The 56219-nt window shown below is 68.0% G+C and carries 53 protein-coding genes and 1 other RNA gene (1 of these 54 running past the window's edge); 25 read left to right on the top strand and 29 right to left on the bottom strand.

Going from position 1 to position 56219, the window contains the following annotated elements; genetic code table 11:
• Window positions 1-130, bottom strand: the beginning of a protein-coding gene (locus ACFWFP_RS33945; RefSeq protein WP_379302012.1) for a low molecular weight protein-tyrosine-phosphatase. Its footprint begins 374 nt before the window's first position; the window shows 130 of its 504 coding nt (coding positions 1-130); the start codon lies at window positions 128-130; its stop codon lies beyond the left edge, outside the window.
• Window positions 131-174: 44 nt separating this feature from the next.
• Here ACFWFP_RS33945 and cobC point away from each other — a divergent pair, with 44 nt between their 5' ends.
• Both cobC and ACFWFP_RS33935 read left to right on the top strand, forming a co-directional pair.
• Window positions 175-1332, top strand: a complete 1158-nt coding sequence (cobC, locus tag ACFWFP_RS33940; RefSeq protein ID WP_379302010.1) for an Rv2231c family pyridoxal phosphate-dependent protein CobC — start codon at window positions 175-177, stop codon at window positions 1330-1332.
• Between the two features lie 117 nt (window positions 1333-1449).
• A complete protein-coding gene (locus tag ACFWFP_RS33935; protein ID WP_379302008.1) occupies window positions 1450-2565 on the top strand; it encodes a Nif3-like dinuclear metal center hexameric protein in 1116 nt (371 codons plus the stop codon).
• Between the two features lie 6 nt (window positions 2566-2571).
• Here the strand turns inward: ACFWFP_RS33935 and ACFWFP_RS33930 are convergent, their stop codons facing one another.
• On the bottom strand, window positions 2572-3174 hold the full coding sequence (locus ACFWFP_RS33930) for a hypothetical protein (protein ID WP_379302006.1): 603 nt from the start codon (window positions 3172-3174) through the stop codon (window positions 2572-2574).
• A gap of 134 nt (window positions 3175-3308) precedes the next feature.
• On the opposite strand from ACFWFP_RS33930, the gene ACFWFP_RS33925 reads away from it, so the two are divergent.
• The 3 genes from ACFWFP_RS33925 (at window position 3309) to ACFWFP_RS33915 (ending at window position 6025) form a co-directional block, all read left to right on the top strand.
• Window positions 3309-4046, top strand: coding sequence for a zinc ribbon domain-containing protein (locus ACFWFP_RS33925; RefSeq protein WP_379302004.1), 738 nt, complete (start codon window positions 3309-3311; stop codon window positions 4044-4046).
• 16 nt (window positions 4047-4062) lie between these two features.
• Window positions 4063-5193, top strand: coding sequence for a bifunctional RNase H/acid phosphatase (locus ACFWFP_RS33920; RefSeq protein WP_379302002.1), 1131 nt, complete (start codon window positions 4063-4065; stop codon window positions 5191-5193).
• 142 nt (window positions 5194-5335) lie between these two features.
• Window positions 5336-6025, top strand: coding sequence for a S1 family peptidase (locus tag ACFWFP_RS33915; RefSeq protein ID WP_379302000.1), 690 nt, complete (start codon window positions 5336-5338; stop codon window positions 6023-6025).
• A 64-nt stretch (window positions 6026-6089) separates the two neighbouring features.
• Here ACFWFP_RS33915 and ACFWFP_RS33910 read toward each other — a convergent pair whose 3' ends face one another.
• Both ACFWFP_RS33910 and ACFWFP_RS33905 read right to left on the bottom strand, forming a co-directional pair.
• Window positions 6090-6632, bottom strand: coding sequence for an NUDIX domain-containing protein (locus ACFWFP_RS33910; protein ID WP_379301998.1), 543 nt, complete (start codon window positions 6630-6632; stop codon window positions 6090-6092).
• Window positions 6633-6672: 40 nt separating this feature from the next.
• Complete coding sequence (locus ACFWFP_RS33905) at window positions 6673-7560, bottom strand: alpha/beta hydrolase (protein WP_378639450.1); 888 nt, start codon at window positions 7558-7560, stop codon at window positions 6673-6675.
• Between the two features lie 36 nt (window positions 7561-7596).
• On the opposite strand from ACFWFP_RS33905, the gene rnpB reads away from it, so the two are divergent.
• Window positions 7597-8004, top strand: an RNA gene (rnpB, locus tag ACFWFP_RS33900) — RNase P RNA component class A.
• A 64-nt stretch (window positions 8005-8068) separates the two neighbouring features.
• Here rnpB and ACFWFP_RS33895 read toward each other — a convergent pair.
• Window positions 8069-8443: a hypothetical protein gene (locus ACFWFP_RS33895; RefSeq protein WP_379301996.1), complete on the bottom strand. Its 375-nt coding sequence runs from the start codon at window positions 8441-8443 to the stop codon at window positions 8069-8071.
• A gap of 414 nt (window positions 8444-8857) precedes the next feature.
• Here ACFWFP_RS33895 and ACFWFP_RS33890 point away from each other — a divergent pair, with 414 nt between their 5' ends.
• Both ACFWFP_RS33890 and ACFWFP_RS33885 read left to right on the top strand, forming a co-directional pair.
• Entirely contained in the window at window positions 8858-9190 is a 333-nt protein-coding gene (locus tag ACFWFP_RS33890; protein WP_379301994.1) for a hypothetical protein, read from the top strand.
• A gap of 21 nt (window positions 9191-9211) precedes the next feature.
• Entirely contained in the window at window positions 9212-10699 is a 1488-nt protein-coding gene (locus ACFWFP_RS33885; RefSeq protein ID WP_379301992.1) for an RNB domain-containing ribonuclease, read from the top strand.
• 10 nt (window positions 10700-10709) lie between these two features.
• Here the strand turns inward: ACFWFP_RS33885 and ACFWFP_RS33880 are convergent, their stop codons facing one another.
• The 4 genes from ACFWFP_RS33880 to panB form a co-directional block, all read right to left on the bottom strand.
• Window positions 10710-11567, bottom strand: coding sequence for a CHAD domain-containing protein (locus ACFWFP_RS33880; RefSeq protein ID WP_379301990.1), 858 nt, complete (start codon window positions 11565-11567; stop codon window positions 10710-10712).
• Between the two features lie 4 nt (window positions 11568-11571).
• Window positions 11572-12534: a prolyl aminopeptidase gene (gene pip / locus ACFWFP_RS33875; RefSeq protein WP_379301988.1), complete on the bottom strand. Its 963-nt coding sequence runs from the start codon at window positions 12532-12534 to the stop codon at window positions 11572-11574.
• Window positions 12534-12962: a hypothetical protein gene (locus tag ACFWFP_RS33870; protein ID WP_379301986.1), complete on the bottom strand. Its 429-nt coding sequence runs from the start codon at window positions 12960-12962 to the stop codon at window positions 12534-12536. The genes pip and ACFWFP_RS33870 overlap by 1 nt, the downstream gene beginning before the upstream one ends.
• A gap of 112 nt (window positions 12963-13074) precedes the next feature.
• Entirely contained in the window at window positions 13075-13932 is an 858-nt protein-coding gene (gene panB, locus ACFWFP_RS33865; RefSeq protein ID WP_379301984.1) for a 3-methyl-2-oxobutanoate hydroxymethyltransferase, read from the bottom strand.
• Window positions 13933-14130: 198 nt separating this feature from the next.
• On the opposite strand from panB, the gene ACFWFP_RS33860 reads away from it, so the two are divergent.
• From ACFWFP_RS33860 to ACFWFP_RS33850, 3 genes are all read left to right on the top strand, one after another.
• Window positions 14131-15663 carry an alpha/beta hydrolase gene (locus ACFWFP_RS33860; RefSeq protein ID WP_379301982.1) on the top strand — a complete coding sequence of 511 codons (1533 nt, stop codon included), beginning with the start codon at window positions 14131-14133 and terminating at the stop codon, window positions 15661-15663.
• Window positions 15664-15784: 121 nt separating this feature from the next.
• Window positions 15785-17125: a type I glutamate--ammonia ligase gene (gene glnA, locus ACFWFP_RS33855; RefSeq protein WP_378996527.1), complete on the top strand. Its 1341-nt coding sequence runs from the start codon at window positions 15785-15787 to the stop codon at window positions 17123-17125.
• Window positions 17126-17201: 76 nt separating this feature from the next.
• Complete coding sequence (locus ACFWFP_RS33850) at window positions 17202-20213, top strand: bifunctional [glutamine synthetase] adenylyltransferase/[glutamine synthetase]-adenylyl-L-tyrosine phosphorylase (RefSeq protein ID WP_379301980.1); 3012 nt, start codon at window positions 17202-17204, stop codon at window positions 20211-20213.
• Between the two features lie 58 nt (window positions 20214-20271).
• On the opposite strand, the gene ACFWFP_RS33845 is transcribed toward ACFWFP_RS33850, so the two are convergent.
• The gene (locus tag ACFWFP_RS33845) at window positions 20272-20475 is read right to left on the bottom strand and encodes a cold-shock protein (protein ID WP_056821080.1); all 204 of its coding nucleotides are present in this window, start codon (window positions 20473-20475) and stop codon (window positions 20272-20274) included.
• Window positions 20476-20696: 221 nt separating this feature from the next.
• Here ACFWFP_RS33845 and ACFWFP_RS33840 point away from each other — a divergent pair, with 221 nt between their 5' ends.
• Together ACFWFP_RS33840 and ACFWFP_RS33835 are read left to right on the top strand one after the other, a co-directional pair.
• Entirely contained in the window at window positions 20697-21719 is a 1023-nt protein-coding gene (locus tag ACFWFP_RS33840; RefSeq protein ID WP_379301978.1) for a hypothetical protein, read from the top strand.
• A 103-nt stretch (window positions 21720-21822) separates the two neighbouring features.
• On the top strand, window positions 21823-24336 hold the full coding sequence (locus tag ACFWFP_RS33835) for a DUF262 domain-containing protein (RefSeq protein WP_379301976.1): 2514 nt from the start codon (window positions 21823-21825) through the stop codon (window positions 24334-24336).
• Here ACFWFP_RS33835 and ACFWFP_RS33830 read toward each other — a convergent pair.
• Window positions 24333-24614: a hypothetical protein gene (locus ACFWFP_RS33830; protein ID WP_379301974.1), complete on the bottom strand. Its 282-nt coding sequence runs from the start codon at window positions 24612-24614 to the stop codon at window positions 24333-24335. The two genes, ACFWFP_RS33835 and ACFWFP_RS33830, sit on opposite strands and share 4 nt — an antisense overlap.
• Window positions 24615-24706: 92 nt before the next feature.
• Here ACFWFP_RS33830 and ACFWFP_RS33825 point away from each other — a divergent pair, with 92 nt between their 5' ends.
• Both ACFWFP_RS33825 and ACFWFP_RS33820 read left to right on the top strand, forming a co-directional pair.
• Window positions 24707-25657, top strand: a complete 951-nt coding sequence (locus ACFWFP_RS33825) for an endonuclease/exonuclease/phosphatase family protein (protein WP_379301972.1) — start codon at window positions 24707-24709, stop codon at window positions 25655-25657.
• A 101-nt stretch (window positions 25658-25758) separates the two neighbouring features.
• Window positions 25759-27177, top strand: a complete 1419-nt coding sequence (locus ACFWFP_RS33820; protein ID WP_379301970.1) for a metallopeptidase — start codon at window positions 25759-25761, stop codon at window positions 27175-27177.
• Between the two features lie 707 nt (window positions 27178-27884).
• Here the strand turns inward: ACFWFP_RS33820 and ACFWFP_RS33815 are convergent.
• From ACFWFP_RS33815 to ACFWFP_RS33805, 3 genes are read right to left on the bottom strand one after another with little or no spacing between them, the layout of a single operon-like run.
• Window positions 27885-28346 (bottom strand): 6,7-dimethyl-8-ribityllumazine synthase, encoded by a 462-nt coding sequence (locus ACFWFP_RS33815; protein ID WP_379301968.1) that lies wholly within the window; start codon window positions 28344-28346, stop codon window positions 27885-27887.
• Window positions 28347-28382: 36 nt separating this feature from the next.
• Complete coding sequence (locus ACFWFP_RS33810) at window positions 28383-29219, bottom strand: alpha/beta hydrolase (protein ID WP_379301966.1); 837 nt, start codon at window positions 29217-29219, stop codon at window positions 28383-28385.
• Window positions 29216-30634: a M20/M25/M40 family metallo-hydrolase gene (locus ACFWFP_RS33805; RefSeq protein ID WP_379301964.1), complete on the bottom strand. Its 1419-nt coding sequence runs from the start codon at window positions 30632-30634 to the stop codon at window positions 29216-29218. The genes ACFWFP_RS33810 and ACFWFP_RS33805 overlap by 4 nt, the downstream gene beginning before the upstream one ends.
• 119 nt (window positions 30635-30753) lie before the next feature.
• On the opposite strand from ACFWFP_RS33805, the gene ACFWFP_RS33800 reads away from it, so the two are divergent.
• Window positions 30754-31497, top strand: a complete 744-nt coding sequence (locus ACFWFP_RS33800; protein WP_379301962.1) for a DUF4191 domain-containing protein — start codon at window positions 30754-30756, stop codon at window positions 31495-31497.
• A gap of 53 nt (window positions 31498-31550) precedes the next feature.
• On the opposite strand, the gene ACFWFP_RS33795 is transcribed toward ACFWFP_RS33800, so the two are convergent.
• Window positions 31551-31934: a YrdB family protein gene (locus ACFWFP_RS33795; protein ID WP_379301960.1), complete on the bottom strand. Its 384-nt coding sequence runs from the start codon at window positions 31932-31934 to the stop codon at window positions 31551-31553.
• Between the two features lie 37 nt (window positions 31935-31971).
• The gene (locus tag ACFWFP_RS33790) at window positions 31972-32427 is read right to left on the bottom strand and encodes an RDD family protein (RefSeq protein WP_379301958.1); all 456 of its coding nucleotides are present in this window, start codon (window positions 32425-32427) and stop codon (window positions 31972-31974) included.
• 288 nt (window positions 32428-32715) lie between these two features.
• Between ACFWFP_RS33790 and glnA (ACFWFP_RS33785) the strand changes: the two genes are divergently transcribed.
• Complete coding sequence (gene glnA, locus ACFWFP_RS33785; protein ID WP_378919328.1) at window positions 32716-34152, top strand: type I glutamate--ammonia ligase; 1437 nt, start codon at window positions 32716-32718, stop codon at window positions 34150-34152.
• Between the two features lie 171 nt (window positions 34153-34323).
• Here glnA (ACFWFP_RS33785) and ACFWFP_RS33780 read toward each other — a convergent pair whose 3' ends face one another.
• Window positions 34324-34911: a TetR family transcriptional regulator gene (locus ACFWFP_RS33780; protein WP_379301956.1), complete on the bottom strand. Its 588-nt coding sequence runs from the start codon at window positions 34909-34911 to the stop codon at window positions 34324-34326.
• Between the two features lie 44 nt (window positions 34912-34955).
• Between ACFWFP_RS33780 and ACFWFP_RS33775 the strand changes: the two genes are divergently transcribed.
• Window positions 34956-35864, top strand: a complete 909-nt coding sequence (locus ACFWFP_RS33775; RefSeq protein WP_379301954.1) for an SDR family NAD(P)-dependent oxidoreductase — start codon at window positions 34956-34958, stop codon at window positions 35862-35864.
• A gap of 63 nt (window positions 35865-35927) precedes the next feature.
• Window positions 35928-37580: a CocE/NonD family hydrolase gene (locus ACFWFP_RS33770; protein ID WP_379301952.1), complete on the top strand. Its 1653-nt coding sequence runs from the start codon at window positions 35928-35930 to the stop codon at window positions 37578-37580.
• A 76-nt stretch (window positions 37581-37656) separates the two neighbouring features.
• Here the strand turns inward: ACFWFP_RS33770 and ACFWFP_RS33765 are convergent, their stop codons facing one another.
• From ACFWFP_RS33765 to ACFWFP_RS33755, 3 genes are all read right to left on the bottom strand, one after another.
• A complete protein-coding gene (locus tag ACFWFP_RS33765; RefSeq protein ID WP_379301950.1) occupies window positions 37657-39384 on the bottom strand; it encodes an alpha/beta fold hydrolase in 1728 nt (575 codons plus the stop codon).
• Window positions 39385-39456: 72 nt separating this feature from the next.
• A complete protein-coding gene (locus tag ACFWFP_RS33760; protein ID WP_379301948.1) occupies window positions 39457-40011 on the bottom strand; it encodes a TetR/AcrR family transcriptional regulator in 555 nt (184 codons plus the stop codon).
• Between the two features lie 67 nt (window positions 40012-40078).
• Window positions 40079-41029, bottom strand: coding sequence for an NAD(P)H-dependent flavin oxidoreductase (locus ACFWFP_RS33755; RefSeq protein WP_379301946.1), 951 nt, complete (start codon window positions 41027-41029; stop codon window positions 40079-40081).
• Window positions 41030-41274: 245 nt separating this feature from the next.
• On the opposite strand from ACFWFP_RS33755, the gene ACFWFP_RS33750 reads away from it, so the two are divergent.
• Complete coding sequence (locus ACFWFP_RS33750) at window positions 41275-41577, top strand: hypothetical protein (RefSeq protein WP_379301944.1); 303 nt, start codon at window positions 41275-41277, stop codon at window positions 41575-41577.
• Here ACFWFP_RS33750 and ACFWFP_RS33745 read toward each other — a convergent pair.
• On the bottom strand, window positions 41513-42091 hold the full coding sequence (locus tag ACFWFP_RS33745) for a TetR/AcrR family transcriptional regulator (protein ID WP_379301942.1): 579 nt from the start codon (window positions 42089-42091) through the stop codon (window positions 41513-41515). The two genes, ACFWFP_RS33750 and ACFWFP_RS33745, sit on opposite strands and share 65 nt — an antisense overlap.
• Before the next feature lie 99 nt (window positions 42092-42190).
• Here ACFWFP_RS33745 and ACFWFP_RS33740 point away from each other — a divergent pair, with 99 nt between their 5' ends.
• Both ACFWFP_RS33740 and ACFWFP_RS33735 read left to right on the top strand, forming a co-directional pair.
• Window positions 42191-42859 carry a methyltransferase domain-containing protein gene (locus tag ACFWFP_RS33740; protein ID WP_379301940.1) on the top strand — a complete coding sequence of 223 codons (669 nt, stop codon included), beginning with the start codon at window positions 42191-42193 and terminating at the stop codon, window positions 42857-42859.
• Window positions 42860-42932: 73 nt separating this feature from the next.
• Window positions 42933-43574: an HD domain-containing protein gene (locus ACFWFP_RS33735; RefSeq protein WP_379301938.1), complete on the top strand. Its 642-nt coding sequence runs from the start codon at window positions 42933-42935 to the stop codon at window positions 43572-43574.
• Between the two features lie 88 nt (window positions 43575-43662).
• On the opposite strand, the gene ACFWFP_RS33730 is transcribed toward ACFWFP_RS33735, so the two are convergent.
• The 6 genes from ACFWFP_RS33730 to ACFWFP_RS33705 form a co-directional block, all read right to left on the bottom strand.
• The gene (locus tag ACFWFP_RS33730; protein ID WP_379301936.1) at window positions 43663-44415 is read right to left on the bottom strand and encodes a copper homeostasis protein CutC; all 753 of its coding nucleotides are present in this window, start codon (window positions 44413-44415) and stop codon (window positions 43663-43665) included.
• Window position 44416: 1 nt separating this feature from the next.
• Window positions 44417-45196: a glucosamine-6-phosphate deaminase gene (gene nagB, locus ACFWFP_RS33725; RefSeq protein WP_379301934.1), complete on the bottom strand. Its 780-nt coding sequence runs from the start codon at window positions 45194-45196 to the stop codon at window positions 44417-44419.
• Window positions 45196-46365, bottom strand: a complete 1170-nt coding sequence (locus ACFWFP_RS33720; protein WP_379302016.1) for an N-acetylglucosamine-6-phosphate deacetylase — start codon at window positions 46363-46365, stop codon at window positions 45196-45198. The genes nagB and ACFWFP_RS33720 overlap by 1 nt, the downstream gene beginning before the upstream one ends.
• A gap of 145 nt (window positions 46366-46510) precedes the next feature.
• On the bottom strand, window positions 46511-48175 hold the full coding sequence (gene ptsP / locus ACFWFP_RS33715) for a phosphoenolpyruvate--protein phosphotransferase (RefSeq protein ID WP_379301932.1): 1665 nt from the start codon (window positions 48173-48175) through the stop codon (window positions 46511-46513).
• On the bottom strand, window positions 48175-48438 hold the full coding sequence (locus tag ACFWFP_RS33710) for an HPr family phosphocarrier protein (protein WP_379301930.1): 264 nt from the start codon (window positions 48436-48438) through the stop codon (window positions 48175-48177). Before ACFWFP_RS33710 ends, ptsP begins: the two co-directional genes overlap by 1 nt.
• A gap of 4 nt (window positions 48439-48442) precedes the next feature.
• Window positions 48443-49789 (bottom strand): PTS transporter subunit EIIC, encoded by a 1347-nt coding sequence (locus ACFWFP_RS33705; RefSeq protein WP_379301928.1) that lies wholly within the window; start codon window positions 49787-49789, stop codon window positions 48443-48445.
• Between the two features lie 228 nt (window positions 49790-50017).
• On the opposite strand from ACFWFP_RS33705, the gene ACFWFP_RS33700 reads away from it, so the two are divergent.
• The 3 genes from ACFWFP_RS33700 (at window position 50018) to ACFWFP_RS33690 (ending at window position 51854) form a co-directional block, all read left to right on the top strand.
• Window positions 50018-50248, top strand: coding sequence for a PTS glucose/sucrose transporter subunit IIB (locus ACFWFP_RS33700; protein ID WP_358112715.1), 231 nt, complete (start codon window positions 50018-50020; stop codon window positions 50246-50248).
• Entirely contained in the window at window positions 50245-50700 is a 456-nt protein-coding gene (locus ACFWFP_RS33695) for a PTS glucose transporter subunit IIA (RefSeq protein ID WP_379301926.1), read from the top strand. The genes ACFWFP_RS33700 and ACFWFP_RS33695 overlap by 4 nt, the downstream gene beginning before the upstream one ends.
• A gap of 95 nt (window positions 50701-50795) precedes the next feature.
• Window positions 50796-51854, top strand: coding sequence for a class I SAM-dependent methyltransferase (locus ACFWFP_RS33690; protein ID WP_379301924.1), 1059 nt, complete (start codon window positions 50796-50798; stop codon window positions 51852-51854).
• On the opposite strand, the gene ACFWFP_RS33685 is transcribed toward ACFWFP_RS33690, so the two are convergent.
• Together ACFWFP_RS33685 and ACFWFP_RS33680 are read right to left on the bottom strand one after the other, a co-directional pair.
• Window positions 51836-55126: a DEAD/DEAH box helicase gene (locus tag ACFWFP_RS33685; protein ID WP_379301922.1), complete on the bottom strand. Its 3291-nt coding sequence runs from the start codon at window positions 55124-55126 to the stop codon at window positions 51836-51838. The two genes, ACFWFP_RS33690 and ACFWFP_RS33685, sit on opposite strands and share 19 nt — an antisense overlap.
• 303 nt (window positions 55127-55429) lie before the next feature.
• The gene (locus ACFWFP_RS33680; protein WP_379301920.1) at window positions 55430-55915 is read right to left on the bottom strand and encodes a vancomycin high temperature exclusion protein; all 486 of its coding nucleotides are present in this window, start codon (window positions 55913-55915) and stop codon (window positions 55430-55432) included.
• Between the last annotated feature and the right edge of the window lie 304 nt (window positions 55916-56219).

Below are 56219 nucleotides of genomic sequence, written 5' to 3'. Positions count from 1 at the left end.
TGCTCACCCGCACGCGGTGCGCGAGACCCGCTCGGTAGAGGTGCGCCTCGAACATCTTCGCGGCCATCGGTGACCGGCAGATATTGCCTGTGCAAATGAACGAGACATGTAGTGGACCCACGGGAGCCATTCTCGCCCGTGGCGCCGAATCGCCGCCACGTAGGGTGTGCAGTTGTGCTCGAGGACTCTGTCGACCCCGCGATGTTGCGCCACCACGGCGACGTGGAGGCGCGCCCGGGCATGCTCGATTTCGCGGTGAACGTCCAGGGCATCGCCCCACCCGGCTGGTTGCGCGATCGCCTGACCGCCCGCCTCGCCGACCTCGGCCGCTACCCGAGCGCCGACGACGAGCACGCCGCCCGCGCCGCCGTCGCCGCCCGCCACGGTCGCTCTCCCGACGAGGTGCTGCTGCTGGCAGGCGCTGCCGAGGGCTTTGCGATGCTGCCGCGCCTTGCCCCCCGCCTCGCCGCCGTCGTCCACCCGTCTTTCACCGAGCCGGAGCTGGCCCTGCGCGAGGCAGACGTCCCGGTCGCCAGGGTGATCCTGCGACGCCCGTACACCCTCGACCCCACCCTGGTCCCCGAAGACGCAGACCTTGTCGTCCTGGGCAACCCCACCAACCCCACCTCGGTCCTGCACTCCGCGCAGACGATTCAGGCACTGCGCCGGCCTGGGCGGATCATCGTCGTCGACGAAGCCTTCGCCGACGCGGTCGCCGGTCGGCGCGCGCCCTCCGACCTCGCTGACCAGCGCACCTCCCGCTCGTCGCCCGTCGGCACGGCCGGCGTCGATGGCGATCCGGCGCCGGACGGTCAGCTGCTCTGCCACCTCGATTCCGGTGAGGCGGAGTCGCTGGCGGGTCTGTCTGCCCCCGATGTCGTCGTGTTGCGCAGCCTCACCAAGACCTGGGCACTGGCCGGTCTGCGGTGCGGCTACGCCCTCGGCGCCCCCGAGGTCCTGGCCCGTCTGGCCCATGGCCGCCCGCACTGGCCGCTCGGTACCCTCCAACTCGAGGCGATCATCGCGACGGCCGAACCCGCCGCCGTCGCGGAGTCCCAGCGCTACGCCGCCCGCATCGCTGCCGACCGCACCGCGATGATCGACCGGCTCACCGCGCTCGGCCTCGACGTCCACACCCCGGCCACCGGCCCGTTTCTGCTGCTCCACGCCCCCGATGGCGCGCTCCTGCGTAAACGTCTCGCCGACCGCGGCATCGCCGTTCGCCGCGCCGACACGTTCCCCGGCTTGGGGCCCGACCACCTCCGTGTCGCTGTTCGAGGTGCCGCCGAAGTCGACGGGCTGATCGATGCGCTGAACGCGGCACTGTGGTGAATCGGGCACATCGACGGTGAATCGAGCACATCGACGCGGACGCGCGCAGAGCGGAACAGCCGACTCGGCCCGCGTGCGCACCACGACGAACACTCCCACGCAACGAAGGAGGCGGCGGTGACCGACCTGGCCGAACTGATCGGGGTACTCGACGCGGCGTACCCACCGAGACTGGCCGAATCGTGGGACTCGGTGGGGCTCGTCTGTGGTGATCCCGCACAGGAGGTCACCAAGGTGGTCTTCGCCGTCGACGCGACCGCCGCTGTGGTCGACGAGGCAATCGGCTGGGGCGCACAGGCTCTGGTCGTCCACCACCCGCTGCTGCTGCGCGGGGTGGACACCGTCGCCGCCGATACGCCGAAAGGCGCGCTGCTGCACCGGCTGATCCGCTCCGGCTGTGCGCTGTTCTCCGCCCACACCAATGCCGACTCCGCCGACCCCGGCGTCTCCGACGCGCTGGCCGCGGCCGTCGGCCTCACCGTCACCGGCCCCTTGGATCCCACACCGATCGCCTCCGTGGACAAGTGGGTCATCCAGGTGCCGCAGACCCACACGGCTTCCTTGATGTCGGCTTTGTTCACGGCGGGCGCGGGCGCGATCGGCGACTATCGCGAAGCCGCCTGGTACACCGCGGGCACCGGCCAATTCCTGCCCATCGCGGGCGCCGACCCGGCGATCGGCGCGATCGGCACGGTCGAGATCCTCACCGAGGACGCTGTCGAAGTGGTCGCGCCCCCGACCTCCCGTCCGGCCGTTCTCGCCGCCCTGCGCGCCGCCCACCCCTACGAGGAACCCGCCTACCACGTCACCGCACGCGCGCCCCTGCCGTCCTCGCTCGGCATCGGCCGCATCGGTGAACTCGCACAGCCCGAAACCCTGCGCGAGTTCACCGCGCGCGTCGGCGCCGGCCTGCCACGCACCGTCTGGGGCGTGCGGGCCGCGGGTGATCCGGAACGCGTCATCGAACGCGTCGCGGTCTGCGGCGGTGCGGGCGACTCCTACCTCGACAAAGCCATCCGCGCCGGCGTCGACGCCTACCTCACCTCCGACCTGCGCCACCACCCCGTCGACGAACACCTCCGGCGGGGCGGCCCCGCCCTCATCGATGCCGCGCATTGGGCCACCGAGTTCCCCTGGTGCGGTCAGGCCGAACAGTTCGTCAACACCGCCCTGCCCGCGGTGCGGACCCGCGTCTGCGCGCTGCGCACCGACCCGTGGACGGTCAGCGGCTGATCGGTGTCACCACTGCGCCTGACCGGACCACGACCGGGCGAAGTCGGGGTGCGCGCGCACGGTGACCGAGCTCGCGTCCGGTGCCAGAGTCGCCTCGAGGTAGCGGTCGGTGCGCGCGAACATCGCGGGACCGAGCATCACCGCGAGCAGGACGAGCCCGACTCCGGCCGCGCACAGGATCCACGCGACCGCGGACGGGCGGGTCATGATCAGCGCCCCGCCGACGAACAACGGCGCCAGACTGGTCATGTAGTAGGCGATCAGCTTCTTGATGCGCGCACCCGCCCGCGCCGCGCATCGCTCACATTCGGGCCACCGCGCCTTGACGATCGCGAGGGGCTCGTTGCAATCGACCACGAGGGCGCCGAGGGCACTCTTGGGCAGTTCCCACAGCAGTCGCCCGACACCTTCCTGGCGGTAGGCGCCCGGCTTGCCCCAGAACCGCAGGATCTGTTCCTTCGGCTCGATCGCGTCCTGCCCGTGCACGAGACATACCGGGGGTAGCGGCGTTGCCAAGGTCAGCTGGAGCTGGCGCGGTTCGGCGTGGGAATCGAAGACATGTGGTCGCAGCGGCAGTGCCAGGTCAATTCTCGGGTTCGATGTGGTCACACTTGGTTGGACGCGGCCGGGACGCGTTCGGTTCCCGCGTTCGGCGATCTCTTCGGGTCATGGCGTGATCACACCCCGCGGCGCGGTACGGTTGATCGATCCATCCGTCCACTGTGTTCAGGAGTTCGTGCGCGTTGAATGTCGAACCGTCGGTCCAGACCAAGCTGTTGCAGCTCGCAGGAGTCGATGCCGAGTTGACGCGCATCGCCCACCGCCGTTCCGCCCTGCCCGAACAGCAGGAAGTGACGCGTCTGGCGGCCGAACGTCACGGCTATAAGGACGCGGCCGTGGCGGTGGAGATCGGCATCGACGATCTGGACCGCGACATCCGCAAGCTCGAGGGCGAAGTCGACGCCGTCCGCAAGCGTGAGGACCGCGACCGCGGCATGCTCACCGCGGGCACCGTCGCCGCCAAGCAGCTCTCCGAGATCCAGCACGAACTGGGCAGCCTGGAGCGCCGCCGTTCGGTGCTCGAGGACGAGCTGCTGACGGTGATGGAGCAGCGCGAGGCGATGCTCGCCGACCACGACCACGCCGGTGCGCGGCTGAGCAAGGCCGACCAGGATCTCGAGGACGCCGAACGCCTGCGCGACGAGGCGATGGCCGATCTCGAAGTGGCACAGCAGCGATGCGAGAAGGACCGCTCCGAGCTGATCGGTCTGTTCCCCGCCGACCTGATCGCCGTCTACGACAAGCAGCGCGCGGCGCACGGTGTCGGTGCGGCCCTGCTGCAGGCCCGTCGCTGCGGCGCCTGCCGGATCGAGATCGACCGCGGCGAGATGCAGCGCATCGCCCAGGCCGCGCCCGACGCGGTGCTGCGCTGCCCGGAGTGCAGCGCGATCATGGTGCGCACCAAGGAATCGGGGCTGTGATCGCGGCGGTGCGCCGATGACCCAGGTGATCGTCGAAGCCGACGGTGGTTCGCGTGGCAACCCCGGCCCGGCCGGGTACGGCGCGGTCGTGTTCGCCGCCGATCACGTGCGGGTGCTCGCCGAACGCAAGGAGTACATCGGCGTCGCCACCAACAACGTGGCCGAATACCGTGGTCTCATCGCGGGTTTGGCGGCGTCGGCCGAGCTGGGCGCGCGAGTCGTCACGGTGCGGATGGACTCCAAGCTCGTCGTCGAGCAGATGTCGGGACGCTGGAAGATCAAGCACGCCTCGATGATTCCGCTCGCCGAGCAGGCGCGGGCACTGGTCGCCGGATTCGATCAGGTGAGCTTCACCTGGATTCCGCGCGCGGAGAACTCCCACGCCGACCGGCTCGCGAACGAGGCGATGGACGACGGTGAACTCACCGGAACCGTGCGCGCGGCCGTCGCGGCCGGACATGCCGCCGGTGACGCCGTCGCGGTGCCGAAATCGGTTGACGCGAACAAGGTTTCGCCCGGCTGGACCGGCGCCGTCGGCAAGCCGACTCGCCTGCTGCTGCTGCGCCACGGCCAGACCGCGCTGTCGGTGGAGCGCCGCTACTCCGGCCGCGGCAACCCGCCGCTGACCGACCTCGGTCGCGAGCAGGTCGAACGCGCCGCGAAAATGCTTGCCGCCAAAGGTGATATCGCCGCCGTCGTGAGCTCCCCGTTGCAGCGGGCGCGGTCCACTGCCGAAGCCGCGGCATCCGCCCTCGGCGTACCGTTGCGCATCCTCGACGGCCTCACCGAGACCGATTTCGGCGACTGGGAAGGTCTCACCTTCGCCGAGGCCGCCGAGCGCGACCCGCTGCTGCACTGTGACTGGCTCGGCGACCCGTCGATCCCCGCACCCGGCGGTGAGAGTTTCGACCAGGTCCGCGAACGCGTCGAAGGGGTGCGCCGCGATCTGGTGGCGCTGTACCCGGGCCAGAACGTGGTGGTGGTCAGCCACGTGACCCCGATCAAAACCCTGCTGCAGCTGGCGCTGGGCGTCGGCCCGTCGCTGCTGTACCGCCTGCACCTGGACCTCGCGTCGCTGTGCGTCGCCGAGTTCTATCCCGACGGTGGCGCCTCGGTGCGCCTGGTCAACGACACCTCGTACCTGTGAGCTGGCCGCCTGTCACCCGGGCACGGTACGGTCGCCCCGGCGCACGGTCGGCGTAACGACGACGCCGCATCGACCGAAATATCCTCGGGCGTGCGGAATGGGCGCGGCCACACAGGAAAGGTACTTGATGAGGTTTCTACGGATGGCGGCGTTTGCGGCGGCCATCGCGGGGGTGCTCACCGCGTCCGCGGGTGCGGGCAGTGTGACGGCCGATCCGAGCGTGGTGCTCGGCGCGGCTTCGGGCATCGTCTTCGACAACGACTCCGGTTGTTCGCTCACGGCCATCGGCCACGACGGCGCGGGTCGACTCGTCGGCCTCACCGCGGGGCACTGCGCGCCGACCGGTTCGCGCGTCGGCGCCGAGCAGGCGCTCAAGGCAGGGGTGATCGGCACCGTCGCGTACTCCGACGACGGCGACTACCTGGATTTCGCTGTGCTGCAACTGGACGCGTCGAAGGTATTGCCGGTGCGTACCATCGGCCAGACCACCGTCGCCGGTATCGGCGCCTCGCCCGGCCCCGGCACCACGGTGTGCTCGGACGGCCGCACCAGCGGTCGCAGCTGTGGCGTGGTGTGGGGTGAGCTCGAAGGTACCTCCATCAACCAATACTGCTCGCAGCCGGGCGATTCCGGCGGCCCCGTCGTCGTCGGCGACCGCCTCGTCGGCATGAACCAGGGCCGTCTCACCGGCCTCGGCCCGGTCGACTTCGATGTCCCGTGCACCGGCGGCGCCAACCCGATCCACTCGCCCGCCTACTTCCAGCCCATCCAGGTGATCCTGGATGTGCTCAACCGCGCAGGCGGCGTGGGCGCGGGCTTCCAGCCCATCTGATCCACGGACGAAAACACCAGGGGCGCAGTACCGAACAGGTGCTGCGCCCCTTGTCGTCGTGCGATCAGCTGGAGCCGAGACCGCGCTCGTGCATGAGCAGCAGGCCGTAGGCGGCTACCGCGTGGGCGTCGATGATCTCGCCACGCAGGATCATCGCCTCGACCTGCGAACGGGAGAACCGGGCCGTGCGCATGTCCTGTTCCTCGTGCTCACGGTCCGGCTCGCCGGGGGTGAGGCCGGTGGCCAGGAAGCAGTGGCCGCGCTGGTCGGTCAGCGCGGGTGCGGTGGCCAAGGCGCCGAGCGGGGTCATGTGGTCGGCACGCAGCCCGGTTTCCTCCCGCAATTCGTTGTGCGCCAACTCGATCGGTGTCGGTGCGGTGCCCTGTGCCGGGGTGCCCGCCGGGAACTCCCAGCACCGCATGCCCAGCGGGTAGCGGAACTGTTCCACGAGATGGAATCCCGTGCCGTCGAACGGGATCACCAGCGCCCAGTCGACTTTGTCGAGGACGCCGTAGATCCCCACCGATCCGTCGGCCCGCCGAACAGTGTCCTCCCGCAACCGCATCCACGGGTTGGTGTAAATCGTGCGCGAGCTGATCTGTTCCATCCCCCCATCGTGCCCCACGGGTGCGGGGTCTCCGGGCGGTTCAGGGGCGAAGGACCGACACCAGGAAATCGGTCTGGTCGCGCACGACCTGTTCGAAGACATCGTCGAAGTACACGTCGAAGTGGCCGACCGGGTACTGCTTGACCACAGCGTGTTTGGTGCGTTCGGCGGCCTTGCGGGTCGGGCCGGCGGGGGCGATCGAATCGTTTTCGGCGATCGCGTAGAAGACGGGGACCTTCAACGACTTGGCGCGGCGGCCGGGGGAGTCGAACAGGGTCGAGAACGCCACGCGGGCACCCACTTTGGGATCGTAGGTGTCGCTCTCCTCGGCTAGTCGGCCGTAGCCCTCGGGCACGTCGGTGGCACTCATCAACGCCGCGGAGCGTTTGCGCCCGGCCAGGCGGATGCGGACGGGTTTGCGGCGGATCGGGCCGAAGAGCAGGTCGGTGGCGGCGATGGTGGCGACCTTGGTCAGGCTGATCGGGCCCTTCGCCATCCCCGAAGCCCACCCGCTGGTGAACGGCACCTGGGCCACTACCGCGGCGAGGTAGTCGTCGTCGGGCGCCACCGCGAGCACATGCCCCCCACCGAACGAGGTGCCCCACAACGCGATCCGCGTGGCGTCGAAGCCCCGAATGCTGCGCGCGTAGGCGATTGCGGCCTTCCAGTCCTGCCGCTGCCGCGCGATGTTGAGTACCTGGCGCGGCGAACCCTCACTGGCACCGAAATTCCGGTAGTCGAACGCGAGCACCCCCATTCCCGCGGCGACGAACCGCCGCGCATACCGATCCAACCCCATCTCGCGGGTGGCCCCGAGCCCGTGCCCCATGATCACCAACGGACGCGGACGAGGCGCGCCGTCGGGCAGGTAGAGCCACGCGGCGCACTGCTGCTCACCCGAAGGGAAACTGACGTCGACACGTTCCATGAGTCAATACCGTAGCGAGTACTCTGTACCGGCGGGCGAGTCGGCCGGGCGACCGCGGTAACGGGAACGGGCACCAACAGTGCCGCTGCCCGGTGCCGAGGAAAGTCCGGACTCCACAGAGCAGGGCGGTTGTTAACGGCAACCCGGGGCGACCCGCGGGACAGTGCCACAGAAAACAAACCGCCGCACGCACGTGCGGTAAGGGTGAAACGGTGCGGTAAGAGCGCACCAGCGCCCCGGGTGACCGGGGCGGCTAGGTAAACCCCGCCCGGAGCAAGGTCGAAGGTCGCATCGGCAACGGTGCGGCTGCGCAGGTGTTCGAGGGCTGCTCGCCCGAGCCTGCGGGTGGACCGCTCGAGGCACCCGGCAACGGTGTGTCCAGATGGATGGTCGCCCCCCGATGCGAATCGGGGACAGGATCCGGCTTACAGGCCGGCTCGCCCGCCCACGTAACGCGAAGGCGGCGGCTCCCACCGGGAGCCGCCGCCTCGCTTCGCCGGAGAGCGGCTCAGCACATCAGCGTGGACATCTGGTAGACGGCGGTGGCCTCTTCGGTGGTCGCCTCGGTGCTGCCGTTCTTGGCCGCCTTCTTGACCGTGGCGATCGTGTCGGCCTCGGACTTGCCGGCCTTGATCTCGGAGCAGGAGTGGTTCAGCACCGCGGCCACGGCGGCGTCGTCGCGCCCCTGCGCCAGCTTCGGGAAGGCGTTGCGATAGCTCACCACGAACATCCCCGCCTTGCTGGCTTCGACCTGGAAGGAGGGCGCGGGCATGGTGGACGCCGCGGCGGGGGAGCCGGCCGAGGAAGAGTCGTCGCCGCAGCCGGCCAGAAGCAGGGCGAAGACGGTGGCGCTGGCCGCGATGGCGGCGGTAGTTCTACTCACGCAGCGGGATGCTAGCCGCCCAGGAAACACGCCGCTTCCCCTGTGGTTAACGGGAAGCGACATGTTCTGGATCGAACCGGTGAGCTATCCCGGGTTAATTGCCAGCAGATGCGCCCAATAGCTGGCCGCGTCCGGTCCGAGGATCGGCGACAGGTAATCGAAAATCAGCCACGACATACGTTCGCAAACTCCCATTTATCGACGTGAGTGCCGCACAACCCGGCAGCTGCCGAGTGCGCCGCCGCCACAGTAACAATTGCCCGGAACGTCTCGGCGATCGTGTGTCCGGACGGGGAAATTGCGCTGGAACTCGCCGGGAACGTGAGCGAGGTCATAGAGTGATCGCCGTCGGCAGGGCTCGCTGCCACTTCCTCGGGCCCAACTCACTCGATCGCGGAAGCAGGTCACATTTACATGCGGGTAGTTCGTTCCATTGTCGCCGGTGCACTGATCGCCGGAGCCGCTGCGGTTTTCGCAACGCTGGGTGCCGGTTCGGCGAGCGCGGTCGCGGTGACCCCGCTCAACGGTGGGGTTCAGGTCGACCTCAGCCCGGCTGATACCGCCTGGGTGCACCAGTCCCGATTCGGCCTGACCGTCGCCGGTCTGCCGCACCCGTCGGCGGCCTCGTTCGGTCAGGCGCTCGACGCGGCCGCGACCGTGTCCTCCGCGGTGCCCAACGGCCGGGTCACTTTCACGGTGTACGGTCCGCTCGATCAGCTCAACGGCACCATGCTCGCACTGAAGTAGGAAATCGCTACTCTGCGAGTCATGGACTTCGGATCACACACGACGGGTAGTTCGCAGAGTCGGGGTCGGACGGCTTTCTTCCGACTCCATCAGCGGATCGTCTCGGCACCGGTCGACTTCGGCGCCATCCGTTCCGAATTCGGACTGGCCTCGGAGTACCCGACCGAGGCCGTCTCCGACGCCCGCGACGCGGTGGACGCGTTCGCGGGCACCCGGGTCGATCGGACCGACATCGAGTTCGTGACCATCGACCCGCCCAGCGCGCTGGATCTGGACCAGGCGCTGCACATCGAACGCACGCCCACCGGCTTCACCCTGCACTACGCGATCGCGGATCTCGGTGCGGTGATCGTGCCGGGCAGTGCGCTGGCCACCGAGGCCGAAGTACGCGGTCAGACCTTCTATCTGCCCGACGGCAGTGTTCCGCTGCATCCGACCGTGCTGTCCGAGGGCACCGCGAGTCTGCTGCCCGGCGTCGACCGGCCCGCCGTGTTGTGGACCATCGAACTCGACAACGATGCCGCGCCACTGAGTTTTTCGGTGCAGCGCGCACGGGTGCGCTCGCGGGAGCGGTTCGACTACGCACAGGTCCAGGCCGCCGCCGACGCAGGGACGTTGCCGCCATCGTTGACCGCGCTGCCCGAATTCGGTCGGCTGCGGATCGAGGCGGGGTTGGACCGGGGCGCGATCTCGTTGCGTTTGCCCGCACAGGAAGTGATTCGCGACGGCGACGGCTGGCGCCTGCAGCTGGAGCCCAGGACCGAGGCCGACGACTGGAACGAACAGGTCTCGCTGCTCACCGGTATGTGCGCGGCGCAAATCATGCTGGCGCACAAGGGGGTCGGCTTGCTGCGGACGATGCCGCCCCCGCCGGAGAGCGCGATCGATTCGATGCGGCGCACGGCGGCGGCACTGGGGGTCCAGTGGCCCGCCGACGTCCCGGTGGGGCGCATGCTCGCGGGCCTCGACGCGAACACCCCCGCGGCGCTGGTGCTGATGTCGGAAGCCACCGGTTTGTTGCGAGGCGCGAGCTACACACTGCTCGCCGAACTCGACGACCCGACACCGCAACAGCTGACGCACAGTGCGATCGGCGCTCCGTACGCGCACGTGACGGCGCCACTGCGACGGTTGGCCGACCGGTTCACCACCGAGATCTGCCTGGCCTACGAGGCCGGAGTCGACGTGCCGCGATGGGTGGTGGACGGTGTGAAGGCCGCCGCCGAGACGATGCGCCGCACCGATGCCGTAGCCAACAAGGTCGACCGCGCCTGCGTCGACCTGACCGAGGCCACCGTCCTCGCGCCTCGGGTCGGCACCGAATTCGCCGCGGTGGTTCTGCGTGAGGCCAACGGGTCTCGGCCCGCTGAGATCTTTGTCAGTGAACCGCCGATCCTCGCGCGGTGTGCGGGACAGCCGCCGGAAGGGGAGAAAGTCGCGGTGCGGTTGGCTGTCGCTGATCCGGGAACTCGAACTATCGAGTTCGGCTATGACGGGCCACGCCACTAGTGGGGGATCGTCAGTTCGCCACGGAGATGAAGGCGGCGGCCGCCGGGTAGTGGGCGATGGCTCGACCCGCGGCTGCTTCTTCGGTGTCGGCCAGGAGTTCGTAGACGGTTGCTGCCGGGCCGTGGGTGCCTTCCGCTACCACCAGGATCGCTTCGCGGGATTCGACGGCGTCGCGGTGGTCGCCGAGGACGGATTGGAGGCGTTTGGCTCGGGTGCCGAGGTCGGTGGCGTCGGGGCCGAGGACGGTCGCGGCGGCTTCGCAGGAATAGCGTAAACGCTTGGCGCCCTTGCGGATGTCGTGGAGCAGCTCTACGCGATCCGCCGGGGTGGCGGTGGGCTCGGCGAAGACGAGTGTGCGCAGGCGTTTGCGGTCGCGCCGCAGGACCTTGTCGAAGACCTCGGTCGCGTTGTCACGGGCGAGGTCCGGGGCGAGCGGGGGGTCGGTGCGCCAGGTCTTCAGGACTTTGCGCAGGCGGCGGTACCGCTTGCCGTCCAGGGCGCTCAGAACCTCCGCGTGCGCATCGGTGTAGGCCGTACGGGAGGCGCCGACCAGGGCATCGGTGACCTCGGTGGGGATTTGGTCGTAGCCGGTCAGCAGGTCGGTGAACCGTTCCGCGCGGACTTCGGCGTCGCGGGCCACGCCGAGCAGGTCGGCGAGCCACTTCAGTTCCGCCTCGGTGGCGGCGGCTGCCTCGGCGTCGAACAGTTTCCGATAGGAGCGCAGGACACTGCGGAGTCTGCGCGTGGCCACCCGCATCTGGTGGACCGAATCGTCGGCGTCGGCGCGCACATCGGGTTCGGCGTCGAAGAGCCGGTCGATGTCCTCGCGTAGTGCCGCGACGACGGCTTTTCCGGCCTTGGTCGCCATGATGTCAGCCTCGCTTCCCGAACGTGTCGGTCGCTTCCACCAGGTGGGCAGTGATGCCGGGCTCGTGCGCGGTGTGCCCGGCGTCCTCGACGATGTGCAGCGTCGAGGACGGCCACGCGTTGTGCAGATCCCATGCGCTCACCGCGGGGCACACGATGTCGTGACGGCCCTGCACGATCACGCCGGGGATGTCGGCGATCCGATCCATGTCTCGCAGCAACTGTCCCTCCTCGAGGAAGCCACCGTGGCGAAAATAGTGGTTTTCGATCCGGGCGAACGCGAGAGCGAAGCGTGCCTCGGCGGTTTCGGCGACCCGATCCGGTTGCGGGAGCAGGGAACTCGTCGCGCCTTCCCAGGTCGACCAGGCGATCGCGGCATCGAGCGCGACCTGCGGATCAGGGGAGTGCAGCAGCCGGTGATACACCTCGACGAGATCGTCGCCGCGTTCCCCGACGGGGACGGGCGCCAGGAATTTCGCCCACTCGGCGGGGTAGACGTTGCCCGCGGCGCCGTTGTAGTACCAGTCGATTTCCTTGCGCCGCAACAAGAAGATGCCACGCAACACCAGTTCGGTCACCCGCTCGGGGTGGGCCTGCGCATAAGCCAGGCCGAGGGTCGACCCCCACGAACCGCCGAACACCTGCCAGCGCTCGATCCGCAGATGATCGCGCAGCAATTCCATGTCGGCGATCAGATTCGGTGTGGTGTTGGCGTCCAGCGGAGCCCCATCGGCGATGTGCGGCATGGACTTTCCGCATCCGCGCTGATCGAAGAGCACGATCTTGTACACGGCCGGGTCGAAGAAGCGCCGTTGCAGGGGCCCGGTGCCGCCGCCGGGTCCGCCGTGGACGAACACCACCGGCTTGCCGTCGGGATTGCCGCTGACCTCCCAGTACACCGACTGGCTGTCGCCGACGTCGAGCAGGCCCTGCTCGAACGGTTCGATCTCGGGGTAGAGAGCACGCATCAGAACGCCAATCCCGCGGCGAGGGAAGGCAATTCGAGAGCTGTGAGGGCCTCGGTCCGCACCTCGGGGCAGCTCTCGGTGGTCACCCGGTCGATCATCGCCTTGTCGGCGAGTACGTGTCCGTTGATGCCGCCGTTGCGGAAGCCCCAGTCGTGCACCATGGCGTTGAGCGAGATCCGGCCGAGCGTCGGGCCCTGCACCCGGAAGTTCGACAGCTCGGGGCGGATCATGTCGCACAGTTGCGCCGCGGAGGAGGGACTGATCGTCAGCGTCCCAGCCGGGGCGGTGGTCGTCGGCGCGGCCGCGGTGGTGGTGCCCGCGCTGCCGGTCGAGGCCGGTGGCGTACCTCCGCAGGCGGTCAGGGTCGCGGCGGCGAGTGCGCCCGCCGTCAACAGCACGGAACGAGAAATCCAACGGCGTCGCGGCATCGGTACCTCTGCTAGTCGAACAGTGTCGCCATCGAGTCTGCCATCAGCCGCGGATATACACCTTTCGCACGTAACGGCCGCCCCCTGACAGGAGCGGCCGCACGGGGCGAACTCAGAAGCTGTGTTCGGGGCCGGGGAAGGTGCCTTGGCGGACTTCCGCGGCGTAAGTGGCTGCGGCGGTGCGGAGTTCGTCGCCTACATTGCCGAAGCGCTTGACGAACTTGGCGGTTTTGCCGCTGGTGTAGCCGGCCATGTCCTGCCAGACCAGTACCTGGGCGTCGCAGTCGGCGCCGGCGCCGATGCCGACCGTGGGGATGGTCAGCTTGCGGGTGACCTGGCCCGCGATCTCGGCGGGGACCATTTCCATGACCACCGAGAACGCGCCGGCTTCCTGCACGGCGATCGCGTCGGCGACCAGCTGCTCGGCGCCGTCGCCACGACCCTGGACCCGGAAACCGCCCAGGGTGTTCACGCTCTGCGGGGTGAATCCGATGTGGGCCATCACGGGGATGCCCGCGGAGGTGATCAGCGCGATCTGTTCGGCGACCCGTTCGCCGCCCTCGAGCTTCACCGCGTGCGCGCCGCCCTCCTTCATGAAGCGGATGGCGGTCGCCAGGGCCTGCTGCGGCGAGGACTCGTAGGTCCCGAACGGCAGATCGGCGACGACCAGCGCGTGCGGGGCGCCGCGCACGACACCGCGCACGAGGGGGATGAGTTCGTCGACGGTGATCGGCACGGTGGTGTCGTAGCCGTAGACGACGTTGGCGGCGGAATCGCCGACCAGGAGCACGGGGATGCCGGCTTCCTCGAACAGCCGGGCGGACGAGTAGTCGTAGGCCGTCAGCATCGACCAGCGCTCACCGTCGGCCTTCATCTGCTGGAGATGCTGGACGCGGGTCTTGCGGCGTGGCTCGGCTTCGGCGGGAGTGGCACCGTAGGCAGCATTCTGCTCTTCGGATACGGACATCATCGTCCCTTTCGTCTGGTTCCTCGAGGCCCATACCGGGTCCCCGGGCTTTTCTGACAGTCCCAGTGTGCCACCTGCGCCCACGTGGGTTTAAGGCCCGGCGCCGGTGTGATCGGTCACATCGGACGGTTCGGCTACCGTGATGACGAGCCCGTTCGGGCGCATTGTGTGCGCCGCAGGGCGCGGAAAGGTGGGCCCACTGTGCAGCGAGGCCGGCTCGTCGTGCTCCTCGGCGCTGTCTCTGCGTTGATCGTCACCGGGTGCGGAACCGGTGCGGACAGCGCGCCGCGTGCTGAACTGCCCCCGCCCCCGCCGGGCCTGAACAGCTTCTACGACCAGCAGATCGACTGGGGCTCGTGCGAGGGCTACGGCAGCCCGGACGACCGGCTACCGCCCAAGACCGAGTGCGCGCGGATCACTGTGCCGATCGACTACGCGCGCCCGGACGGCCCCACCGCCCAGATCGCGCTCTCGCGGATCCCGGCCACCGGCGAGAAGGTCGGTTCGCTGCTGATGAACCCGGGCGGGCCCGGCGTCTCCGGCCTGTCGATGGTCGGTGTCGGCAACCGCACCGAACTGGCGGAGAAGTTCGATCGGGTCGGTTTCGATCCGCGCGGTGTCGGCTCGTCGCTGCCCTCGATCGTCTGCCTCACCCCGCAGCAAGCCGACGCCGAACGCGCCGAACCGCCCACCGATAACACCCCGGCCGGCATCGCCGAGGCCGAGGCCGACAACCGGGAGTACGCCGACCGCTGCGCCCAGCGCTCCGGCGTCGACCTGCTCGGCCACGTGGGTACTCGGGAGGTGATCCAGGACATGGATGTCATGCGGGCCGTACTCGGCGACGCGAAACTGAGCTACCTCGGCTACTCCTACGGCACCCGCCTCGGTGCGGCCTACGCCGAGAAGTACCCGCAGAACGTGCGCGCGCTCGTTCTCGACGGCGCCGTCGACTCCTCGCAGGACCCGGTTCAGGAGTCACTGCGTCAGGCGGCGGGCTTCCAGGGTGTGTTCACCGCCTACGCCACCGACTGCGCGAAGAACGCCGACTGTCCGCTCGGCACCGATCCCGCCCAGGCCGTCACCCGTTTCCGCGAGCTGGTCGGACCGCTGGAGCAGACCCCGGCGCCGACCGCCGACCCGCGCGGCCTCAGCTACAACGACGCGATCACCGGCGTCCAGCAGGCCCTCTACAGCGACGACCTGTGGCAGATCCTCACCCAGGGCCTCACCGAACTGCGCGCGGGCAGCGGCGACACCCTGCTGCAACTGGCCGATATGTACGACGGCCGCCGCCAGGACGGCACCTACGCCAACACCCAGGACGCCTTCAACGCGATCCGCTGCGTCGACGATCCTCGCGTCACCGATCCCGCGGTGACCGGCCGTCAGGACACCGAATACCGCAAGGCCGCCCCGTTCCTCGACGACGGCAAGGGCACCGGCGCCGCCCCGCTGGAACTGTGCGCCGCCTGGCCGGTGCCCAACACCAGCACCCCGCATCGCGTCTCGGCTCCTGGACTGCCGCCCACCGTCGTGGTCTCCACCACCGACGACCCGGCGACGCCGTATCAAGCCGGTGTCGACCTGGCCGCGCAGCTGGGCGCCGACCTGATCACCTTCCGGGGTAATCGGCATACCGCTGCTCTCGTGGCGGGTGATCAGTGCCTCGACACCGCGGTGATCGACTATCTCGTCGATCTCGCCACGCCCGCACCCGGTCTCACATGTTGAGAGCCACAAGTTCTCACCGCGCCCCGTCGCGGCCGGTGAGATGTGCGAACGATGTGACGAGATCGCAAACCCGCCTCCGTATGTAACACGGATTTAACGCCGGGTGCTTACGCTCGCCGGTATGGATCGCCAGAAGGAATTCGTGCTGCGGACGCTCGAAGAGCGGGATATCCGTTTCGTCCGTCTCTGGTTCACCGATGTGCTGGGCTACCTCAAGTCCGTCGCCATCGCTCCCGCCGAGCTCGAAGGCGCCTTCGAGGAGGGCATCGGCTTCGACGGCTCGGCCATCGAAGGCTTCGCGCGCGTGTCCGAGGCGGACATGGTCGCCCGGCCCGATCCGTCGACCTTCCAGGTGCTGCCGTGGGCCAGTTCCAAGGGGCACCAGCACTCGGCGCGGATGTTCTGCGACATCACCATGCCCGACGGTTCGCCGTCCTGGGCCGACCCGCGCCACGTGCTGCGCCGTCAGCTGAACAAGGCCGCCGACGCGGGCTTCAGCTGCTACGTGCACCCCGAGATCGAGTTCTTCCTGCTGGAGAACAACCTCAAGGGCGGCTACGAGCCGACCCCGGCCGACAACGGCGGCTTCTTCGACCAGGCCGTGCACGACTCGGCGCCGAACTTCCGCCGCCATGCCATCGACTCGCTCGAATCGATGGGCATCTCGGTCGAGTTCAGCCACCACGAGGGTGCTCCCGGCCAGCAGGAGATCGACCTGCGCTACGCCGACGCGCTCTCGATGGCCGACAACGTGATGACGTTCCGCTACCTGATCAAAGAGGTGGCGATCGACGAGGGCGTGCGCGCGACGTTCATGCCCAAGCCGTTCTCTCAGTACCCCGGCTCGGCCATGCACACCCACATGAGCCTGTTCGAGGGCGAGAACAACGCCTTCGCCGATCCCGACGACCCGAACAACCTCTCGGGCACCGCGCGCTCGTTCATCGCGGGCATTCTCGAGCACGCCCCCGAGATCAGCGCGATCACCAACCAGTGGGTCAACTCCTACAAGCGCCTGATCCACGGCGGCGAAGCCCCGACCGCGGCCTCGTGGGGCCGGTCCAACCGGTCGGCGCTGGTGCGGGTGCCGATGTACACCCCGAACAAGTCGTCGTCGCGCCGCGTCGAGATCCGCAGCCCTGATTCGGCCTGCAACCCGTACCTGACCTTCGCGGTGCTGCTGGCCGCGGGTCTGCGCGGCATCGAAAAGGGTTACACGCTGCCCCCCGAGGCCGAGGACGACGTGTGGTCGCTGACCGACGCCGAGCGTCGCGCCATGGGCTTCCGCACCCTGCCCGGCACCCTCGACGAGGCCCTGCAGGCGATGGAGCGCTCCGAGCTGGTCGCGGAAACTCTCGGCGAACACGTCTTCGACTTCTTCCTGCGCAACAAGCGCCGCGAATGGGCCGACTACCGCTCCCAGGTCACCCCGTGGGAGCTCAAGGAATACCTGAGCTTGTGAGGTAGTCCCCGGCGGGGCGGAAAGCTCGAGGTTCCCAGGCCGAAGACCAGCGGCGCCAGCCGCTAAGATTTCAGCTATGGTCCGGCCACCGACTGCCCGCTCCGCTGTACCCGGCGTCGGCCGGCTCGGTTTACTCGAACCGGCAGCGGCGGCTTCCCTGCGCCAACTCGGCTGGGACAACGTCGACGGGGTGCCGGTGCTCTGGGCGCTCTCGCGTTCGCCCGATGCCGATCTCGCCCTGTCCACGCTCGTGCGGCTGCGCGAATCGCTCGAAGACGAATGGCCCGAACTGGATTCGGCGATCCGTTCCGACACCACGTTGCGCGGCAGGCTGTTCGGCTTGCTCGGCTCGTCGACGGCGTTCGGCGACCACCTGGTCGCTGTCCCGGCGGCGTGGAAAGTGCTGCGCGAGAACGAACTGCCCAGCCGGGACGAGTTGATCGCCGATCTGCTCGACGCCGTCGACGCGGCGCCGGAGACCGGACCCAACGCCGGGCCGATGCTGTGGCGCGCCGGGATCGCCGGCCCGGAGGCGGTCGCCTTGCTGCGCAGCAGGTATCGCGATCAGCTGATGCTGCTGGCCGCGGTCGACCTCGCCTCCACGGTCGAGAACGAACCGGTGCCGCCGTACCTGCTGGTCGGCAAGCACCTGTCGGATCTGGCCGATGCCGCGCTCACCGCAGCCCTGTCGGTCGCGGTGGCCAGGGTGTGTAAGAACGGCCCGGTGCCGGTGCGCCTCGCGGTGATCGCGATGGGCAAATGTGGTGCGCGAGAACTGAATTACGTCAGCGATGTCGACGTGGTGTTCGTCGCCGAACCGGCCGACGCCACCGCGACCCGGCTCGCCGCGGAGATGATGAGCGTCGCGAGCTCGGCCTTCTTCGAGGTCGACGCCGCACTGCGCCCCGAGGGCAAGGCGGGCGCCCTGGTGCGCACCCTCGACTCCCACCTCGCCTATTACAAGCGGTGGGCGCGCACCTGGGAATTCCAGGCGCTGTTGAAGAACCGGCCGATGACCGGCGATCTGGAACTCGGCAAGCAGTACCGCGACGCGCTGATGCCGATGGTCTGGACCGCGTCGGAACGCCCCGACTTCGTCGCCGACGTCCAGGCCATGCGCCGCCGGGTCGAGGACCTGGTCCCCGCCGATATGCGTGAGCGCGAACTCAAGCTCGGCGCGGGCAGCCTGCGCGATGTCGAATTCGCCGTGCAGCTGCTGCAATTGGTGCACGGCCGGGTGGACGAGGCACTGCACGTCACCAATACCGTCGAAGCGCTCACGGCCCTCGCCGCGGGCGGCTACGTCGGCCGTGAGGACGCCGCCAACCTCGCCGCGTCCTACGAATTCCTGCGCCTGCTCGAACACCGCCTGCAATTGCAGCGGCTCAAGCGCACCCACACCCTGCCCGCCTCCGATGACGAGGAGGGCATGCGCTGGCTGGCCCGCGCCGCCCACATCCGGCCCGACGGCCGCCAGGACGCGGTCGGAGTGCTCGACACCGACATCCGCCGCAACGCCGTGCGAGTCCGGCGGCTGCACGCGAAACTGTTCTATCGCCCGCTGCTGGACGCGGTCGCCCGGATGGACTCCGACGCGCTGCGTCTGAGCCCCGACGCCGCTGTCCGCCAGCTGGCCGCCCTCGGCTACGGCGCACCGGCCAACGCGCTCGGCCATCTCAAAGCGCTCACCGGCGGCGTTTCGCGCAAGGGCCGCATCCAGGCACTGCTGCTGCCGACTCTGCTCGAATGGCTCGGTGACACACCGAATCCCGACGCCGGGCTGCTCGCCTACCGCCGGGTGTCGGAGGGGCTCGATGATCAGATCTGGTTCCTGCGCGAACTGCGTGACGAGGGCGCGATCGCCCAGCGGCTGATGATCGTGCTCGGCTCCTCGGAGTACCTGCCCGATCTGCTGATCAACGCGCCCGACACCATCCGCATGTACGCCGACGGGCCCGGCGGCCCGCAGTTGCTCAGCACGAAACCCGAAGACGTCGCCCGTGGCATGCAGACCGCCGCCGCCCGCTACGACGACCCGAAACGTGCTGTCGCGGCGGCACGTTCGCTGCGCCGCCACGAACTGGCCAGGGTGGCCTCGGCCGACGTGCTCGGCATGCTCGACGTCGCGCAGGTGTGCGCGGCGCTGTCGTCGGTGTGGGTCGCGGTGCTAGAGGCGGCACTGAGCGCGGTCATCCGCGCCTCGGAGGCCGAACGCGGAGCGCCCGCACCCGCCGACTTCGCGGTGATCGGCATGGGCAGGCTCGGCGGGATGGAACTGGGCTACGGCTCCGACGCCGACGTGCTGTTCGTCTGCGATCCCCGCCCCGGTGAGGACGAGGCCACGGCCGTGAAATGGGCCAACGGAATCGCCGAGAAGGTGCAGCGGCTGCTCGGCGCACCGAGCGTCGACCCGCCGCTGCAGGTCGACGCGGGCCTGCGCCCCGAGGGACGCAACGGTGCCCTGGTTCGCACGCTGGCCGCCTATCAGGCCTACTACACGCAGTGGGCCCAGGCCTGGGAGGTGCAGGCGCTGCTGCGCGCCCACCAGGTGGCGGGCGATCAGGATCTGGGCGTGCGCTTCCTGCACGTCATCGACCCGATCCGCTACCCGACCGGTGGGGTCTCGGAGGAATCGGTGCGCGAGATCCGCCGCATCAAGGCGCGCGTCGACTCCGAGCGACTCCCGCGCGGCGCCAACCCGGCCACCCACACCAAACTGGGCCGCGGCGGCCTGGCCGACATCGAGTGGACCGTCCAGCTCCTGCAACTGCGTCACGCGCACGAGATACCCGCGCTGCACAACACCTCGACCCTGCAGTCGCTCGACGTGATCGAAGCCGAGGGCATCCTCGAATCCGACGATGTCGCGCTCCTGCGTGAATCGTGGATCACCGCTACCGCCGCGCGTAACGCCCTCGTGCTGGTCAAGGGCAAGCCGACCGACCAACTCCCCGGCCCGGGCCGGCTGCTCTCCGCGGTGGCCCGAGTAGCGGGCTGGCCCAACGACGACGGCAGCGAATTCCTCGACACCTACATGCGCATCACCCGGCGCGCGAAGGCCGTCGTGGAGCGCGTGTTCGGGGGATAGTCCGGGCATGAAAAAGCCCCGCACCACTGGTGCGGGGCTTTTTCAGTTCACGCCGAAATCAGATGGCGCGGACGTCCTGGGCCTGGGGGCCCTTCTGGCCCTGGCCGACCTCGAACTCCACCCGCTGTCCCTCTTCGAGGGACTTGAAGCCCGAGCCGCCGATAGCCGAGTAGTGAACGAAGACGTCGGGGCCGCCTCCGTCTTGGGCGATGAAGCCGAAGCCCTTTTCGCCGTTGAACCACTTGACGGTGCCTTGAGTCATGTTTTAAAAGTCTTTTCCGTAGGTGAGCCATGGCGATCACTTGCGATCAGCCCAGTCTCAGCAACCCAGTATGCCATACTCGCCAGCAAACCGCGCCTTGCGGTTGGTCACACCGCACTGTGGGCGGAGTATGCCGTGGAAAACCGGCGTGTTGCGTCGGTCGGCAATCAATGCGAGCGCCCCTGTCACATCGCGTGGCGGACTGTGCCAATCTGGGCGGTATGGGTGAGATGAACGAGGGGCGTGGCGGGCACGTCGACCTGGCCATGCGGGTGCTCGACGCACACGTGGCGTTCACCAAGCAGCAGTTGCGTGAACCCGCCGGGTTTCTCGAGTTCGTCACCGAGGAGATCGACGGCGCCCTCGACGAGGCCGCGGAGCTGACCCTCGCGCAGGCGGTGACCCGTGAGCAGATCAAGGCGGTCGCGCACAAGTTCGCCGTGCAGGTTCCCGTCGAGGGCGCGATCCCCGAACTCGTCGGCGAGATCGCCACCCGCCTGTACAACCATCGCGCCAACGACGAGATCGAGGTCGGTGAGCTCGTCGACAACCGCCGCTTCGACGAGCTGGTCGACGGCGTAGCCGATCTGGATCTCACCCACCGGCTGGTGCGACTGGTGCTCAACAGCCCGGTGACCGTCGACGCGTGTGTCGAGGCGGTCCAGCGCGCGGTGGTCACCGCGGTCGACGACGGTTTGCACCCCGAAGGCGGCGGCCTCGCCCGGTCGCTGCGCGGCGCACTGTCGCGGCTGGCCGAACCGGCGATGCCCGCGATCGAGAACGGCGTCGGCAGGCTCACCCGCACCGGCGCGCGATTCGTGTTGCGCGGCAACAGCGGTGACGCCGACGAGGTCTTGCTCGACAGCGCCCGCGAGACCTGGCGCAAACACACCGGCGCCGCGGTCGGCTCGTTCCGTGATCTGGTCTCGGCCGACGATGTCGAAGACATCGTGGTGCTCGTCTTCGAATTCTGGCGCACCTTCCGCGATACCGACTACTTCCGCGCCCTGCTCGACGAGGGCGTGGACCACGTCTTCGACAAATACGGCGACACCCCCCTTGCCGAATTACTGGCTGAGCTGGGCGTTGGGCGCGCGGAAATGCTCGAAGAGGCCCTGCGTTTCGGCCCGCCGGTCCTCGAAACACTCGACGAGCGCGGCTATCTCGACACCGTGCTGCGCCGCAGGCTGGCTCCGTTCTACGCCTCCGACGCCTTCCGGGCCGCTGTGTCCGGGATGGAGTGACCGCACCAGTTCCGTTCGGCCGCTGGTATGTCGGGATGTGTCGGTACGATTCGTGCAACGATGGGGCGCTTGTCTGCCACCGGATCTCGATCGAAAGGCTGCCGTGACACGTCTGTCCACCCTGCTCGACCAGATCGACTCCGGTGCTGTGCTGCTGCCCGAATTCCAGCGTGGCTACGTGTGGAACCGCGACCAGGTGCGTGGACTCATGCGGTCGCTGTATCTCGGGTATCCGGTCGGTGGGTTGCTGGTGTGGGAGACCGGGTCCGAGGAGATCGCGGTGCGCGGGTCGACCACCGGCTCGGGGCTGCGCCAGTTGCTGCTCGACGGGCAGCAGCGCATCACCACCCTCTACGGGATCATGCGCGGGACAGCGCCGTCGTTCTTCGAAGGCGACGAGATCGCTTTCACCGGTCTGCATTTCGATGTCGAGCGTGAGCTCTTCGAATTCCAGGTGCCCGGCCGCGATACCGCGCCGGCCTGGATCGACATCACCGAACTGTTCGCCCAGGGCCCGATGCACTACCTGGCGAGGTTTCCGGACGAGTCGCCGGAAACCCTTGCCCTCTATCTCGATCGGCTGAACAAGGTTCGCGAGGTCGCCAACCGCGAGTTCAACGTCGAGACCATCACCGGATCGGATCGCACGGTCGACGAGGTGGTCGACATCTTCAACCGGGTCAACTCCGGCGGCACCAAACTGTCCAAGGGCGACCTCGCGCTGGCCACTCTGTGCGCGCAGTGGCCGCAGGCCCGCGGCAACCTGCGCGACCACCTGATCCGCTGGGACAAAGACGGTTACACGTTCACCCTGGACTGGTTGCTGCGCAACGTGATCGCCGTCGGCAACGGCCGCGCGCACTTCGACGCGCTCGGCGATCTGGCACCCGCGGAGTTCGAGCAGGCGCTGGTGGCCACCACCGAGCAGGTCGACACCTTCCTCGACACGGTGGCGGGCCGACTCGGCCTCGATCACGACCGAGTCCTGATGGGGCGCTACGCGATTCCCGTGATCACCCGCCTGCTGTTCCTCAACGGCGGCCGCTTCGACAACGATCTGCACCGCGACCGGGTGCTGTACTGGTACGTGCATTCCGCGCTCTGGGGCCGGTTCAGCGGCTCCACCGAGACGTTCCTGCAACAGGACTACGACACGCTCGAACGCGGCGGCATCAACGCGCTGATCGGTTCGCTGGAACGGCTGCGCGGTGGCTCGCTCGACCTGTGCGCCGACGATTTCGCCGGTGCCACTCGCGGTTCCCGGTTCTATCCGCTGCTGTACATGCTGACCCGCGTCGACGGTTCACGCGATCTCGGCACCGGCTCCGAACTCGGCATCGAGCAGTTCGGCGAGCGCACCCCGGTGCAGGTGCACTACCTGTTCCCGAAAACCCTGCTGCGCGATGCCGGTTACGAACGCAACGAGATCAACGCGATCGCCAATTTCTGCTTCCTCAGCCCCGGTTCCGAGGCCGAGCTCGGCGAGCGTGAGCCCGCCGACTACTTCGCCGAGGTGGAACGCCGCAACCCGGGTGTGCTCGCCTCGCAGTGGATTCCGACCGACCCGTCGCTGTGGCGGGTGGAGAACTACCGTGAGTTCCTGCGGGCGCGCCGCAAGATGCTCTCCGCCTCGGCGGATGCCTTCCTCGAGAAGCTGCGCACCGGCAAGCTGCACCGCCCGACCCTGCTGACGGTGGGTGTCGCTGGGGTGACCATCGGCGATCCCGCGGTGGATCAGGTCAACGCTCTCGTCGACGATCTCGTCGCCGACGGTTTCGGCTTCCCGCTGCTCGACAGTGAGGTCTCCGACCCGGTCACCGGCCGCGAACTCGCTGTCGCCGAAGCCTTTTGGCCCGAAGGCCTGCAGCCGGGCGTCGGCATGCCGGTGGTGCTCGTGCTCGAGCCGTCCAATGCCGACCTCACCCGCTTCGCTCAATTGGGCTATGCGGTGTTCACCTCCGTCGACGCCCTGCGCGGTTACGTCGACAACCTGCGCGTGGAAGCCTCCGGCGACAGTGGCATCGACGGCCCGGTCGGCGATCTGGCCGCGTTGGCCGACCGCCTGCCCGCCACCTGGGTCGGCAACTCCGAGCAGGTCTGGTTCCGCTTCGCCTGGAACCTGCTCGAGCGCGACCGCGCCGAGGGCCCCGACGCGCTGCTCGGTGCCGAACATCTCGCCCTGCGCTACATCGCCCTGTGGGCGCTCACCCGCACCTTCTACATCCACGCTTTCGACCAGGGCAACCCCGGCGAATGGCGCTATTACCTCGGCGATGCCATCGGCCCGAGCCCGCTGGTCCCGCGTGCGTGGCTGACCCAGCGCGCCGTCGAATCCGGGGCGCTGGCCCCCGGCATGCCACCCGGCGACGAAGACGTCGCGATCGCGCTCGTCCACGGCGTCATCGAGACCGTCGAGGAGGTTGCCACCGCGCTGTCGCACCTGCTCGGCGGGCCCGGCCTGTTCGCCTCACTGTGGGCGTCGGCGGGCGCGGCCGAACACTACGGCTACCCCCTGTCCACCGACCAGATCAACGACCTCATCAACCAGGTGGTCAACGACCCCGAGTCCCGGAAGATCCAGGCCTACAACTGGATCGAGGCGGGCCTACCGCTCTAGGGCTTACCGGTCGCGCGCTGGAACGTCGTGACGAAGTCGGTCAGCGCGGTGCGGTCCTCGTGGTCGGCCGGTCGGTGGCCGCGGTCGGCTTCGACCGTGATCGCGGTGCCCGCACCGACACGCAGCTCGTCCCAGCAGACCGGGAGAACCGGGAGTTGCACGGTGCGCTCACCGACGGTCAGGGTGATCGCCGAGGTGTACTTGTTCGCGACGGTCATCAGCTCCTCGACGGCCTGCTCGGTGAGTGGACCCGCGGCGCGGAATTCCTCGATGTACACGGTCACCTCCCTTCGGCGGCCAGTGTAGGTCCTCGCAGAGCTGCCAAGACAGCCACAAGGGACCTGAAAGTGGAGCCGCTTAGGGTGGCCTCATGATGCGTAAAGGGTTGGAACGAGCGTTGCTCGTCCTGGGGTGGGGCGCGGTGGTCGCGGCGGTGGCCGGGATCGTGTTGCACGTCGCGGACTGGCGCCAGAAGTCGATGGTGCTGTTGGCGTCGGGGGCGATGTGGTTGATGCTCGGTGCGGTCGTAGGGCTGGTGCTGTTGCTCGCCGCGCGAGGCTGGCGCAGCTCGGCGGCGGCGGCACTGGTGCTGGCCGGGGCGGCGTGGTTGGTGGTCCCGTCCTACATTCCGGAGGCCAGGGCCGCCGAGGGGCCGGAACTGGTGGTGATGCAGTCGAACATCCTCTTCGGCAAGGCCGATCCGGTCGCGGTGGTCGGCGCGGTGCGGGAGAACAACGTCGACGTGCTCACCGTCGAGGAACTGACCAACGACTCGATCACGGGCCTGCGTGGGGCCGGACTCGAGGAGCGACTGCCCTACGTCTATCTGGAGCCCGCCCAGTCGGGCGGCGGCGGCACCGGTATCTACAGCCGATACCCGTTGCGCGACACCAAGAAATACGACGGCTTCATCATGAGCAATATCTCCGCGACGATGCAACATCCACAGCGCGGACCGATATCGGTCTTCGCCTTCCACCCGATCCCGCCGAACCTCGACTTCGGCGCCTGGTCGGCCGAGATGCGCCGGGTCGACGAGATCCTCGCGGCGACCAGCGCCCCCGCGATCGTCGGCGCGGATTTCAATGCGACACACGATCATTCGGCCTACCGCGCACTGCTCGACGGCGCGTTCGCCTCGGCCGCCGACCAGACCGGCGACGGTGTCCTGCTCACCTACCCGGCGGATCGCCGGTGGGGGCCGGTGATCGGGATCGATCACATCCTCGTCGCAGGTGGGGTGGCAGAACAGATCCGCACCCTCACCATCCCCGGCTCCGACCATCGCGCGGTGCTGGCCACGATCCGAATGGACCTGTGACAGTGGTCGTTTACCATGTGATCGCTCGATCGCGGACCGCTAGGCGTCCGCGTCATTTCCGGGGAGGACAGCGCATGAGAAGACATCGGTTCGGCGCGACCATGGCAGCTTTGATGAGTATCGGCATGCTCGTAACCGGTTGCGGCGCGACAACAGTCGCGAGCGACCAGGCGCAGCCGATCATGGACAATCCGTGGGAGGTGGCGGGCGCGGCGTCGTCCACCGGCCCCAGCGGGTCGCGTCCCGGTGTGCCCGACACAGACAAGAAGGCCGACAACGGCGACAACGGCAAGATCGACAAGCTCGCTCTCAACGCCATCGCCGACATCGAAGAGTACTGGCAGACCGAGTATTCCAAGACCTTCCGTGGCAATTTCAAGCCCGCCTCGAAGTACATCTCGTGGTCGGCGAAGGCGCCGGAGTCGGAGTCGGTGCAGTTCTGCAAGAGCAGCACCTACAAGCTGGTGAACGCCGCGTACTGCCCGCTCGACCACACCATCGGCTGGGACCGCACCGTCCTGCTGCCGCTGCTGGTCGACAAGTACAAGGAGATGTCGGTGGTGATGGTGCTCGCCCACGAATACGGGCACGCCATCCAGTCCCAGGCCGACCTGCTGCGCGGGTTCCTCACCGATGCGCTGGTCAAGGAGCAGCAGGCCGACTGCCTGGCCGGTGTGTTCCTTCGCCATGTGGCAGAGGGCAATTCGAAGCACTTCACGCTCAACACCACCGACGGGCTCAACGGTGTGCTCGGCGCGACCGTCGCCGTGCGTGACCGCGACCCCAACGATCCCGACGCCGTGCACGGTTCGGCGTTCGAGCGGGTAACGGCGGTGCAGATGGGTTACACCCAGGGCGCCAAGTCGTGCAAGGACATCAACGAGGACGAGATTGCCAAGCGTCGCGGTGGTCTACCGACCACGTTCATCGATGACGAGCGCGAAAAGCAGCTCGCGGTGGACCAGGAAAATCTCAGCAACCTGGCCAACCAACTGGGCAAGTCGATGCCGTTGAAGAACACGCCGAAGTTCGACTACGCCGGTGTCGTCCGCAATTGTTCCTCCACGACAACCACCGAACCGGTGTCTTACTGCCCAGGAAGCAACACGATCGGCACTGACCTACCCGCGATGGCAAAGCGTGCGGGTGAGGGTTCGAGCAGCAAAGGCGAGCCCTTGTCGGCGGTCGTTACTGGCGACTATAACGCCGCTGTAGTATTCGTCTCCCGCTACGCTCTTGCGGTACAGCAGGATCGTAAGTTGTCGTTGACCGGCGCCGACTCGGCTGGTCTGCGCACCGCCTGCCTCTCGGGTGTGCTAACCACGAAACTCAGCGACCCGGCCAGCGATCCACGCCTGTCGGCTGGCGACCTGGACGAAGCTGTATCTGGTCTGCTCGCCGATGGCCGCGCTGCCGCCGACGTCAATGGCAAAGTTGTGCCGAGTGGGTACCAGCGACTGGAGGCGTTCCGCACTGGTGTCTTGAACGGCGAGTCGGCCTGCCTGACCCAGTTCAAATAGGGCATGCGTTAGCCGTTGACGCCAGAGCTGAGGGTTTTCGCCATCCTAGCGGCTACCCTCGGCTCCGCGTATCGACCTCGAGTTTTCGGCTGGTTGCATGCCACCGGATTTTCGTCGGCCGCTGCCTCGGCGATCTTCGACTCAGGTGCCGTGACGCTTTTCCATTCCTGATTGCCGACATTGACTTTGTGAAAGATGCTCTGTCGCAGAGAAATACGGCATTGACACCGTTGGTTGTTTGATGAAACATGGTTGTTGTCGGCCGTTGAGTTGGAGGGGCCACCTGGCCGACTGGGGGATTAGGTTGTCCTGCATGGCCATTCTGGAAATGTGAGCACCGATATGTTGAAAAAGTTCTTGCCCGTCGTGATTATCGGTGCGGCCTCGTACGCAATGGTATTGCCGGCGTCGGCGTCGGCGTCAGTGGTTCCTGGTGAGTTCAGTTCTGCCCTGGTGCATGAGTTCTCGTCTAAGCAGGAATGCTTGGAGTACCTTGCGACGCAGTCCTACTACACGTGGTGTCGACAAAACGAAAAGGTTGATGAGGGGCCAGGGATGACAAATCGACTCGGGAGGTGGCAGCCGCGCCGGTGAATGCAGGCCGACTGCATAGTCACCGGGCACGGCCACGGCAGAGTTATCCAGCGGCTCTGGGCGTTTCGTACCGGCGTTTGTCCGGTGCGGGCCTGACTGGACCGTTCGGGTAGTCAGCGTCCCGTAGGCAGTGACCGTAGGGAGCTGAGGGTGTTCGCCACCGCGCGGGCAGCCTCAGCTCCCTTTGTCACGAAGTGGTTGGTGTAGTAGTCCACGTGTTCGCTGTGCTCGTGGAAGTGGTGCGGGGTGAGCACCACCGAGAACACCGGCACGTCGGTGTCGAGCTGCACGCGCATCAAGCCGTCGATCACCGCGGAGGCGACGAAGTCGTGGCGGTAGATGCCGCCGTCGACGACCAGGGCCGCGGCGACGATCGCGTCGTAGCGGCCGGTGCGGGCCAGGCGTTGGGCATGCAGCGGGATCTCGAAGGCGCCGGGGACGTCGAACACCTCGACGACCTCGGAGTCGAAGCCGAAGCCGGTGTATTCGGCGAGGAAGCCCTCGTGCGCCTTGTTGACGATGGAGCTGTGCCAGCTGGCGCGGATGAAGGCAACGGCGCCGGTAGACGTGGTCATGAGTGGTAAGTCTACTAGTGCCGCCCGCGCGAAAACTTACTGAGCAGTAATATGGGTGGACAGCCAGTCGGTGACATCGCCGAGCACCTTCGCTCGCTCGGGCTCGTTGAACACCTCGTGGTAGAGCCCCGGGTAGCGCAGCACCGTCACATCGGACGAGCCCGCGTCGCGTTCGAGCAGATCGGCGCTCGACGGTGACGCGATCACGTCGGCGGTGCCGTGCACTACCAGCAGCGGCGCGGTGAGCGCGCCGAGGCGCTGCTTCACCAGCGCGGTGTGCTGCAGGATCTCCACCGCGGTGCGCGCGGGCAGCTTGCCGCGGAACACCAGCGGGTCGTCGTCGTAGGCGCGCACCACTTCGGGATCACGACTGATCGTGGACGAATCCAGGGTCAGCACACCGAGATTCGGCGCGAACCGGGTAAGCAGGGGAGCGGCCAGGCGCTGGATCGGATTGCCGAGCGGGATGTCCAGCGGCGGCGCGGACACGATGACGCCCGCCACGTCGACCGGTCCTCGGGTCGCCTGGTGCAGGACCACCAGGCTGCCCATCGAATGCCCGAGCAGGAATCGGGGGACACCAGGATGGGCGGCGGCCGCGAGGTCGAGCAGGGTCGCGACATTGTCGGCGGCGCCCTGCATCGAACCGATATTGGCCGCCGGGCCCTCGGACAGGCCGTGCCCGATGTGGTCGAGCGCGTAGACCGCGAAGCCGGCGTCGGCCAGCGTGGTGCCGACGTGTTCGTAGCGGCCCGAGTGTTCGGCGACGCCGTGCACCAGCACCACCACCGCACGCGGTGCCGACTCCGGTTGCCATGCGCGCCACGCGATCTTGCCGCCGTGGCCCGCGAACTCGCCGGTGTCGGTTGTCATCGTGGCGCTCCTCCTGCTTCGGGCGCCGCGGCGAGCCGCTCGATGAGACGCCGGTTGAACTCGATCAGCCGAGCGTAGTTGAGCCGCGAGATCCGCTCGTCGGTTCCATGGATTCGTTCCAGATCCGCCGCGGTCAACACGATCGGCGCGAAGTTGCAGCGGGTCGCGGCCAGGCCGTCGTAGTGGCGTGAATCGGTGGCGCCCGGCACGATCCCGGTGGTGGTCACGATCCCGGGCACCACACTCGTCGCCAGTTCGGCGACCATGTCGAACGCCGGACCCGGCCCGTCGAATCGCGAGGGCTCCGACGCCGGCCCGACGAGGTCGATCGCCACGCCGATATCGCGGATCACCCGGGTGCAGTGCGCCAGCACCGCCGCCACCGAATCGCCCGGCAGGATACGGAAATTCACCAGCGCCTCGGCGCTCTGCGGCAGCACATTGGCCTTCACGCCGCCGCTGATCACGGTGGGCGCGGTGGTGGTGCGCACCAGCGCCTCGGTGGTCGGGCCGGTCGCCATGATGCGGGCCACGAGCGGTCCGGCCAACCTGGCCAGCCCGCGTGCGTCGGTGAGCTCGAGCAGCCGGCGGCGTGGTTCGGGCAGTGCCTCCCGCATGCGGGCGAGCATGTCGCTGATCACCGGCGTCAGCCGCAGTGGCATCGGATGATCCTGCACCCGCGCCACCGCGCGTGCCAGCCGTCCCACCGCGGTCTGCCTGCCCGGCATCGAGGAGTGGCCGCCGGTCTCGGTGACCGAAAGCCGTACCGTCGCATAGCCCTTCTCGCCGAGCATGATGCTGGCCACCGGTCGGTCGACCCCGTCGGCGACGCCCTCGGTGATCACCCCGCCCTCGTCTAGCAGCAGGTCCGCGCGCACGTCCTGGTCGCGCAGATGCTGGGCCATCCGGACCGCGCCGCCGTCACCGAAGACCTCTTCGTCGTGACCGAAGGCGAGAAATATTGTGCGGCGCGGGCGAATTCCGCCTTCCAGTGCCGACTCGACCGCTTCCAGGACGGCGAGCACGCGGCTCTTGTCGTCGATCGCGCCACGGCCCCAGATGAATTCGTCGTCGACGGCGCCGTCGAACGGGGGATGGGTCCAGCGTTGCGCGTCGTCGACCGGCACCACGTCCTGGTGGGCGAGCAGGATCGCCGACGCCGCACCGGGCTCGACGCCGTCCCAGCGGTAGAGCCTGCTGTGGTCGAAGGTCGTCAAGGACAGCTCGGCGTGGACGCGCGGGAACGACGCCTCGAGGTGGGCGGCCAGGCGCGCGAACTCCGCGTGGGCGGTGTGCGCGGGATCCTCGGTCGACACCGTCACGCACTGCAGCGCGACCGCCAGCCGCCGGGCGACGTCGTCATCGACGCCCTCGGTGACGGGGGGCAGGGTGGGGTTCTCGGTGATCGGGCGCATCTCAGCCATTGTGGCCCGTGGCGTGGGCCGGCGCCCGCCGAACGTGCCCGAAACGCCGGGATCGTCGCGCGGTGTGATGCGGTCAGACGCCCCGGCGGCGCGCCATCTAAGCTGACACCATGGCAGGAGGCAAGGGCGGCAAGCCGTCGAAGGAAGCCAGGGCCGCGGCTAAAGCGGCCCGTAAGCAGGCATCACGCGAGCGTCGTCAGCAGTTGTGGCAGGCGTTCAACATGCAGCGCAAGGAAGACAAGGCGCTGCTGCCGCTGATGATCGGCGCACTGGTCGGCACCACGGTGGTCTTCTTCCTCATCGGGCTGATCTTCGACATGCAGTGGTTCCTGCTGCCGCTGGGTCTGCTGCTGGGTGTGCTGCTGGCATTCATCCTGTTCGGGCGCCGTGTGCAGAAGAACGTGTACCGCAAGGCCGAGGGTCAGGCGGGCGCCGCGGCGTGGGTGCTGGAGAACCTGCAGGGCAAGTGGCGGGTGTCCAACGGCGTCGCCGCGACCACCCAGCTCGACGCCGTGCACCGCGTCATCGGCCTGCCCGGGGTGATCTTCGTCGCCGAGGGTTCGCCCCAGCGGGTCCGCTCGCTCATCGCGCAGGAGAAGAAGCGCACCGCCCGCCTGGTCGGTGACACCCCCATCTACGAAGTGATCGTCGGCAACGAGGAAGGCCAGACTCCGCTCAAGGAGCTGCAGAAATACCTCACCAAGCTGCCGCGCAACATCGACGTCAAGCGGATCGACCAGATCGAGGGCAGGCTCTCGGCCCTGAGCTCGCGCAGTGGTCCCGCGATGCCGAAGGGCCCGATGCCCCCCGGCGCGAAGATGAAGGGCATGCAGCGCGCGATTCGTCGCCGCTGACCTACTTCCGCCGCGAGCCCGTCACCTGTTCCAGGTGGCGGGCTCGCGCCGTTTCAGGCTTCGGTCGAGCGGCCGGTCAGCAGCCAGAGGACGCGGTCGTAGGCCAGCAGCTGGTAGCCGATCAGAACGGCCGCCGAGATCAGCGCCAACCGCGGCAGGGCCGCGCCCCACAGCGCCGCCGCCCCGCCGAACAGCACCGCGAACTCGAGCCCGAGCCGCACCGGACCCGGGACCGGCACCGGAGCGCCGCCGCTGCGACTCGGATCATCGGGAACGGCGAACGTCCCCCACAGCACCGCCGCGGCGACCGGCAGCACGACGACGAGCAGATATCGCCAGGGGGAATCGAAGGCTCGCCAGCCCAGCACTCCGAACGAGGTGATGGCGACCAATTCGAGCAGGAAACGCACGGCCAGCAAGGCCGGATTCAGTGACACGGCCTGATCGTAGGGCTGCGCGCGTGGGCCTGACAGCTCAGCGAGCGTTGACCAGTGCCGTCCCGGTGGCCCGGTCGTGCATGCCGCGACCGTCGGCGTCGGTGAACAGCGCCGGCACCACGAACACCAGCAGCACCTGCCTGGCCAGCGCGCGCACGAAGCCCACCGCCACCGGAGCGTCGATGCGCAGCACCCGCAGCTTCATGAAGTACTGGCCCGGCGTGAACCCGAACAGGGTCACCGCGGCCACGCCGACCACGAACCACACCAGCAGCGGCACCGACGACGACACGAAGCTGCGGGTGATCACCGCGGCGATCCCGACCGCGATGAACCAGTCGATGAACAGCGCGACGACGCGGCGCCACGTCGGGGCGAGCGAGCCCGCTCCCTCGCGCGGCAGCCCGTAGAGCTCACCGGGGTAGCCGGAGATTTCCGAGTCGCCGGGTTCGCCCGGGGATCCGGAGAGCCATGTGCCGGTAATACGTGCCATGCCACCCAGGATAGTGGCGCGCGATCGGCCGCCCACGACCGCATAAATGGAGGTCACGTCAGCGCGGGATCGCGCGGATGGCAGGATTAGCGTGGAGATCGCGCCCGGATGGCTGACATCACCCAGGCATCCGGTTCGCGTAACACTGGCGAAACATAGCCTTGACTGTTGGGAAACACCGCGTCCTTAGCGTCAGGTCGCGACGAACCCCTTCGTAGCGACTGCGCGCAGGTCGTTCGAGAGGGCCAGCATCGCGACTGGCTGGGAACCGATTCGTAAGGAGAGCAAGTGACGTTCAGCACGGCCGAAGAGGTCATCCAGTACATCAAGGAAGAGGACATCGAATACGTCGATATCCGCTTCTCCGACCTGCCCGGCGTCCAGCAGCACTTCTCGATCCCGGCCAAGGCGTTCACCGCCGACCTGGCGGAAGAGGGTCTGGCGTTCGACGGCTCCTCGGTGCGTGGCTTCCAGTCGATCGACGAGTCGGACATGCTCCTGCTCCCCGACTTCAGCACCGCGCGGATCGACCCGTTCCGTGCCGCGAAGACGCTCAACCTGAACTTCTTCGTGCACGACCCGTTCACCCGTGAGGCGTACTCCCGCGACCCGCGCAACATCGCGCGCAAGGCGGAGGAGTACCTGCGTTCGACCGGTATCGCCGACACCGCCTTCTTCGGTGCCGAGGCCGAGTTCTACATCTTCGACGGCGTCCGCTACGGCTCCGGCATGAACGGTTCGTTCTACGAGATCGAGTCCGTCTCCGGTTCGTGGAACACCGGCAAGGAGTTCAACCCGGACGGCAGCCGCAACCTCGGCTACAAGGTCCGCAACAAGGGTGGCTACTTCCCCGTCGCCCCGTACGACCACTACGTCGACCTGCGCGACAAGATCTCGACCAACCTGCAGAACGCGGGCTTCGAGCTCGAGCGCGGCCACCACGAGGTCGGCACCGCCGGTCAGGCCGAGATCAACTACAAGTTCGGCACGCTGCTCTCGGCCGCGGACGACCTGCAGCTGTTCAAGTACATCGTGAAGAACACCGCGTGGCAGGAAGGCAAGTCTGTCACCTTCATGCCGAAGCCCCTCTTCGGCGACAACGGCTCGGGCATGCACGTGCACCAGTCGCTGTGGAAGGACGGCAAGCCGCTGTTCCACGACGAGGCCGGCTACGGCGGCCTGTCGGATCTGGCGCGTCACTACATCGGCGGCATCCTGCACCACGCCCCGTCGCTGCTGGCGTTCACCAACCCGACCGTCAACTCGTACCACCGTCTGGTGCCGGGCTACGAGGCCCCCATCAACCTGGTGTACTCGCAGCGCAACCGCTCGGCCGCCGTGCGTATCCCGGTGACGGGCAACAACCCGAAGGCCAAGCGCATCGAGTTCCGCGCGCCTGACTCCTCGGGTAACCCGTACCTGGCCTTCGCCGCCATGATGATGGCCGGCCTGGACGGCATCAAGAACAAGATCGAGCCGCTGGCCCCCGTCGACAAGGACCTCTACGAGCTCCCGCCGGAGGAGGCCAAGAACATCCCCCAGGCCCCCACCAGCCTGGCCACGGTCATCGATCGCCTCGAGGCGGACCACGACTACCTCACCGAGGGCAACGTGTTCACCCCCGACCTGATCGAGACCTGGATCAACATCAAGCGCGAGAGCGAGATCGCCCCGGTCAACCTGCGTCCGCACCCGTACGAGTTCGAGCTCTACTACGACGTGTGATCCTGACCTGCGGGAACGGGCCTGATCGGCCCGTTCCGTCCGCAGTGGGTACGCAGTAATCAGTGTCGAGTCCACCCGCTCCGTAATCACGGGGCGGGTGGACTCGTCTGTATCCGGCGCACGAACGGCGTACCCCCCACCGCGCGCCGGCACCACCGACCGCGAGGCGCGTCAGGTGCGTCGAGGAACGGAATCGGCCAACGCTGTGCGGGCGTCGGTCAGATGCTGGGCGAGGTCGCCGCCTTCGTGCAGCCAGACGCGGTAGGCGGAGAAGAAGCACGCCATGCCGATCTTCGCCCACAGGGACGGGCGCACGTCGCTGTCGACGGCGACGCCCAACTGGCGGGCCAGGTGGTGTTCGATGAGCTGTTCCACGGCGGCCTGCTTCGCCAGATCGCGGGCGCGGAGGGCGGGCGTGCTGGTGATCAGGGCGTCGCGGGTGCGCGCCTGGGTGAGCTGTTCACCGCCGAACCGGCTGATCAGGGGGTTGATGACGACGGCGAGGGTGGTCTCGGGGTGTTCGCCCTCGGGACGTTCGGCGAGGAGCCGGGCCAGGTCGGCACGCAGGTCATCGTCTTCGGGGAAGACCAGCTCTTCTTTGCTGGTGAAGTAGCGGTGCAGGGTGCGGGTGCCGACTTCCGCGGCCGCCGCGATCTCGGCGACGGTGACGCCGTCGAAGCCTCGTTCGGCGAACAGGCCGAACGCGGTGTCGACGATGGACTGCCTGGTCCGTTCCCGTTTGAGATCCCGCAGCGACATCGAAACAGTGTCGCATGACGCGACGACATGGCAGACTATGCCATATGGCATCAAGTGACAGAACTGTGGTCGTCACCGGCGGCACGAGCGGTCTCGGGTACGAATGCGCCAGGAATCTCACGCGCGACCCGCACAACACTGTGGTGATCACCGGTCGCGACGGCACTCGAACTCGGGAACTGGCCGCGACGATCGGCGCGCGCGGCATGGCGCTCGACCTGTCCTCGCGCCCGTCGGTCGGTGGGTTCGTCGCCGAATTCGCCGCCGCGGATCTACCGCCGCTCGCCGGTCTGGTGTGCAACGCGGGGGTGCAGTTCACCCGCCGGACCCTCACCGCGGACGGCATGGAGGCGACCTTCGCCACCAACCACCTCGGTCACCTCGGCCTCATCCTCGACCTGCTCGCCCACTTCACCGCACCCGCGCGAATCATCATGGTGTCCTCGGGAACTCATGACCCCGAGCAGTTCACCGGGATGCCGCACCCATTGCGCGCCACCGCCCGCGAACTCGCCTATCCGCCGTCGCCGACCGAATCGGCACAGCGCGACGCTCGTCGCCGCTACAGCACCTCGAAGTTGGCGAACCTCCAGACCGCCTACCACCTCGCTCGCGAGTTGGCTCCACGCGACATCGCAGTGAACGCGTTCGACCCGGGCCTGATGCCTGGAACCGGATTGGCCAGGGACGCCAGTGCGGTCCAGCGGTTCGGCTGGAAGACGATCGCCCGCGCCCTCGTCGTGCTTCCCGGAGTTCGCACGCCGCGTGGGTCCGGCGCGGATCTCGCGTGGCTGGCCGCGGCACCGGATCGCGAGGGAATCACCGGTCAGTATCTGGTGGGCCGCACACCGGTGCGATCCTCGGTGGCCTCCCGTGACGAAGCGGTACAGCAGGCTCTCTACCGGGACAGTCTGGAGTTGCTCGCCGAGTTGGATGCTCGGGCGGATCGCTGATGGGCGACACGCCCCGGATTATCGGGGCTGGACGGCGAGGCGGGGAGCGGCAATAGTCCGGGGGTGCGATTGGGTGTTGTGGTGGCGCGGGCGGTGGCCGGTGTGGCGTTGGTGCTCGGGACGGCGGTGCCGGCGACGGCCGAGCCGGTGAACGTGTCGTTCACGTGGACGCAGGAGTATTTGACGGCACCCGACGGGACTCGGCTGCATGCCGACGTCCTCCGGCCGCCGGGGGTGGCGGCCGACGCGCGGACTCCGGTGCTGCTGACGGCCAGTCCGTATCGGGCGCATCTGGCGTACCTGTCCCAGCCTCGCCCGGGTGGTGGACCCTCGACCGACAACTTGCCGGTCGAGTGGGCGTTGCGGGCCGGGTACACGTATGTGATCGTCGATCTGCGCGGGTTCGGTGGGTCCAACGGCTGCCCGGATTTCGGTGGCCCGGGGGAGCGGTCGGATGTGGCGGCGGCGGTGGAGTGGGCGGCGAGCAGGCCGTGGTCGACGGGGCGGGTCGGCGTGGTCGGCACGTCCTATGAGGGATGGACCGGGATGATGGCGCTGGCCGCGAAGCCGAAGGGGCTGGCGGCGGTGGCGGCGTTCGAACCGGTCGTCGATCCGTACTCGTATCTCTACATGCAGGGCACGGCGTGGAAGTTCGGTGGAAAACCGTTGACCGAGGACGGTATCCGCCCCGCCGACACCGCGGGCGCGGAACACCTGGCCATCGCCTCGACCCCCGGCCACCCCGACGACGGCGACGAGTACAAAGCCAATGCCGTTCAGATGACCCAGGACTGCGCCGCCCGCTATCTCGCCCTCACCACCGACCACAACGGGGCCAACCCGGATTGGCGCGAGCGCGACATGGTCGAGGCCGTCCGAGGCAACACCACCCCGATGTTCCTCGGCCAGAGCTTCCTCGACTCCAATACCCGTGCCGATCGCATCATCGAGGCTTGGGAAGCCAGAGGTCCCGGGGAACACCGTGCCTGGTTCGGCCAGTGGGGCCACTCGGACTGCCGCGCGAAATGCGACACACCCCACTTCGCCGCGGAGCTCTACGCCTTCCTGGACAAACATGTGGCGGGCGCCGATGTCGAAGTACCGGGCCCGCCGGTGACCGTCGGCCAGTTCGACGGTGGTTGGCGCGGTGAAACCGTGTGGCCGCCTACGGATTCCCGGCGCACCTCCGTCGCGTTGCGCACCGGCACCTACAGCGATCGTGGTCTGTTGCCCGGAGCGGACCGGGAAATCTGGTCGATTTCGGCGCCGGTCACCGAGCCCGTGCACCTCGCGGGCCGCGCGACTGCCGCGCTGACCCTCACCGGCCCGCCGGAAGCGACTGTCGCACTGGAGCTCTACGACATCGCCCCCGACGGCCGTGCCACCGTCACCACGCGCGGCATCGCCCCGGTCCGCGCCGAATCCGAGATCCGGCTGCTCTGGCAGGACGCTCGCCTGGCCACCGGCCACCGACTGGGCGTCCGGATCACCAACGCGGTCGACGACGTGTGGTCGCACACGCCGACGAACGCGGCCGTCACCGTCGCTTCGGCCCGCCTCGACCTGCCCTTGCTCACCAGACCGCGGGAACTGGATCTCCCCGGCGGCGTCCCCATCTGGCACGCACGCTGGCGAACCGAGGAAACCATCACACTCCAGCCGGAGATGGTGAACGACCCTGCGCTTCGGATCGACCTCACGGCGCCGACCGGGTGAGCGTCGCGGAGCGATCCGGCTGTCGGCGCGGCGAAGGCCCGGTAGCGCGGGATCGACCGAGCACGGGTCCGGCCGTCTAGCGGCTGCTGCTCGCAGGGTGGTCTTGCGGTCCCGCGGAAACCGATTCGGCCAGTGCGCGCGCGACCAGCTCCGGATGGGTCAGCTGCGGGTAGTGCCCGGTGCCGGTGATCGTGGTGACCGGTCGATCGGTCGGCTCGATCAGTGGATCGTCCGAACCGACGATGATGTCGACCGGAACTGTGACGCGGGTCAGCTTCGCGGCGAGTTCGTCTCGCGAGGCACCGGCGGCGCGCAGGGCCGCCCAAGTGCGCTGGGCGACACCAGGTCGTCGCAGGTCGGCGCTCGCGGAGGTGATGGCAGGTCCTTCCGGAATGCCCAGTCGCGAGGCCAAGGTCGCGGCGGACATCCGCTTGACGACCTCGGCGGCGAGGGGCGAACCCGTGAGCCGGGAGGCAGGCTGCTGGAGGAACGCGGGCGCGATCAGGACCAGCCGTGACACCCGATCGGGATGGCGCAGCGCGAATTCGATCGCGGCCCAGGTGCCCCACGAATGACCGACGATGACCGGTCGCGTCCGCACCGGCGCCATCAGTTCCTCCATCCAGTCGCCGGTCGACTGCGCGGACACCGCTGAGCGCCCGAGTCCGGGGAGGTCGGCCGCCAGAGTGGGGGCATCCAGCTCCCGCACCACGTCGGACCATGATTCGCTGTCGAGCGGAATCCCGTGCAACAGAACATATTCCGGGTCGGTTCGTTCGCCGATCAGCCACGTCCCGGCACGGAATCCGGATTTCGGTGTAGGTGTGACGGCGCCGTTGCGGCCGGCGACGATCCCGTCGGCGTAGGTGCGCAGCAGTTCGCCGACCGGCGGATGGCTGATGCCCAGACGCTGTGCGATGACGTCGCTTCGGCTGGTGTCGTACCGATCGCTGCTGAGGAAGGACAGCGCTTCGGGATCGGCATGAGTCACTGCCCTGGGCAGTCGACGCACCAGCGCGGTCGGCAGCGTGAAGCGCGGCGCGGCGACGTGCAGATGATCCGCGACGAGCCGAATCAGCTCGGGCAGTACGGGAGTCGCGGCATCCAGCAGCGGATAGGACTTGCCGACCGTATCGGCTTGCGTGGGCAGCCCGACGATGAACCTCGCCACGTAGTCGAGATCGACCACCGGAACGAAGGTATCGGCCGAGCCCGGCAGCGCGGGCAATCGACCCTGCCAAAGGTTGTCGATGATGTCGGAGAGCCCGAAGTACTGGCCGGGTCCGAGCACTCCGGCCGGATTCGCCATGGTCAGCGGGAGGCCGCGCTCGACCGCGATCCGCCGCAGCACACCATCGGCCTCGACCTTCGACGCCTCGTACGCGCCGTTGCCGTAGTCCTGCTCGCCCCCGTCGTCGGCAGCGCGGTAGCCGGTGATGTGGACGATGCGCCGCAGATCCGGTTGCCGTGCAGCCCATTCCAGCACATGCACCGCACCGTCGAGATTGACCCGTCGCGCCACCTCCGCATCCAGCCCGAACTTCATCAACGCGGCCGCGTTGTACACATCACGCACCCCTTCGACGGTGTCGCCCAGCGCGAGGTCCGGTTCGCCGATATCGGTGGTGGTGATGGTCAAACCGGCGGTGTCGACACTGTGCCCGTCCAGCCAGGTCCGCAGTCGATCCTGACTGCCCGCACGCAGCGCGGCTGTGACGGTGTTCCCGTTTCGCAGCAATTCGGCGACCAGGGAGCGGCCGATGAACCCGGCGGCGCCGAAAACGATGGAGTCGGTGTGTGCCATGTTGTCCTACTTTCAGTAGACCGATTTACATATTTTGAAGGTATGCCTTGAGCGATGGGGGTACGGAGCGGCTCAGATCAGCACATCGATGGTGTCTGCGAGGTGCTGAAGTGGGCGGCGGGAACGGTGGGTGCGAGCCAGCACCAGACCGCCTTCGATCAGGGCGAGCGCGACCGTGGTGATCCGTTCGGGTTCGGGATGGCCGAATCCGATCAGTCGTTCCCGGATCGCCTCTTCCCAGAGTCGGTAGGTCGCCGAACAAGCCTGCTGCACGGCATCGTTGGTCGACGCCGTGTCCAAGGCGACGGCCGCCACCGGGCAGCCGATGGTCCAGTCCGACGATTCCAGTTGATCGCCCAGCAGATTCACCATCTTTCGCGCGAAATCTCGCGCGTCCGTCGCCTCGACCGTGCGGATGATCGTCGCGATGTCGGTCCCGCTCTCGGCGAGCGCCGCCGCCACCAATTCGTCCTTACCGCCCGGGAAATGGAAGTACAGCGACCCGCGCGGCGCGCCGCTCTCCTGCACGATCTGATTGAGCCCGGCGCCGAAGTATCCGTGCGACTCGATCAGCGACCGCGTCGCCCTGATCAACTTGCACCGCGTTTCGGCTCCCTTTTTGCCCACGCGCCAAAACTAGACTGGTCTACATATTTTTGCAACAGCCCGACCGCTCGCGCGGTCGCGACCAGCCTTACAGGTGGTGTGCTGCCAGCAGCTCGGCCGCGTCTTCGCACAGTCGGTCGACAATGGTCGCCGCAGGCTCGATATGGGTCACCAATCCGACGCCCTGACCGGCATCCACCGGTGCGAGCCGAGGATCGTCGTCCGCGATCGCCGCACGAAGGCGGTCGGAATCGGGCACGTCGTCGCCCTCGAGCCGCGACCAGGGATCGGTGAACTCGTTGCGCAGCACGCGCGCCGGATAGATCGGTGGCCAGGGCAGATCGAGGGCCTCGTCGAACGCGGTGGTGACGGTGGTGCTGCTGGAGTCGGCGGCGAGCATCGCGAGGCGGGCCGATTCGGGCAATAGTGATTCCTCGGCGGCGGCCAGACAGGTCCCGAGCCACGCTCCCGCCGCTCCCGCCGCGAGCACCGCCGCCAGCGTGCGCCCGGAACCGATACCACCGGCGGCCAGGACCGGGACGGTCGCGATATCGAGCACGGCGTCGAGCAGCGGCAGCAAGGCCAGCCGCTCGGCGCCGTGGCCGCCACCTTCGCTGCCGCGCGCCACCAGAATGTCGATACCCGCGTCCTGAGCACGGTGGGCGCCCGGTGCGTCGTACACCTGGGTGACGGCGAGGATGCCGGCCGCCCGCACCTGGGGGACCCAGGAGAAATCACTGCCGAAACTCACCGAGATAATCCGTGGACCAGCGGCGATCGCAGCCTCGAGCAGCCCGGTTTCGCGGGCGCGGACCCAGTCGACGAGCCCGATCCCGGCCGGTGGTCCGGCGACAGCCAGTTCGCGCCGCAACGCCGCCACCGACCCCGCACTGCCCATGCCGATCATCCCGAGCCCACCCGCCGCGCTCACCGCCGCCGCGAGCCGTCCACCGGCCGCGCCGCCCATCGGCGCGTTCACCAGTGGCGCCCGCAGTCCCAGCGATCGTGACCACTGCGTCGACAGCGTCTGCTCTGACATCGGTGCACCTTTCGCCACGGCTATGACCCAACCATCATGGCAGCTGAGCGGCGGCGCTCTCCCGAAGCGACGCGTGCGGGGATGTTTGTGTTGACGCCCGAATCGGAAAGAATTGGGTGACAACGATATTCGTAATATGCCTCGATCCGGCGGTCGGCGGGCGCGCCGCACGAAACGAACCTCGGCGAAGGACACGCGGTGCGCGTATGTTCGACGGCAATGCCGAACGACGAGACAGGATGGCGATGACGATCAGAGATCGCGTCGAACAGCTGATGACCGAGCCGCTGATCGTTTTCGGCGAGCCGATCGACACTGCCGGCGGTGCCACGGTCATCACCGTCTCGCGCGGTGGTGGCCTGCTGCGGCACCCTCGTCCGGTCGGTGTGTTCGTCGTCCACGAAGGGCGCGCGCACTGGACGCCCGCGATGGACGCCAATCGCATCGCTCAACTCGGCGAATGGATCGGCCTGCTCACCGGGGTCATCGCGGCGCTGGCGATTCTGCGTCGGCCGCCGTGGCCGGACCTGCGCCGCCGGATCCACTGAGCCCGTACAGCGCGAGCGTTTCGAACCGCTGCCACGCCTGCGCGGGTGGTGTCGGCGCGGTCGGCTCGATCACCGGACCCAGCACGCCGAGCAAGGCCCACGACAGGAACTCGATCGTGCCCGCCGGCTGCTCACCGAGGAGTTCACCGATCAGCTCGGCGACGCACTGCCGATAGGCGCGCACGACGGTGGCGGTCGCCTTCGGCCCGATCAGCGGGCGATACACCTCCGGATATTGCCCGGCGAGATGGAACATCACGCGCAGCGGCGCGAGCGGAGAACCCGGTGTTGTCGTGCGGATGATCTCGCGACGCAGGAACTCGGTGCAGCTCACCAGCAGCAGGTCGTCCTTGTCGCGGTAGTGCGCGTAGAAGGTGGACCGCCCGACGTCGGCGCGGCCGATGATGTCGCTCACGGTCACCTTGTCGTAGCCGCGCTCGATCATCAGCTCGATCAGCGCCTTGTGCAGCGTGTCCCTGGTGCGTCGAACCCGGCGATCGGAGTGCTCGGCCATCGCTTCCTCCTGCACGGTTTCCCCGGATCTGTTCGATAACGGACACCTCCGGCGATTCTGCTCCTGGTGACGTGCGCTGCGGCGCCCGACGATGAACTCATGTCCCGAAATCAGCTTCTCACCCCCATGTTCGTCGACGACGCAGGCACCGGTCTGGTCATCGCGGGCCTGCGCCGCTACAACCTCTTCACCACGGTGTTCTTCCTGGGCAGGCATCGTCGCCTGCTCGCCGAATTCGTCACGCTCTCCGGTGCCCGTCGGGGTTCGCACGCCCTCGATATCGGTTGCGGGCCCGGCAAACTCGTGCGCGAACTCGGCAGAGCGGTCGGTCCGAACGGTGCCGCCGTCGGTGTCGATCCCGCCGCCACGGCGGTCGCCGGCAACCGCGACCGGGATCGAGCCACTCATCATCGCTACGTGGTCGGCCCGGCGCAGTCGCTGCCCCTGCCCGATGCCGAATTCGACGTGGTCACCTGTACTTTCGTCATGCACCACATCCCCGAGTCGCAGCGTGACGCCGCGATCGCCGAAATGTGGCGGGTGTTGCGGCCGGGCGGACGGCTCCTGCTCGCCGACGCGTCACCCTCGCCCCGGATGCGGGCAGTCCTCGTACCGTTCTTCGGTCGTGGTGGCGATCCGTTCGCCGATGCCGATATCCGCCACTACACCGGTCGGGTCGAGGCCGTCGGGTTCACCGATCTCAGCTATACCCAGAGCCGCGACCAGACGGGCATCCTCACCGCGCTGAAACCGGTCGCTCACCACTGATCCGGAAAACCTGTCGGAGCCCTCGGCTAGGGTCGATCTCGACACGATCACCAATCGAGCACGGGGGTGCGGCATGGAGTTCGATCAGCGCGAAATCGAGGCACGGGAGTTCGCCCTCGCGGCGCATGGCGATCAGCGCTACGGCGACCATCCCTATGTCACCCATCTCGCGGCCGTGCGGGGTGTCCTCGACGATTTCGGTTACGGCGGTGAACTCGCCCTCGCCGCCTGGCTCCATGATGTCGTCGAAGACACCCCGGTCACCGCCGAGGATGTCGAATTGCGTTTCGGCCGTGAGGTTCTCGACCTGGTGTGGGCGGTCACCGGAATCGGCCCCGACCGCAAAGCGCGAAACCGGGACGCCTACAACAAGATCGCCGCGCACCCGAAGGCCGTCATCCTCAAACTCGCCGACCGCACCGCCAATGCCGAAGCCAGCCCGCCCGCCAGCAGCTGGATGGGCATGTACCGCACCGAACACCCCACCTTCAAGGCCCACCTCGGCGGACTCCTCGCCGACGACCCCACCGTGGCCCGCATGTGGGAACGCCTCGACCGCCGCCTCGACCCGTCGATAGCCCCGCCCACCGATCAGTGGACCGATATCGACGAGTTGGTCGCCGCGGGCGAACACGAAAAAGCCGTTGCGGCAGTACAAGCGGCCTTCGACTGCGGTCCCGGCGAGGCAGAATTGATTCTGGCCGAGCGCTCCTGAAACGAGGAGTTGACAGCCGGGCGAATCCGAACCCGTACTGACCCATCGCGGCCGAGCCCGCGGGTGCTGAGCAGGCGACCAACCCGCATCAGGCACAAGGGTGTCCGGAGGCGTTCGGCTGGTCCACCGCGAGCAGTTGACGGGCAGCGGCGACCGCGAGCGCCTCGTCCAGTCGCTCGTGGCCGGAGGTCCCGCCGCCACCGGGTCCACCGTCATCACCTATGACGCGTCGGGCCGATAGGTGGATGGCGTCGACGCCCGCCCGGTGCAATGCCGCGATGTCACCGACGGTGATCCCGCCACCCGCCATGATCTCGATGCGTCCTGCCGCGTGATCGACCATCGCGGCGAGTTCATCGAGTCCCTCGGCGCAGGTGGGTGCCCCGCCGGAGGTGAGTACCCGGGTCATGCCACCGGCGATCAATGTGTCGAGCGCGGCCGCACGGTCGCGGATCTGATCTATCCCACGATGAAAGGTCAGCTCTATGCCATCGACAGCGACACCATCGAGAACACGACGCAGCCCTTCGGCATCGACCTGGTGGTCCGGGGTGAGTGCACCGATCACCAGACCGGTCGCACCGGCCGACACTGCCGCGCGCGCATCAGCATTCATCACCGCCAGCTCCGCCGCATCGGCGTACACGAAACCTCCGGCCCGGCACCGGATCAGCACATGGACAGCAATGCCGGCTCCCACGACGGACTCGATCGTCCCGATACTCGGCGTGAGCCCACCCGTACTGCCCAGCGCCGCACACAATTCCACCCGATCCGCCCCGGCGCGGCGAGCGCCGAGCGCGCCTGCCACGTCCTGCACCGCGAACTCGAGGGCGGTCACGTCAGAACGACTGCCAGGCGGGCTTGTTCGCGAGCGCGTACTTGTAGTAGTCCGCCAACTTCAGCTTGCTCGCCGCGGCCTCGTCGATCACCACGGTGACATGGGGATGCCACTGCATGACCGAGGCCGGGCAGAACGCCGACAACGGCCCTTCGGCGGCGGCGGCGATCGCGTCGGCCTTACCCGCGCCGAGCGCGATCATCACCAGATGCCCGGCCTCGTTGATGGTGCCGAGGCCCTGGGTGAGCACGTGATGCGGCACATCCTCCGGTCCGTCGAAAAAGCGCGCGTTGTCCTTGCGCGTCTGTTCGGTCAGCGTCTTCACCCGCGTGCGCGAGGTCAGCGCCGACCCGGGCTCGTTGAACCCGATGTGCCCGTCGGTGCCGATCCCCAGCAACTGCACATCGACCCCTCCCGCGGCGGCGATGGCCGCGTCGTACCGACGGCCCTCACCCGCCACGTCACCCGCTTCCCCGTTCGGGCTCAGCACCCGCGCGGGATCCAGGTTCACATGATCGACGAACTCCGATCGGATGACCGAGAAATAGGACTGGGGATGATCTCTCGGCAATCCCACGTACTCGTCGAGCAGGAAAGCGCTGGCGGTGGTGAAGTCCAGCTCGCCCTCGCGGTACCGGCGCGCCAGCTCCTGGTAGCTTCCCAGCGGCGACGATCCGGTCGCCAAGCCGAGGATCGCGTTGCCGCCTTGCACATACCGGCCGACGATATCGGCGACCGTACTCGCCACGTCGTTTTCGTCAGCCCGGATCACGATCTCCATCAGATTCCTTCCGTTCCGGCGACGAGCACCCGCCGCGGCCGCAATGACTGGTCGGTGACAAGAATGTCGGCACGCGCACCGACGGTGAGACTTCCGCGTTCGCCCGCGAGACCGAGGACACGGGCAGGGGTGCGAGTCGCGGAGACAACCGCGTCGGACAGCGGTATGCCGGCGACGTCGACGGTCCAGCGCAGCACGTCGATCAGCCGTGCCGTGCCGCCCGCGATCGACCCGGGCGAACCGTCATCGGTGGCCAGCCGGGCAACGCCGTCGTGTACCTGAACATCGAGGGCGCCCAGCCGATAGTCGCCGTCGCTCATGCCCGCCGCCGCCATCGCATCGGACACCAGCGCGATCTGATCCGGGCCGACGGTATCGAACACCATCGCCACCGTCTCCGGCGCCAAATGCACACCGTCGGCGATCAATTCGACCACCATCTCGCCCCGCCCCGCTGCGGCCAGACAGGCGGCGACCGGTCCGGGGGAGCGGTGATGCAGTGCGGGCATCCCGTTGAACAAGTGCGTAGCGGTCACAGGGCCACCGCTGGCCTGGGTGATGCGCGCCGCGGTGGTCGCCGCATCGGCATCGGTGTGCCCGAGGCTGGGCAGCACGTCCTCTCGGCGCATCGCGGCCAGCAGCTCGTCGAAATGCGCGGTCTCGGGAGCCAAGGTCATCGACCGCACCGTGCCGCGCGCGGCCAGGTAGAGCCGTTCGAACAACGCGGGGTCGCCGGGGATGATCGCCGCGGGATCCTGTGCCCCACAGCGGATCGCGTTGATGAACGGGCCCTCGAGGTGCACCCCGAGCAATGCCCCGTCTTCGACGAGATCCGCCAACATCGCCGCCTGCGCGAGCAGCACCTCCGGCTGATCCGACACCAAGCTCCCCAACAACCCGGTGGTGCCGTGCGCCCGATGATGTGCCGCCGCCACCCGAGCGCCCTCCGCATCAGCATTGGGAAACCCGTACCCGGCCCCACCATGACAGTGCAGATCGATCAGTCCCGGAAGCACCAGGTCGTCGCTGGAGACTGGAAGCCGTTCGGGTGCGGGATGATTCGACACCGCGCCGACCCAGGTGATCAGCCCGTCCTCGAATTCGACAACGCCATCGGCGATGTCACCCTCGACCGCCCCGACGAGACGACCGCGCACGATTCCCGTCACCACGAACCTTCCACCTCACCGGAGCCGTGGTCGGCTCCAACACCCGAACAACCCGATTCGGCACCCACTACGACGATCGAGGACCGCCGCCGGACACCGCATCGCGATCCGGCCGACGGCCGGACCGCGCGCACAACAACTCTTTTCACGCCCGCCCGATGATCGCCGCGACCGCCGCACGCCCCACCTGCGGATTCCGTGCCGCGCGCGCCGCATCGGCCGCGTCCTGGCACTGCTGCGCATCCACCGCGGCCAACGCCGCCCGTACCGCGGGCAACGCGGGCACCGACATGGACAAGCTCGTCACGCCCAGGCCCACCAGCACCGGCGCCAGCGTCGGATCCGACGCCGCCTCACCACACACCCCGACCGATTTACCCGCCGCCGCGCCGGCCGCACCGACCATCGCGATCAGATCGAGCACCGCGGGCTGCCACGGATCGAGCAGTTGCGCGAGCCCGCCCGCCATTCGATCCACCGCGCACGTGTACTGGCTCAGATCGTTGGTTCCGATGCTGACGAAGTCGAGATGGGCAAGCAGATCGGCGGCGCGCAACGCGGCCGCCGGGATCTCGATCATCGCCCCGACCTTGCTCAACCCGGATTCCCTCGCCAGCGCGGCGAATCCGGCAGCTTCGTCCGCGGTGGCGACCATGGGCGCCATCACCCACAGATCGGCCCCGGTGGCCTCGCCCGCACGGGCGAGTGCGGTGAGCTGCGTGGCCAGAGTTTCCGGAAACACCGTGCCGATCCGCAGGCCACGCACGCCGAGTGCCGGATTCTCCTCGGTGCCGAGATCGAGAAACGGCAGCGGCTTGTCCGACCCGGCATCGAGTGTCCGCACGACGACTCGTCGACCGGCGAACTGTTCGAGAACCGCCGTGTACGAAGCGGTCTGCTCATCCAGCGACGGCGCGGAAGTCTTCCCGAGATACATGAACTCGGTGCGGAACAGGCCCACCCCTTCGCTGTCGACGGGCCCGGCCTTCGCCGCGTCATCGACGGTGCCGATGTTCACCAGCAGATGCACCGGCGTTCCATCAGCGGTATGTCCCGGCCCATTGGCCGCCGCGATCCGCGCCTTGTCCGCCGCCGCCTGTTCGAGCGCTGCCCGCTGATGCTCGGGGCTCGGATCGATCACGACCTCGCCGGTGGTGCCGTCGAGCAGCACCGGCACACCGTCGACGAGCCGATCGGTGTCCGGACAGTTCACCACCGCGGGCAATGCGAGCGACTTCGCGAGAATCGCGGTGTGGCTGGTCGGCCCACCCTCGGTGGTGAGCAACCCGACCACGTCACTGTCACCCAGCATCGCCGTATCGGCAGGTGCGAGATCCCGCGCGACCAGCACGAACGGATATCCCGGCTCCGGAATACCCAGCATCGGCAGCCCGAGCAGCACCGCGACGGTCCGCCCTCCGATATCGCGCAGATCGGTCGCCCGCTCGGCCATGTACCCGCCGAGCGCTTCCAGCTTCGCGCAGAATCCCTCGAACGCCAGATGCACCGCGTGCGCTGTCGGCATCCCGGCGGCGAGCTCCTTCTCCGTGGCAGCGACGATGCCCGGATCGCGGGCCATCGTCGCCGACATCGAAAGAATCTCCGCCGCGACCCCACTCACTCGCGCGGCCCTGGCCGTCATCTCGTCGGACACCCCACCGAGCGCGTCCTTGACCCGGGCGAGCTCGTCGGCGACCGAGCCGCCGACGGGATCGTGCGCCGACGTCTCGAGCTGCGATCCGAACCGCAACCACGGCGCGCACACCACGCCCGGGCTCACTCCGAGTCCACGGATCACCTGTTCCGGCATCAGGCGGCGTCCAGATCCGAGGCGATGAGTGCGGCCAACTGGTCCAGTACCGCATCGGCGCCCTCGGCGTGCAGGGTCACCTCGGCCCTGTGGCCGGCGCCCAGCGTCATCACCGCGAGCACGCTCGCCGCGTCGACCGGTTCGCCACCCCCCAGCGAAATCCGTACCGGCACCCCCGCGGCCTGGACGGCCTGCGTGAGTTTCGCGGCGGGCCGCGCGTGCAGCCCCACCTCGGATCCGACGATGACGGTGCGGGTGCTCATTGCCTCACTCACCTTCCAGTTTCTTGTCCAGCTTCGTTTCGACTTCGGCGACCGAGGGCGCATCGGTTCGAGTATCGCCCGTGGCCGTGAGGGCAGTCTCCGCTTCGACCAGGGCCGTGTCGGGCACACCGGCTTCGACATCGGTTTCCGCCTCGCGACCCGGCGTACGCAGGTTCCACTTCTTGATCACGAAGCTGAAGAGCACGTAGTAGATCACCGCGTAGCCGAGCCCGATCGGGATCAGCATCCAGGCGTCGGTGGCCTTGCCGAAGTTCAGCAGGTAGTCGATCGCACCCGCGGAGAACGTGAATCCGTCGTGGATACCGAGCGCGTTCACCAGCGCCATCGATGTGCCCGTCAAGATCGCGTGCACCACATACAGCGGCCACGCCACGAACATGAACGAGAACTCCAGCGGCTCGGTGATGCCGGTGACGAACGCGGTCAGGCCGGTGGAGAGCATGATCCCGCCGACCAGCTTCTTCTGCGACGGACGCGCGTTGCGCCAAATAGCCAGCGCGGCAGCGGGAAGCGCGAACATCATGATCGGGAAGAAGCCCGTCATGAACGTGCCCGCGGTCGGATCACCGGCGAAGAACCGGTTGAGGTCGCCGCGCACGAGCTGGCCGGAGGCGTCGGTGTAATCGCCGACGAGGAACCAGACCGTGGAGTTCAGGATGTGGTGCAGACCGGTCGGGATGAGCAGGCGGTTGGCCGCGCCGTAGATGCCGCCGCCGACCACCGAGTTGTCCGCGACGGTCTCACCCACCCAGGTGAGCGCGGAGTTGAAGGCCGGGTACAGGAAGGCCATGCCGACACCGACGATGAGGCCGGTGAACGCGGTCAGGATCGGCACCAGCCGCCTGCCGTTGAAGAAGCCGAGGAAATCGGGCAGCTTCGTGCGATAGAACCGCTGCCACAGGATCGCCGACAGCAGACCCATCACGATGCCGGCGAGGACGCCGTAGTTGATCAGCGCCTGCGCACCCTTCGGGTCCGTTTTCCCTTCGAGCACGATCGGTGACATCGCTTCGAACACGCCGTTGATCACCATGTAACCGACCACCGCGGCCAGCGCCGTCGACCCGTCGGCCTTCTTTGCCCAGCCGATCGCGATACCGACGGCGAAGATCAGCGGCAGCCAGGTGAACACGGCCTGCCCGGCTGCCGAGATGACCGAGGCGGTGCTCTCCAGCGCGGAGAAGCGGCCGAGGAGGTCGTCCTGGCCGATGCGCAGCAGGATGCCCGCCGCGGGGAGCACCGCGATCGGCAGCATGAGGCTGCGACCGAGGCGCTGCAATCCCGCGAACACCTTCGATTCTTGTTTGGGTGTGTCGGTAACGGCAGTCATGTCGACCTTCTTCGTGCCGGCTTTGCGGCGGTCTCGGCGAGGGAGGACCGGCTTGCCCGCCGATCCGGGTTAACTGTTGTGAACCGGTGTACCTGACGGGTACTGTCCGGTCATAACCAGTTGCCAGTTTGACCAGGTGGAGGTCGGATGTCAACCGCCGAATATGATGTGGCGCACATTCGAGACTCCCATACTGGTACTGGCAACCACCGCCGAAAGGGAGAACATATGTCCAAAGCGGAAGCGATCGTCCAGGGCTTGGGCGGCGCGGACAACATCGTCGAGATCGAGGCCTGCATCACCCGGTTGCGCACCGAGGTGAAGGACGGCGGCAAGGTCGACGAGGCTGCTCTCAAGGCCGCGGGCGCCCACGGCGTCCTCAAGTCGGGCACGGTCGTGCAGGTGGTCGTCGGCCCCGAAGCCGACACCCTGGCCGACGACATCGAGGACATTTTGTGAGCATCCCGGTCATCGCTCCGCTGCCCGGCAAGGTCGTGGCCCTGTCCGAGGTCCCCGATCAGGTCTTCGCCGAGCAGATCGTCGGCTCCGGCGTCGCGCTCGACCCCGACCGCACCCGCGGCACCCTCATGGTGACGGCCCCCATCGCAGGCAAGATCCTCAAACTCCACCCCCACGCCTTCGTCATCTTCGGCAACGGCATCGGCGTCCTGGTCCACCTGGGCATCGACACCGTGAAACTCAAAGGCGAAGGCTTCGAACTCCTCGCCACCGAAGGCGACACCGTAGAAGCCGGCGCCCCCATCGTCACCTTCGACCCGACGAAAACCGCCGCCACCGGCTACTCGGTCATCTGCCCGGTCGTAGTCATGGACTCGGCAAAAGACTCCGTCTACACCGACACCATCGGCACCACCGTCGAATCAGGCAGCCTCCTGTTCGATTCGCCGTAGCCACCCTGACCTGCTGAACCTTTCGGCACGCCGACCCGTAGTTCCGTATCAGCGGGTCGGCGTCGATTCGTATCGCGTCAACAGGAGGACGACCGGTGACCGGAGCTGAGCAATCCAGTGAGCAGTTCGCCGAGCGGTTGTTCGGGGCCGCGCTCGGTGCGATCGATATCCTCGCGGTGCATCTCGGGGATCGGCTCGGCTGGTATCGGGCGTTGGTCGAGGGTGGGCCCGCGGATGCGGGTGAGTTGGTCGCGCGGGCGGGTGGGGATGGCCGGTACGCGCAGGAGTGGCTCGAGCAGCAGGCGGCGACCGGGATACTGACGGTGGCCGCGGACGGGCGGTTCGCGTTGCCCGCCGGTGCCGCCGAGGTGCTCACCGATCCCACCAGTCTCGATTACCTTGCGCCACTGGCTCGTATGCTGGCCGGCGCCGCCACCCAGATGCCCGCGCTCGTGCGCGCTTACCGTGACGGTGGCGGGGTCGGTTGGTCCGAGTACGGCGCCGACCTGCGTGAATCCCAGTCGGACATGAACCGCCCTTGGTTCGAGCAACGTCTCGCGACGGATCTGGCCGGGGTCGCTGACATCCACGCGCTGCTGTCGCGCCCCGATGCCAAGGCGGCTGACATCGGCTCAGGTGGCGGCTGGTCGGCGATCGCCCTTGCCCGCGCCTACCCGGCGCTGGCCGTCGACGGCTACGACATCGACCAGCCCTCGGTGCGGATGGCCACCGAAAACGCCACCGACCTCGGCGGTCGTGTCCGCTTCCACCACGCCGACGCCGCCACCGACCTGCCCGACGCCGCCTACGACGCGCTGTTCGCGTTCGAGTGCCTGCACGACATGCCACACCCGGTCGAGGTGCTGACCTCGATGCGGAAAGCCCTGCGCCCAGGTGGCGCGGTGATCATCATGGATGAGGCCGTCGCTGCGGAATTCACCGCACCCGCGAGCGATATCGACCGCCTGATGTACGGGTTCAGCCTGCTGGTCTGCCTGCCCGACGGCATGGCTCACTCCGGCTCCGCGGGCACCGGCACCGTCATGCGCACCGCGAAACTGGGGGAGTATGCCGAGAAGGCCGGTTTCACCGCCGTCGATGTCCTCCCGATCGAGGACTTCGGATTCTGGCGTTTCTACCGGCTCACGGTCTGATCGGCGAGCTGTTCGGTCTCGACCGTCCAGCGCCTGGCGAGGTCGTCGAAATAGCGCTGGCTGCTCCACAATCGGTAGTTGCCGATCACGTAGACCCGCCGCCGAGCGCGCGACACCGCCGTGTTGAGCACATTCGGATTCGTCGCCGCCCAGCGTCGCGACCCGCCCGCCGCGGGCGATGTCCCCAAGATCAGCACCACGACCTCGGCCGAATTGCCGTGCATCGCATGGACAGTGCCCACCTGCCGCTGCGCGAACTCCGCACCGAGCACGTCCCGCGCGATCTCCTGCGCGCCATCGGCAACGTCACGGAACGGGCTGACCACACGGATATCGGCCGCGGCCACCCCGTCCTCGGTCAACCGTGCGAGCAGCGCGGCGAGCGCTTCCCCTTCGCCAGGAATCCAATTACCCTCGGCCCGTGCGGATCTGACATCGATCCACCGATCGTGCCCGGGAAACTCCGGTCGATCCGGCGTGGCGAACACCAGCAGATCATCGTCATAGGCAATGTGATGCGTGAGCTCGAAAATTTGCCTGTCACTGCGCCGATGGACCCGCAACGGCGTGCCGACCCACACCGGCGCGACCGAATCGGAGGGCATCAGCCAGGTCCCGTACCGCACCCCACGATCAGCCGCCTGGCGCGCCGACGCCTGATCCGGCATCCACTCCGCATCGAGCCCGTACTGCTGCACGAATGCTTCCTGTGCCGAAGTGGGCAGCACGCCAACGGGCCCCAGCTGACGATGATCACCGACGATCACCGCCCGCCGAGCCCGCCACAACCCGCCGGCCACCGACTGCGGCGCAGCCTGCCCGGCATCGTCGACGAACAACCATCCGAGGGCCTCGGACCCCAGCCCGGCGAACAACCGAGGCAACGCGGTGAAGGTCGTCGTGATCATCGGCACCGCGAAGAACAGTGTCTGCCACGCCGCCGCAACGGTTTCCGGCTTCGGCTCGACGGCCAGCTCACCACGGATCAACGCGATGGCGACGATGAGATTGTCGCGAATCCGCGGGGCCGCGTTGAGCAAGAACGCGCGATGCAATTTCAACGCCGATAGGAACAGCTCCCGCCGCGCGCTCGCGTACTGCTCGTCCGCCCACGGATTACACAGCTGGAACTGTTCGTCGTCACCCGCCGCATCACCGAACGGAATGGTGCGCGACCAATTCTCGCGCCCTCGCTCGATAACATCCAGCGCCGCCGTCCGCCGCTGCGTCAACTCGACGTGCTCGCGAATCAGCGTGCGGCCGTGCTCGGCCGCCTGCGCCCACTGCTCCCGCGTGTACTCGACCTCGGTCTGGCGCCGCCGCATGTCCGCCTCGGCGATATGTCGTTCGCGCAGCAACTCGTTGCTGCGCGCACTCCACCGCCGTCCGGCCCGGAATCCCGTCGAGAGCGACGCCACGAACCCCGGCTTCTGCCCACCGTGCTCGCTGAGGAACTTGCCCGCCCGGTGGTGTGCGGCCTGCGCGGCCCGCAGGTGCTCGGTCGCGAGCTGATGACGTTCGCGCCAATGCGCGTGTGCGTCATCTGCGTTGGCGATCTCGGCGGCCGTCGACTGCAGTCCCGCGTTCATGGTGGGCAATTCGGCGACCGCGTCGGCGACGTTCTGGCGCGCCTGCGCGAGCCTGCGCACCTGGGCCCGGCGAGTGGTGAAATCCCGCACCGCGGTCGGCCAATCGGGAATCGAATCCGGGTCGGCCTCGGCTTGCTTGAGGATGTCGAGCATCCCGCCGTTCGGCGTGCCGGTCTTCCGCTCGGCCGCGAACCGGTCCCCGAACCAGAACTGTTCGGCGAACGTTCGTCGCGTCCCGCCCAGTGCCGCGGCGACCAGTCCCCAAGCCGGTGCGCCACCGACGAGCTCGGCCAGGTCGGTGAAGTGATTGAGCTCGCCATCGATCGCGTCGCGATGCTGGATCTCGGCGACCACATCGGCAGCGGTGGCATCGCTACCCGTCGCGAGCACCACTTCGAACCCGGTCACGCAGTTGGCCAATCGGTGCGCGCCCACGGTGTAGTTCTTAGCCACCTGCACCTGCTCGGTGACCCCGGCGAACACCGCCATCGGATCATCGAACGCCGCCAGCTGCGCGGCCCGCTCGACCAGAATCCCCGCCAGCAGGTCTCGCAGCATCGTCGTCGTCCCGGTGCCCGGCGCGCCGTGCACCGCGAAAATGCCCGCATCGTCGCGTAATTCGGACAGCGCGCGATCGACGGCGAACTGCTGTCCGGACACCAGCGGATCGCCCGGCCAGCGTCCGTCCGGAACGAGGTGGGGGAGCAGGCCCTCGACGACCGCATCCTGGCGTCGGCGGACATCGATCCGGTCATCGAGCGGCAGCGATTCCGCCGCTGCGAGGTAGTCGCGCAGCGCCGCCCCGATATCGCCGCGTTCCACGGCTTTCGCGAGCTCGGCGAGGTCCGTGCCGAGCCCGCTGTTCAGGCGATCCTCGGCGGCATCAGTGTCGGCGTCACGCGCCGCGACCTGGACGCACGCCACCCGCACACCGCCGGCCCGCAATTCCGATCGAATGCCCAGCGCGGCACACAGTTCACCGGTGAAGGTTTGCAGGTCGCGGCCGGTCAACCGGGGGGCTTCGACGACGTCGTCGTCGGTCTGGACGGCGAACCGTTCAGCGAAGGCCAATGCCGACATCCCGGCGAGGCCGGGGGAGATGACGCCATCCGCTCCCGCCGCGATCACCGAAGCCGCTACCCCGCGCCCCGCCACGTCCAGCGCACGCCACCGCGGCGCCGGACCCATCTGTTCGGCATCGGGGTGGGTTTCCCTCGTCAGTGTGTCGAGTGCGGCGGTGAATGCCGCCGAGTCATGGTCGAACCCGTCGGCCCAGCCGAGGTCGCCGGGCCCCGGCGCGCGCAGCCGGTTCACGGCCCACGCGAGCCCGGACAACGTCGCCGAGCCTTCGACAACCACGCCGCTGTCGGTCAACGTCACCGCGAAAGCCGCAGTGGTCCCGGCCCGTCGGGCGTCGGCCTCCAGTTGGTCCTCACCGAAGGTCCGCACCAGCGCTTCCCGCGCGCGCCCCACTTCGAACAATCCGCCGTACACGACGAACTGCCACACCCGCCCGGTCTTCAACGCGGGCAGCGCGGCGAGGTTTTCCCATGGCGCGCGGTCATCGGGCGCGAGATCGACCACCAGTCCGTCGGTCTCGACGTCGGGTACCAGTTGCGGGCCGAACAACTCCACCGTTTGCCAGAAACGCACGAGCCGCGCGGCGTGCTCGGAACCGCCCACGATGCACCCCAATCCGGTCGGCGATCATTGCAGACAACCCCGATCACGGTACGCGATCCGGATTCCCCGAGCACGCCACCCCGGCCGTTCAGCCTGCCGTGGCGAGAACATCGGCGCTGGTCCCGCCGTCGCGGCGAGCACCTCGCCGCCCACAACGGTCCCCGGAAAATCCTGTGACTTATCAACCTTCCGCCGCGCACGTTGAGACCATGGACGACTTGCCCCACGCCGCAGACCGATTCGTGCTCGCTGAGCTCAACGGCGAGGACCGGCAGTTCATCGACGCGATGTTGTCCAGCCGCGCTATCGGCGCAGCAGCATCTCCGCCACGGCCTTCGGCGCCGCCAGCCATTCACGAACGTTGTTGCGTACCTCGGTGACCCGCCTGCACTCGCAATAGGCGACCACCCCGTCGGCCTCGATACCCGCGGCCCGGCACAGCGCGACCGCACGGGGGAGATGCTGATACTGACTCACGATGATCGCCCGGTCGATGCCGAACAGCGACTTCGCCCGCTCACAGGTCTCCCGGGTGGAAAGGCCGGCGCGATCGGATCGGACAATGGCCGGGTCGATGCCGTGGTCGAGTAGATAGCGCGTCATCGACGCGATCTCATCGCCCGACGAGCCGCCGGCATCCCCCGACAGCAGAATCTCCTCGGCCTTACCCGCTTCGACCAACTCGATCGCCACATCGAGACGTCCCCGGAGATAGGCCATCGGAGTTCCGTCCGCCGCGACCTTGGCGCCCGGGACGATCACGACAGGTGCGTCGGGCGCGGCCGCCACAGCACTTCTATGGCCCGACGACAAAGTCCACATAGCGATGTTCGCCCCAGCCGTCACCAACACCAGCCCACCCGCCACAACAAGTCCGGCTCTCGCGGTGCGACGCAACCGCCGACGCTTCCCGCTATGTTCCTCCGCCATGCGCACTTTCATACATGAACACTGCGAAAATCTCCCCTGACTAGGGGATTTGACATTGCAAATGTCGACACGTAACTTTATTCCAGTCAGAGCGACACGGACACCGACTCAGCCGCCCAGCGGCCGAGACACGAGGTAGGACGATGAGCGCCTGACTGACTGC

The sequence above is a fragment of the Nocardia sp. NPDC060249 genome, from assembly GCF_042728755.1.
Taxonomy (GTDB): domain Bacteria; phylum Actinomycetota; class Actinomycetes; order Mycobacteriales; family Mycobacteriaceae; genus Nocardia.
This window is presented reverse-complemented; position numbering and strand designations above follow the sequence as displayed.

Coding starts and splice junctions, on each gene's coding strand:
- ACFWFP_RS33755 (WP_379301946.1), bottom strand. CDS start 41,029: ATGTCAGAGCAGACGCTGTCGACGCAGTGGTCACGATCGCTGGGACTG.
- ACFWFP_RS33700 (WP_358112715.1), top strand. CDS start 50,018: ATGTCCAAAGCGGAAGCGATCGTCCAGGGCTTGGGCGGCGCGGACAAC.
- pip (WP_379301988.1), bottom strand. CDS start 12,534: ATGCGTGCTCTCTACCCCGAGATCGAACCGTTCGAGCAGGGCCTGCTC.
- ACFWFP_RS33710 (WP_379301930.1), bottom strand. CDS start 48,438: ATGAGCACCCGCACCGTCATCGTCGGATCCGAGGTGGGGCTGCACGCG.
- ACFWFP_RS33805 (WP_379301964.1), bottom strand. CDS start 30,634: ATGCGCCCGATCACCGAGAACCCCACCCTGCCCCCCGTCACCGAGGGC.
- ACFWFP_RS33850 (WP_379301980.1), top strand. CDS start 17,202: ATGGTCCGGCCACCGACTGCCCGCTCCGCTGTACCCGGCGTCGGCCGG.
- ACFWFP_RS33890 (WP_379301994.1), top strand. CDS start 8,858: ATGCGGGTAGTTCGTTCCATTGTCGCCGGTGCACTGATCGCCGGAGCC.
- ACFWFP_RS33705 (WP_379301928.1), bottom strand. CDS start 49,789: ATGACTGCCGTTACCGACACACCCAAACAAGAATCGAAGGTGTTCGCG.
- ACFWFP_RS33815 (WP_379301968.1), bottom strand. CDS start 28,346: ATGACCACGTCTACCGGCGCCGTTGCCTTCATCCGCGCCAGCTGGCAC.
- ACFWFP_RS33870 (WP_379301986.1), bottom strand. CDS start 12,962: ATGCCGCGACGCCGTTGGATTTCTCGTTCCGTGCTGTTGACGGCGGGC.
- ACFWFP_RS33810 (WP_379301966.1), bottom strand. CDS start 29,219: ATGACAACCGACACCGGCGAGTTCGCGGGCCACGGCGGCAAGATCGCG.
- nagB (WP_379301934.1), bottom strand. CDS start 45,196: ATGGAGATCGTGATCCGGGCTGACGAAAACGACGTGGCGAGTACGGTC.
- ACFWFP_RS33790 (WP_379301958.1), bottom strand. CDS start 32,427: ATGGCACGTATTACCGGCACATGGCTCTCCGGATCCCCGGGCGAACCC.
- ACFWFP_RS33920 (WP_379302002.1), top strand. CDS start 4,063: ATGACCCAGGTGATCGTCGAAGCCGACGGTGGTTCGCGTGGCAACCCC.
- ACFWFP_RS33740 (WP_379301940.1), top strand. CDS start 42,191: ATGTCCCGAAATCAGCTTCTCACCCCCATGTTCGTCGACGACGCAGGC.
- ACFWFP_RS33885 (WP_379301992.1), top strand. CDS start 9,212: ATGGACTTCGGATCACACACGACGGGTAGTTCGCAGAGTCGGGGTCGG.
- ACFWFP_RS33915 (WP_379302000.1), top strand. CDS start 5,336: ATGGCGGCGTTTGCGGCGGCCATCGCGGGGGTGCTCACCGCGTCCGCG.
- ACFWFP_RS33825 (WP_379301972.1), top strand. CDS start 24,707: ATGATGCGTAAAGGGTTGGAACGAGCGTTGCTCGTCCTGGGGTGGGGC.
- ACFWFP_RS33840 (WP_379301978.1), top strand. CDS start 20,697: ATGGGTGAGATGAACGAGGGGCGTGGCGGGCACGTCGACCTGGCCATG.
- ACFWFP_RS33765 (WP_379301950.1), bottom strand. CDS start 39,384: ATGGCACACACCGACTCCATCGTTTTCGGCGCCGCCGGGTTCATCGGC.
- ACFWFP_RS33735 (WP_379301938.1), top strand. CDS start 42,933: ATGGAGTTCGATCAGCGCGAAATCGAGGCACGGGAGTTCGCCCTCGCG.
- ACFWFP_RS33880 (WP_379301990.1), bottom strand. CDS start 11,567: ATGGCGACCAAGGCCGGAAAAGCCGTCGTCGCGGCACTACGCGAGGAC.
- ACFWFP_RS33775 (WP_379301954.1), top strand. CDS start 34,956: ATGGCATCAAGTGACAGAACTGTGGTCGTCACCGGCGGCACGAGCGGT.
- ACFWFP_RS33800 (WP_379301962.1), top strand. CDS start 30,754: ATGGCAGGAGGCAAGGGCGGCAAGCCGTCGAAGGAAGCCAGGGCCGCG.
- ACFWFP_RS33845 (WP_056821080.1), bottom strand. CDS start 20,475: ATGACTCAAGGCACCGTCAAGTGGTTCAACGGCGAAAAGGGCTTCGGC.
- ptsP (WP_379301932.1), bottom strand. CDS start 48,175: ATGCCGGAACAGGTGATCCGTGGACTCGGAGTGAGCCCGGGCGTGGTG.
- ACFWFP_RS33820 (WP_379301970.1), top strand. CDS start 25,759: ATGGCAGCTTTGATGAGTATCGGCATGCTCGTAACCGGTTGCGGCGCG.
- ACFWFP_RS33780 (WP_379301956.1), bottom strand. CDS start 34,911: ATGTCGCTGCGGGATCTCAAACGGGAACGGACCAGGCAGTCCATCGTC.
- ACFWFP_RS33750 (WP_379301944.1), top strand. CDS start 41,275: ATGACGATCAGAGATCGCGTCGAACAGCTGATGACCGAGCCGCTGATC.
- panB (WP_379301984.1), bottom strand. CDS start 13,932: ATGATGTCCGTATCCGAAGAGCAGAATGCTGCCTACGGTGCCACTCCC.
- glnA (WP_378996527.1), top strand. CDS start 15,785: ATGGATCGCCAGAAGGAATTCGTGCTGCGGACGCTCGAAGAGCGGGAT.
- ACFWFP_RS33745 (WP_379301942.1), bottom strand. CDS start 42,091: ATGGCCGAGCACTCCGATCGCCGGGTTCGACGCACCAGGGACACGCTG.
- ACFWFP_RS33910 (WP_379301998.1), bottom strand. CDS start 6,632: ATGGAACAGATCAGCTCGCGCACGATTTACACCAACCCGTGGATGCGG.
- ACFWFP_RS33905 (WP_378639450.1), bottom strand. CDS start 7,560: ATGGAACGTGTCGACGTCAGTTTCCCTTCGGGTGAGCAGCAGTGCGCC.